Origin of the sequence: Rugamonas brunnea, from assembly GCF_014042345.1 — a bacterium.
GTDB classification, from domain to species: domain Bacteria; phylum Pseudomonadota; class Gammaproteobacteria; order Burkholderiales; family Burkholderiaceae_D; genus Rugamonas; species Rugamonas brunnea.
Map to the genome: position 1 here is coordinate 281,685 of NZ_JACEZT010000004.1, position 57,671 is coordinate 339,355.

The 57,671-nt window shown below is 64.8% G+C and carries 50 protein-coding genes (1 of these 50 only partly in view); 43 read left to right on the plus strand and 7 right to left on the minus strand.

Annotation, left to right across the window (positions count from 1 at the left end; translation table 11 throughout):
• Window positions 1-856, plus strand: partial view of a DUF4962 domain-containing protein gene (locus H3H37_RS08725; RefSeq protein ID WP_229218738.1) — the end only. The gene continues 1,382 nt to the left of window position 1, outside the view; only the last 856 of its 2,238 coding nucleotides appear in the window; the start codon falls outside the window, past its left edge; its stop codon occupies window positions 854-856.
• A 76-nt stretch (window positions 857-932) separates the two neighbouring features.
• On the opposite strand, the gene H3H37_RS08730 is transcribed toward H3H37_RS08725, so the two are convergent.
• Window positions 933-2,180 carry a glycosyltransferase family 4 protein gene (locus tag H3H37_RS08730; protein WP_182161450.1) on the minus strand — a complete coding sequence of 416 codons (1,248 nt, stop codon included), beginning with the start codon at window positions 2,178-2,180 and terminating at the stop codon, window positions 933-935.
• A 226-nt stretch (window positions 2,181-2,406) separates the two neighbouring features.
• Between H3H37_RS08730 and H3H37_RS08735 the strand changes: the two genes are divergently transcribed.
• The 24 genes from H3H37_RS08735 (at window position 2,407) to H3H37_RS08850 (ending at window position 28,566) form a co-directional block, all read left to right on the plus strand.
• Entirely contained in the window at window positions 2,407-2,835 is a 429-nt protein-coding gene (locus tag H3H37_RS08735; protein WP_182161452.1) for a serine O-acetyltransferase, read from the plus strand.
• Window positions 2,836-2,923: 88 nt separating this feature from the next.
• Complete coding sequence (locus tag H3H37_RS08740) at window positions 2,924-4,012, plus strand: acyltransferase family protein (protein WP_182161454.1); 1,089 nt, start codon at window positions 2,924-2,926, stop codon at window positions 4,010-4,012.
• A 40-nt stretch (window positions 4,013-4,052) separates the two neighbouring features.
• Entirely contained in the window at window positions 4,053-5,105 is a 1,053-nt protein-coding gene (locus tag H3H37_RS08745) for a glycosyltransferase family 4 protein (protein WP_182161456.1), read from the plus strand.
• On the plus strand, window positions 5,102-7,108 hold the full coding sequence (locus H3H37_RS08750) for a heparinase II/III family protein (protein WP_182161458.1): 2,007 nt from the start codon (window positions 5,102-5,104) through the stop codon (window positions 7,106-7,108). Before H3H37_RS08745 ends, H3H37_RS08750 begins: the two co-directional genes overlap by 4 nt.
• Window positions 7,109-7,118: 10 nt before the next feature.
• Window positions 7,119-8,429, plus strand: a complete 1,311-nt coding sequence (locus tag H3H37_RS08755) for a nucleotide sugar dehydrogenase (RefSeq protein ID WP_182161460.1) — start codon at window positions 7,119-7,121, stop codon at window positions 8,427-8,429.
• Window positions 8,413-9,666, plus strand: a complete 1,254-nt coding sequence (locus tag H3H37_RS08760; RefSeq protein ID WP_182161462.1) for a glycosyltransferase family 4 protein — start codon at window positions 8,413-8,415, stop codon at window positions 9,664-9,666. The genes H3H37_RS08755 and H3H37_RS08760 overlap by 17 nt, the downstream gene beginning before the upstream one ends.
• Window positions 9,663-10,661: a UDP-glucose 4-epimerase GalE gene (gene galE, locus H3H37_RS08765; protein ID WP_182161464.1), complete on the plus strand. Its 999-nt coding sequence runs from the start codon at window positions 9,663-9,665 to the stop codon at window positions 10,659-10,661. The genes H3H37_RS08760 and galE overlap by 4 nt, the downstream gene beginning before the upstream one ends.
• Before the next feature lie 12 nt (window positions 10,662-10,673).
• Window positions 10,674-11,795, plus strand: coding sequence for a nucleotidyltransferase family protein (locus H3H37_RS08770; protein ID WP_182161466.1), 1,122 nt, complete (start codon window positions 10,674-10,676; stop codon window positions 11,793-11,795).
• A 35-nt stretch (window positions 11,796-11,830) separates the two neighbouring features.
• Entirely contained in the window at window positions 11,831-13,246 is a 1,416-nt protein-coding gene (locus H3H37_RS08775) for a mannose-1-phosphate guanylyltransferase/mannose-6-phosphate isomerase (RefSeq protein WP_182161468.1), read from the plus strand.
• 81 nt (window positions 13,247-13,327) lie between these two features.
• Complete coding sequence (locus H3H37_RS08780; RefSeq protein WP_229218739.1) at window positions 13,328-14,341, plus strand: TIGR03790 family protein; 1,014 nt, start codon at window positions 13,328-13,330, stop codon at window positions 14,339-14,341.
• A 115-nt stretch (window positions 14,342-14,456) separates the two neighbouring features.
• The gene (locus H3H37_RS08785) at window positions 14,457-17,474 is read left to right on the plus strand and encodes an ExeM/NucH family extracellular endonuclease (protein ID WP_182161470.1); all 3,018 of its coding nucleotides are present in this window, start codon (window positions 14,457-14,459) and stop codon (window positions 17,472-17,474) included.
• 9 nt (window positions 17,475-17,483) lie between these two features.
• A complete protein-coding gene (locus H3H37_RS08790) occupies window positions 17,484-18,128 on the plus strand; it encodes an NF038129 family PEP-CTERM protein (RefSeq protein ID WP_182161472.1) in 645 nt (214 codons plus the stop codon).
• Between the two features lie 241 nt (window positions 18,129-18,369).
• Window positions 18,370-18,813, plus strand: a complete 444-nt coding sequence (gene gspG / locus H3H37_RS08795; protein ID WP_182161474.1) for a type II secretion system major pseudopilin GspG — start codon at window positions 18,370-18,372, stop codon at window positions 18,811-18,813.
• Between the two features lie 27 nt (window positions 18,814-18,840).
• On the plus strand, window positions 18,841-20,025 hold the full coding sequence (locus H3H37_RS08800; RefSeq protein WP_182161476.1) for a type II secretion system F family protein: 1,185 nt from the start codon (window positions 18,841-18,843) through the stop codon (window positions 20,023-20,025).
• A 32-nt stretch (window positions 20,026-20,057) separates the two neighbouring features.
• A complete protein-coding gene (locus H3H37_RS08805) occupies window positions 20,058-21,716 on the plus strand; it encodes a GspE/PulE family protein (RefSeq protein ID WP_182161650.1) in 1,659 nt (552 codons plus the stop codon).
• Complete coding sequence (locus H3H37_RS08810) at window positions 21,709-22,539, plus strand: hypothetical protein (RefSeq protein WP_182161478.1); 831 nt, start codon at window positions 21,709-21,711, stop codon at window positions 22,537-22,539. Before H3H37_RS08805 ends, H3H37_RS08810 begins: the two co-directional genes overlap by 8 nt.
• Window positions 22,536-23,081, plus strand: coding sequence for a hypothetical protein (locus H3H37_RS08815; RefSeq protein ID WP_182161480.1), 546 nt, complete (start codon window positions 22,536-22,538; stop codon window positions 23,079-23,081). Before H3H37_RS08810 ends, H3H37_RS08815 begins: the two co-directional genes overlap by 4 nt.
• A complete protein-coding gene (locus H3H37_RS08820; RefSeq protein WP_182161482.1) occupies window positions 23,078-23,647 on the plus strand; it encodes a hypothetical protein in 570 nt (189 codons plus the stop codon). Before H3H37_RS08815 ends, H3H37_RS08820 begins: the two co-directional genes overlap by 4 nt.
• Window positions 23,644-24,201 carry a hypothetical protein gene (locus H3H37_RS08825; protein WP_182161484.1) on the plus strand — a complete coding sequence of 186 codons (558 nt, stop codon included), beginning with the start codon at window positions 23,644-23,646 and terminating at the stop codon, window positions 24,199-24,201. The genes H3H37_RS08820 and H3H37_RS08825 overlap by 4 nt, the downstream gene beginning before the upstream one ends.
• Entirely contained in the window at window positions 24,201-26,285 is a 2,085-nt protein-coding gene (locus tag H3H37_RS08830; RefSeq protein ID WP_182161486.1) for a secretin GspD/PilQ domain-containing protein, read from the plus strand. The genes H3H37_RS08825 and H3H37_RS08830 overlap by 1 nt, the downstream gene beginning before the upstream one ends.
• Entirely contained in the window at window positions 26,285-26,773 is a 489-nt protein-coding gene (locus H3H37_RS08835) for a type II secretion system protein (RefSeq protein WP_182161488.1), read from the plus strand. Before H3H37_RS08830 ends, H3H37_RS08835 begins: the two co-directional genes overlap by 1 nt.
• Window positions 26,774-26,778: 5 nt before the next feature.
• On the plus strand, window positions 26,779-27,156 hold the full coding sequence (locus H3H37_RS08840; RefSeq protein ID WP_375539993.1) for a type II secretion system protein: 378 nt from the start codon (window positions 26,779-26,781) through the stop codon (window positions 27,154-27,156).
• On the plus strand, window positions 27,122-27,868 hold the full coding sequence (locus H3H37_RS08845) for a type II secretion system protein (RefSeq protein WP_182161493.1): 747 nt from the start codon (window positions 27,122-27,124) through the stop codon (window positions 27,866-27,868). Before H3H37_RS08840 ends, H3H37_RS08845 begins: the two co-directional genes overlap by 35 nt.
• A gap of 218 nt (window positions 27,869-28,086) precedes the next feature.
• A complete protein-coding gene (locus H3H37_RS08850) occupies window positions 28,087-28,566 on the plus strand; it encodes an FxDxF family PEP-CTERM protein (protein WP_182161495.1) in 480 nt (159 codons plus the stop codon).
• A gap of 60 nt (window positions 28,567-28,626) precedes the next feature.
• On the opposite strand, the gene murJ is transcribed toward H3H37_RS08850, so the two are convergent.
• Entirely contained in the window at window positions 28,627-30,177 is a 1,551-nt protein-coding gene (gene murJ, locus H3H37_RS08855) for a murein biosynthesis integral membrane protein MurJ (protein ID WP_182161497.1), read from the minus strand.
• 287 nt (window positions 30,178-30,464) lie between these two features.
• Here murJ and rpsT point away from each other — a divergent pair, with 287 nt between their 5' ends.
• Both rpsT and H3H37_RS08865 read left to right on the plus strand, forming a co-directional pair.
• A complete protein-coding gene (gene rpsT / locus H3H37_RS08860; RefSeq protein WP_182161499.1) occupies window positions 30,465-30,731 on the plus strand; it encodes a 30S ribosomal protein S20 in 267 nt (88 codons plus the stop codon).
• A gap of 206 nt (window positions 30,732-30,937) precedes the next feature.
• Window positions 30,938-31,348, plus strand: a complete 411-nt coding sequence (locus H3H37_RS08865; RefSeq protein WP_182161501.1) for a hypothetical protein — start codon at window positions 30,938-30,940, stop codon at window positions 31,346-31,348.
• Here the strand turns inward: H3H37_RS08865 and H3H37_RS08870 are convergent.
• The gene (locus H3H37_RS08870) at window positions 31,345-31,917 is read right to left on the minus strand and encodes a pseudouridine synthase (protein WP_182161503.1); all 573 of its coding nucleotides are present in this window, start codon (window positions 31,915-31,917) and stop codon (window positions 31,345-31,347) included. The two genes, H3H37_RS08865 and H3H37_RS08870, sit on opposite strands and share 4 nt — an antisense overlap.
• A gap of 218 nt (window positions 31,918-32,135) precedes the next feature.
• On the opposite strand from H3H37_RS08870, the gene icd reads away from it, so the two are divergent.
• Window positions 32,136-33,389: an NADP-dependent isocitrate dehydrogenase gene (gene icd, locus H3H37_RS08875; protein WP_182161505.1), complete on the plus strand. Its 1,254-nt coding sequence runs from the start codon at window positions 32,136-32,138 to the stop codon at window positions 33,387-33,389.
• A gap of 172 nt (window positions 33,390-33,561) precedes the next feature.
• Here the strand turns inward: icd and cspE are convergent, their stop codons facing one another.
• Complete coding sequence (gene cspE, locus H3H37_RS08880) at window positions 33,562-33,765, minus strand: transcription antiterminator/RNA stability regulator CspE (protein ID WP_008446468.1); 204 nt, start codon at window positions 33,763-33,765, stop codon at window positions 33,562-33,564.
• A gap of 323 nt (window positions 33,766-34,088) precedes the next feature.
• On the opposite strand from cspE, the gene clpS reads away from it, so the two are divergent.
• From clpS to H3H37_RS08895, 3 genes are all read left to right on the plus strand, one after another.
• Window positions 34,089-34,391, plus strand: a complete 303-nt coding sequence (gene clpS, locus H3H37_RS08885) for an ATP-dependent Clp protease adapter ClpS (protein ID WP_182156907.1) — start codon at window positions 34,089-34,091, stop codon at window positions 34,389-34,391.
• A complete protein-coding gene (gene clpA, locus H3H37_RS08890) occupies window positions 34,388-36,688 on the plus strand; it encodes an ATP-dependent Clp protease ATP-binding subunit ClpA (protein WP_182161507.1) in 2,301 nt (766 codons plus the stop codon). Before clpS ends, clpA begins: the two co-directional genes overlap by 4 nt.
• A gap of 310 nt (window positions 36,689-36,998) precedes the next feature.
• Window positions 36,999-38,153: a Fic family protein gene (locus H3H37_RS08895; RefSeq protein WP_182161509.1), complete on the plus strand. Its 1,155-nt coding sequence runs from the start codon at window positions 36,999-37,001 to the stop codon at window positions 38,151-38,153.
• Between the two features lie 24 nt (window positions 38,154-38,177).
• Here the strand turns inward: H3H37_RS08895 and H3H37_RS08900 are convergent, their stop codons facing one another.
• Complete coding sequence (locus tag H3H37_RS08900) at window positions 38,178-38,636, minus strand: DUF6328 family protein (protein ID WP_229218740.1); 459 nt, start codon at window positions 38,634-38,636, stop codon at window positions 38,178-38,180.
• 211 nt (window positions 38,637-38,847) lie between these two features.
• Here H3H37_RS08900 and H3H37_RS08905 point away from each other — a divergent pair, with 211 nt between their 5' ends.
• Together H3H37_RS08905 and H3H37_RS08910 are read left to right on the plus strand one after the other, a co-directional pair.
• Complete coding sequence (locus H3H37_RS08905) at window positions 38,848-39,432, plus strand: LysE family translocator (protein WP_182161511.1); 585 nt, start codon at window positions 38,848-38,850, stop codon at window positions 39,430-39,432.
• Between the two features lie 9 nt (window positions 39,433-39,441).
• Window positions 39,442-40,908: an aminotransferase-like domain-containing protein gene (locus H3H37_RS08910; RefSeq protein ID WP_182161513.1), complete on the plus strand. Its 1,467-nt coding sequence runs from the start codon at window positions 39,442-39,444 to the stop codon at window positions 40,906-40,908.
• A gap of 320 nt (window positions 40,909-41,228) precedes the next feature.
• On the opposite strand, the gene prpR is transcribed toward H3H37_RS08910, so the two are convergent.
• Complete coding sequence (gene prpR, locus H3H37_RS08915) at window positions 41,229-42,968, minus strand: propionate catabolism operon regulatory protein PrpR (RefSeq protein WP_182161515.1); 1,740 nt, start codon at window positions 42,966-42,968, stop codon at window positions 41,229-41,231.
• A 258-nt stretch (window positions 42,969-43,226) separates the two neighbouring features.
• Between prpR and prpB the strand changes: the two genes are divergently transcribed.
• From prpB to H3H37_RS08950, 7 genes are all read left to right on the plus strand, one after another.
• Window positions 43,227-44,114 (plus strand): methylisocitrate lyase, encoded by an 888-nt coding sequence (gene prpB, locus H3H37_RS08920; RefSeq protein ID WP_182161517.1) that lies wholly within the window; start codon window positions 43,227-43,229, stop codon window positions 44,112-44,114.
• 74 nt (window positions 44,115-44,188) lie between these two features.
• Window positions 44,189-45,343 (plus strand): bifunctional 2-methylcitrate synthase/citrate synthase, encoded by a 1,155-nt coding sequence (prpC, locus tag H3H37_RS08925; RefSeq protein ID WP_182161519.1) that lies wholly within the window; start codon window positions 44,189-44,191, stop codon window positions 45,341-45,343.
• A gap of 21 nt (window positions 45,344-45,364) precedes the next feature.
• Window positions 45,365-47,959 carry a Fe/S-dependent 2-methylisocitrate dehydratase AcnD gene (gene acnD, locus H3H37_RS08930; protein ID WP_182161521.1) on the plus strand — a complete coding sequence of 865 codons (2,595 nt, stop codon included), beginning with the start codon at window positions 45,365-45,367 and terminating at the stop codon, window positions 47,957-47,959.
• 78 nt (window positions 47,960-48,037) lie between these two features.
• Complete coding sequence (gene prpF / locus H3H37_RS08935; protein ID WP_182161523.1) at window positions 48,038-49,228, plus strand: 2-methylaconitate cis-trans isomerase PrpF; 1,191 nt, start codon at window positions 48,038-48,040, stop codon at window positions 49,226-49,228.
• Between the two features lie 223 nt (window positions 49,229-49,451).
• Window positions 49,452-49,760 carry a DUF485 domain-containing protein gene (locus H3H37_RS08940; protein WP_182161525.1) on the plus strand — a complete coding sequence of 103 codons (309 nt, stop codon included), beginning with the start codon at window positions 49,452-49,454 and terminating at the stop codon, window positions 49,758-49,760.
• Window positions 49,757-51,421 carry a cation acetate symporter gene (locus H3H37_RS08945; protein ID WP_182161527.1) on the plus strand — a complete coding sequence of 555 codons (1,665 nt, stop codon included), beginning with the start codon at window positions 49,757-49,759 and terminating at the stop codon, window positions 51,419-51,421. Before H3H37_RS08940 ends, H3H37_RS08945 begins: the two co-directional genes overlap by 4 nt.
• Window positions 51,422-51,610: 189 nt before the next feature.
• The gene (locus H3H37_RS08950) at window positions 51,611-55,255 is read left to right on the plus strand and encodes a sensor domain-containing protein (RefSeq protein ID WP_311197432.1); all 3,645 of its coding nucleotides are present in this window, start codon (window positions 51,611-51,613) and stop codon (window positions 55,253-55,255) included.
• Window positions 55,256-55,288: 33 nt separating this feature from the next.
• On the opposite strand, the gene xth is transcribed toward H3H37_RS08950, so the two are convergent.
• Window positions 55,289-56,053, minus strand: coding sequence for an exodeoxyribonuclease III (gene xth, locus H3H37_RS08955; RefSeq protein ID WP_182161531.1), 765 nt, complete (start codon window positions 56,051-56,053; stop codon window positions 55,289-55,291).
• 501 nt (window positions 56,054-56,554) lie between these two features.
• On the opposite strand from xth, the gene H3H37_RS08960 reads away from it, so the two are divergent.
• The 3 genes from H3H37_RS08960 to H3H37_RS08970 are packed head-to-tail and all read left to right on the plus strand — an operon-like array spanning window position 56,555 to window position 57,649.
• Entirely contained in the window at window positions 56,555-56,965 is a 411-nt protein-coding gene (locus tag H3H37_RS08960) for a phiTE_015 family protein (RefSeq protein WP_182161533.1), read from the plus strand.
• Between the two features lie 5 nt (window positions 56,966-56,970).
• Entirely contained in the window at window positions 56,971-57,159 is a 189-nt protein-coding gene (locus H3H37_RS08965) for a DUF1653 domain-containing protein (protein WP_182161535.1), read from the plus strand.
• A 4-nt stretch (window positions 57,160-57,163) separates the two neighbouring features.
• On the plus strand, window positions 57,164-57,649 hold the full coding sequence (locus H3H37_RS08970; protein ID WP_182161537.1) for a CreA family protein: 486 nt from the start codon (window positions 57,164-57,166) through the stop codon (window positions 57,647-57,649).
• Window positions 57,650-57,671 lie beyond the last annotated feature (22 nt).

Consider the following 57,671-nt stretch of genomic DNA (forward strand, 5'->3'; position numbering starts at 1 on the left):
GCTGCGTTCGCCGTATCCGCTGCCATCGTCGAGCGTGACGGCGGCCGCGCCGACCGTGAATGCCTTCATGCTGCCGACCATCGGCTGGGGCGCCATGCACAGCAAGCTGGCCGATCCGGGGCGCACCTCGGTCTACTTCAAGTCCAGCTCCTACGGTTCGTACAACCACAGCCATGGCGACCAGAACAGCCTGGTGGTGATGAGCGGTGGCTATCCGATGCTGGGCGAGGGCGGCTGGTATGACTACTATGGTTCGCCGATGTGGACCTCGTGGTACCGCACCACCAAGGCCCATAACGCGCTGACCTTCGACGGCGGCATCGGCCAGACCGTCACCGGCGGCAACCTGTCGATTATCAACGCCACGGGCCGCATCAACGCCTTCTCGACCTCCTCGGCCATGGACTACATCGAGGGCGACGCGACGCCGGCGTACGGCGGCCTGCTGAGCTCGGCCGTGCGCAAGGTCTGGTACCTGCGTTCGCAGGACGAGATCGTGGTGCAGGACCTGGCCAAGTCGGCCAATGTCCACAAGTACGAGTGGAACTACCACACCTTCGGTACGCTGACCTACGACCCGACCACCATGAAGTCGTCGATCGCCTACCAGGGCCGTACGCTGTGCCTGCGTCCTATCGTGACGACCGGCCTGGTCTACAACACGGTGGCCAACCTGCCGCAGATGACCGGCCGCACCGAGTCGCAAGGCGTGTACAGCTTCGGCACGGCGGCCACCAATGGTGAGTTCCTGATGCTGATCGATCCGGGTTGCAAGAACCCGACCGTGACGCTGACCACCACCTCCACCGGCCGTACGCTGACGGTGGGCAGCCAGGCCATCACCCTGCCGAAATAAGTCAGTCCTAAGGCATGACCCCGATGGCGGAACAGCAGCGATGTTGTTCCGCCATTGTTCGTTTACGGGGCCGCCTTCATGGCGCGGCGCGGGCGATGGCGTGGTAGGTCTGGCTGAGCGCGTCGGCGATCACGCGGTAGCTGCGGTGCGCCTCGATCCAGGCGCGCCCGCCGGCGGCGCGCTGGCGGGCCGCCGCGGGCGCGTCGAGGATGGCGGTGAAGGCTTCGGCGATGGCTTCGGCCGTGCTGGCGGTGAGCCAGCCGGCGCCGCTGGCCGACAGCACCTGCAATTGGTCGGGCGTGTCGTTGCCGATGGCGGGGATGCCCAGCGCCATGTATTCGAGCAGCTTGGTGGGCGAACTGACGTCGAACAGCTTGCCGCGCGGGATGTAGGAAACGGCCGCGTCGGCGTCGGCCACCAGCGCCTGCGCCTCGGCCGACGGCAGCCAGCCGGTGAATGTGACGGCCTCGCTGACGCCGATGCGCGCGGCGTGAGCGCGCAGCTCGTCCAGGTCGGATGGCGTGGGCGAGCTGCCGATCAGCAGCAGCCGGGCCGTCGGATAGCGGCGTCGCACCAGCGCCAGCGCGTCCAGTACCAGCGGCAGCTGCCGCGAGCGGTCCAGTGTGCCCAGGTAGGCGAGGGTGGGCGGGTGCGGGCGCGCCGTGCCGGCCGTCGCCGCGACGGCGGCGGGGGCGGCGCTGGGGACGGACCCGCGCAGGGTTTCCATGTCCACGCCCATCGGCACGGCCGTCAGCCGTTCGGGGGCGATGCCGCGCGCCACCATGTGCGCCTTCATGGCTTCGCTCTGCACGAACACATGCTGGGCCCGCGGCAGCAAGACCTTGTAGAACAACTGCTTTTCCAGCAGACCCTTGCCCAGCGCCAGGTAGTAGTACAGCCGGGGCCGGATGGCCAGCTCGGCCCGGGCCCGCTCAATGCGGCCGTCGCACATGAGGAAGGAGACCCAGTACGTGAACGGAATTTTTTTCCAGCGCGCCAGCAACAGCGTGGCCAGGCCGATCGACACCATGTCGCGCACCTGGATCACGTCGTAATCGCTGTGGCGGGCGTGGCGCACGCTGTGCAGGCACAGCTTGAGGAAATCCCATTCGCGCTGCCAGCGCCGGCCGCGCGCCGTGGCGCGCCGCACCGAGGCGAAACCCTGCTCGGGCATGGGGGCGTCGTCGGCCGCCTTGCCGACGATGTCGCAGGCGACGCCGTTACGGGACAGGTATTTGCCGAACAGGACGGTGACGTCGGCGCGGTAGGAGGGCAGCGGTTCGGGAACCAGTTGCAGGATGCGGAGCGGGGCTTGCTTGATCAATGAATTGGCCTTGACGGGGCGCCGGCGCGGGCCTGGACAGACCGGCACGCTAGCGAACGGTGGACACGGAGAAAGTTGAGTATACTTGAAATTTAGGCATGAAGTTCAAATCGGCAAGGCAATCGTGACGGGTTGACAGCACGGCTGTGCTCGTGGATACTTTGTTAATTAATTATGTTAAAATTGCAACGCACGCTGGCGTGCGTTCAATCTTCTAGGCTGCTCCATGATCAAGGTTTTTCGGCTGGCGTCGTTGCTGCACAGGCACGGCATCCCCTGGCTTCCCCGTCTGCTGTATGGCTTCAATCGCATCGTGTTCGGCATCGTGCTGCCGCCCAGCGTGCAGGTGGGGCGCGACGTGCGTTTCGCCTACAGCGGCCTGGGTACCGTGGTGCATGCCCGGGCCCGTATCGGCGACCGCGTCAAGGTCGCCCAAAATGTCACGATAGGTGGGCGTTCCGGCCACCACGAGGTGCCCGTAATCGAGGATGATGTGGAGATCGGCGCCGGCGCCTGCGTGCTGGGTCCCGTCACGATAGGGCGCAACGCCCGCATCGGCGCCAACGCCGTGGTGCTGCAGAATGTTCCGGCCGGCATGATGGCGGTCGGGGTGCCGGCCACCGTGCGGCCCGTGCGCGGCCAGGAAACGGCCTGAATGCCGTTGTCCGGCTATCGCAGCGCCGCCAGGCCGTGTCCCAGCCGCTCCGGCCCCGGCTGGGCGGCGCGCAACCGTAACCAATGACATGAAATCTCAGTCCGACTTCTATCTGCCCTCGCTGGACGGCATCCGCGCCTGCGCCGCCGTGCTGGTGTTCATCAGCCATGCGGGCTGGGGCGACGCCATTCCCGGCGGCTTCGGGGTGACCGTGTTCTTCTTCCTGAGCGGCTACCTGATCACCACCTTGCTGCGCATGGAGTACGAGCGCGGCCACACCATCGATTTCCGCAACTTCTACTTGCGCCGCGTGTACCGCATCTTCCCGCCCATGTATTTCGTGCTGCTGGTGGTGCTGCTGGCGTGCGCGCTGGGCCTCACGGCGCAGCGCGGCGACGTGGCCGGCCTGCTGGCCGAGATGACGCAAGTGACCAATTACTACATCCTGCAGGTGCCGCACCCGCAACTGGTGCCGTTTACGGGCACCTACTGGTCGCTGGCCGTGGAGGAGCATTTCTACATCCTGTTCCCGGCCCTGTACCTGTTTTGCGCGCGGCGCTGGCGCAACGACCGCATCGCGGCCGTGTTCCTGGCCCTCTGCGTGGCCGAGCTGGCGTGGCGCTGCCTGCTGATCTATGGCTGGCATGTCAGCGACGACTGGACCTACCTGGCCAGCGACGCGCGCATGGACAGCCTGCTCTATGGCTGCACCATGGGCGTGTGGCGCAATCCGGCGCTCGACGGCGTGCGCCGCGACCGCGCGCGCTGGCAAGATGGCGCCGTGCTGGCCGCCGCGCTGGCCCTGCTGGCATTCTGCTTCCTGTACCGCGACGCCCAGTTCCGCGCCACCTGGCGCTACACGCTGCAAGGCGTGGCGCTGTTCCCCCTGTTCTGGTACGCCGTGCGCTACCCGCACTGGCCGATGTTCCGTCCGCTTAACACGGCGCCCGTCAAGCTGCTGGGCGTGCTGTCGTACGCGTTCTACCTGTCGCACCTGATGTGGATCGGGGCCGCGGAAACGCTGGTGCGCGGCAAATTCGCCGTGGCGGCGCTGGCCTTCGTGTTGACGGTGGCGTTCGCCTATGCCATGCACCGCCTGATCGAGCGCCCGTTCGCCGTGCTGCGCCGCAAATTGCACCAGCCGCGCGCGCGCCACGCGCCGGCCGCCTCCGTTTGAACCGAGCCTGGAGTAAGTCTGAGTAATGAAGAAAATCGTCATGATCGGGACCCGATTCGACACCATGGGCGGCATTTCGTCCGTCGTCAACGTGTACCGCGCGGCCGGCCTGTTCGACCGCTATCCTATCCGCTACGTCGCCACCCATGCCGATGGCGGCGCCGCCACCAAGGCCCTGATCGCCTTGCGCGCGCTGGCCACCTTCATGTGGCTGCTGGCGACGGGCCAGGTCGGCCTGCTGCACATCCACGTGTCCTCGCGCGCCAGCTTCTGGCGCAAGCTGCCGTTCTTCCTGCTGGCCCATGCGACGGGCCGGCCCACCATCGTGCATATCCACAGCGGCGCCTTCCATACCTTCTATGACGGTTGCGGCAAGCTGGGCAAGGGCCTGATCCGCTACGTGCTCGACCATGCCACCCGCGTGGTGGTGTTGTCGCAGACCTGGAAGCGCTGGGTTGAGAGCGTGAGCAGCAACCGCCACGTGACGGCCATTTACAACCCGGTGCTGCTGGCGGCCGGCGCACCGGCCACGCCGGCCGCGCAGCCGACCGTGCTGGTGCTGGGCCGCATCGGCAAGAACAAGGGCAGCTACGATTTGCTGGACGCGGCGCGCCGCATCCATGACGACATTCCCGGCCTGTCGCTGCAGATGGGCGGCGACGGCGAGCTGGAGCAGATGCGCGCGGCCGCCGCCGGCGCCCACTTGGCCGATTGCGTGCAACTGCTGGGCTGGGTCAGCGGCGATGCCAAGCAGCAGGCCATGGGCCGGGCCCGCGTCTACGCGCTGCCGTCCTACAACGAGGGCTTGCCGATGAGCGTGCTCGAAGCGATGGCGGCCGGCTTGCCGGTGGTGACCACGCCCGTGGGCGGCATCCCGGAAGCGGTCACCGATGGCGTGGAAGGCTACCTGATCACGCCCGGCGACGTCGACGCGCTGGCCGACCGCCTCAAGCGCCTGCTGCAGGATGGCGCGCTGGCTGCGCAGATGGGCCAGGCGGCGCGGCGCAAGATCGAACACACGTTTTCCACCGACGTCATCCTGCCGCGCATCGGCGCGCTGTACGGCGAACTGGGCATGGGAGGCGCGCGATGACCAGCCTGGCCTGGAAAGTCAATCGCCTCAAGCTGATGGGCGTGCCCGAGATCGCCTGGCGCGTGCGCCAGCTGTTGCAGAAGAAGGCCAGCAAGTTCGGCCTGGGCCTGGTGGCCAGCGTGCCTGCGCCTGCCATGCCGGCCGCCGCGCCGGCCGTGTCCTTCCTGCCCGCCGACGTGGCCTGCGCCGACCCGGCCGCCCTGTGCGCGGCGGCCAATGCCATCCTGGCCGGGCGCTGGAACGTGTTCGCGCTGCGCGGCGCCGCGCTCGGCTTTCCGCCGCGCTGGAACCGCGATCCCAAGACGGGCACCGAGGCGCCGATGGGCCTGGGCAAGGCCATCGATTACCGCAGCGAACGCGTGGTGGGCGACATCAAATACCTGTGGGAGCCGAGCCGCCACCTGGAGCTGGTGACGCTGGCCCAGGCGTGGAAGGTGACGGGCGAGGAGCGCTATGCCGAGGGCGCGCGCTTGCTGCTGAGCTCGTGGTTCGAGCAGTGCCCGTATCCGCGCGGCGTGCATTGGACCAGCTCGCTGGAACTGGCGGTGCGGCTGCTGAACTGGGCCTTCGCCTGGCAGTTGCTCGGCGGCGCCGATTCGCCGCTGTTCGCCGGCGCGGCCGGCCAGCGCTTCCGCCGCCAGTGGCAGGACAGCGTGTACCAGCATTGCCATTTCATCGCCGGCTATTTCTCGCGCCATTCGTCGGCCAATAACCACCTGTTCGGCGAATACATGGGCCTGTTCGTGGCCAGCCTGGTGTGGCCGTGCTGGCCCGCCAGCGCGCGCTGGCGCTCGCTGGCCCAGCGCGGCCTGGAGCGCGAGGCGCTGTGCCAGAACACGGCCGATGGCGTGAACCGCGAGCAGGCCGTCTATTACCAGCACGAAGTGATGGACATGATGCTGCTGTGCCTGCTGATCGGCCGGGCCCACGGCGTCGCCTTCTCGCCCGCCTACAACGAGCGGCTGGAGCGGCTGGCCGAATTCATCGCCGCGCTGATGGATGCGGACGGCAACGTGCCGATGACGGGCGACGCCGACGACGCGCAGATGGTGCGCCTGTCGCACGAGTCCGGCTGGTCGCCGTACCGTTCGCTGCTGGCCAGTTGCGCCGTGCTGTACGGGCGCGCCGACTTCAAGCGCAAGGCCGGCCGGTTCGACGACAAGAACGCCTGGCTGTTCGGCGCGGAAGGGCGGCGGCGCTGGGACGCGCTGGCCGTGGCCGGCCCCGAGCGGCCCGTGCTGGCCTTCCCCGAGGGCGGCTACTACCTGCTGGGAACGGACTACGGCACGGCGCGCGAAGTGCGGCTGGTGGCCGATTGCGCGCCGCTGGGCTACCTGTCGATCGCGGCCCACGGCCATGCGGACGCGCTGGCGTTCACGCTGTCGCTGGGCGGCGAAGAAATGCTGGTCGACCCCGGCACCTACGCTTACCACACGCAGAAACTGTGGCGCGATTATTTCCGCAGCACGGCGGCCCACAACACGGTGCAGGTCGATGGCCAGGACCAGTCCGAGATCGGCGGCAATTTCATGTGGCTGCGCAAGGCCCAGGCCCGCCTGCTGGCCCACGCGCCCGACGGCGCCGTGCAGACCTTCGCCGGCGAGCACGACGGCTACACCCGGCTGGCCGACCCCGTGCGCCACCAGCGCGAGGTCGCGTTCGATACGACATGTCACCGTATTGTTATTAAAGATATATTACAATGCCGGCGGGAGCATCAGGTAGCCCTGCACTGGCACTTCGCGGAATCATGCCAGGTCACGGCCGACGGCGCGCAGCTGCAGGCCCGTGGCGCGCGCCATGGCCTGGCCATGCGCTGCGCGTTCGGCGCCGGCGTGCGCCTGCTGCGCGCCAGCGAGGCGCCGCCGGCCGGCTGGATTTCCCGCACGTTCGACAGCAAGACCCCGATTACCACCGCCGTGTGGCAGGGTGCCATCCATGGCACGACAGAAATTGTGACTGAGATTGACTTGCGCATCGCGCCGGCATCGACCACTTATTGAGGAGCATATTTTGAAAATCAGCATTTTTGGCCTGGGGTATGTGGGCGCGGTATCGGCCGGTTGCCTGGCCACGGACGGCCATGAGGTGATCGGCGTCGATCCCAACCGCACCAAGGTGGACCTGATCAACCAGGGCGTCACGCCCATCATCGAGAAAGACATCGGCGAGATGATCGCCACCACCGTCAAGGCCGGCCGCCTGCGCGCCACCATCGACGTGCGCGACGCCGTCATGGGCAGCGACATGTCGCTGATCTGCGTCGGCACGCCCTCGCAGCTCAATGGCAACCTGGACCTGAGCGCCGTGCGCAAGGTGTGCGAGCAGATCGGCGCGGCCATCAAGGACAAGGCCAGCTTCCACGTGGTGGTGGCGCGCAGCACCATGCTGCCCGGCTCCATGAGCAGCGTGGTGATCCCGACCCTGGAGGCGGCCTCGGGCAAGAAAGCCGGCGTCGATTTCGGCGTCTGCAACAACCCCGAATTCCTGCGCGAAGGCACGGCCGTCTACGATTACTACCACCCGCCCAAGACCGTGATCGGCGAGAGCGACGCCAAGGCCGGCGCCATGCTGGTGCAGCTGTACGAGAAGATGGATGCGCCGCTGGTGCGCACCACGGTGGAAACGGCCGAGATGGTCAAGTACACGGACAACACCTGGCACGCCGTCAAGGTGGCGTTCGCCAACGAGATCGGCAACATCTGCAAGGCGGTCGGCATCGACGGCCACAAGGTGATGGAGATCTTCTGCCAGGACACCAAGCTCAACCTGTCGTCCTACTACATGAAGCCCGGCTTCGCCTTCGGTGGCTCCTGCCTGCCCAAGGACGTGCGCGCGCTGACCTACAAGGCGCGCAGCCTGGACCTGGAACTGCCGCTGCTCAACTCCATCCTGCCGTCGAACCAGAAGCAGGTCGACAAGGGCTTGAAGATGATCGTCGACAAGGGCGCGCGCAAGGTCGGCATCCTCGGCTTCTCGTTCAAGGCCGGCACCGACGACCTGCGCGAATCGCCGCTGGTGGACGTGATCGAGCACCTGCTGGGCAAGGGCTACGAACTGAAACTGTACGACAAGAACGTCAACCTGGCCGCGCTGACGGGCGCCAACCAGGACTATATCCTCAACCACATTCCGCACATCTCCAAGCTGATGGTCGATTCGATGGAGGAAGTGCTGGCCTTCGCCGAGACCATCGTGATCGGCAACGGCGCGGCCGAGTTCAAGGCCGTGCCGGCCCAGCTCAAGGCCGGCCAGACCATCGTCGACCTGGTGCGCATCAGCCAGGAACAAAGCGGGGGACAGTACGATGGCATCTGCTGGTAAAGGTCAGCGCAGGGTCCTGATCCTGGTCGAGAACCTGCCGTCGCCGTTCGACCGGCGCGTGTGGCAGGAGGCGACCACCTTGCACGCCAACGGCTACCAGGTGTCGATCATCTGCCCCACGGGCAAGGGCTACGAGGCGCGCTACGAGGAGATCGACGGCATCCACATCCACCGCTACCGGCTGCCGCTGGAAGCGGAGGGCGCCAAGGGCTACCTGATCGAATATTCGATGGCGCTGTTCCACACCTTCCGCCTGGCGTGGAAGGTGCATTTCGCGCGCGGCTTCGACGTGATCCACGCCTGCAATCCGCCCGATCTGCTGTTCCTGATCGGCGGCTTCTTCAAGCTGTTGATGGGCAAGAAGTTCCTGTTCGACCACCACGACATCAACCCGGAACTGTACGAGGCCAAGTTCGGCCGGCGCGATTTCTTCTACAAGCTGATGGTGCTGTTCGAGCGCTGGTCGTTCAAGACGGCCGACGTGTCGATCGCCACCAACGAGTCGTACAAGAAGATCGCCATCGAACGCGGCGGCATGGACCCCGACAAGTGCTATGTGGTGCGCAGCGGTCCCAAGCTGGACCGCCTGAAAGTGCTGCCGCCGGTGCCGGCCCTGAAGCGGGGCCGTAACTACCTGGTTGGCTACGTGGGCGTGATGGGCGCGCAGGAAGGCATCGACCTGCTGCTGCAATCGGCCCAGTACCTGATCCAGACCCTGGGCCGCACCGACGTGCAGTTCGGCCTGGTGGGCGGCGGCACCTCGCTGGAACAGATGAAGCAGATGGCGGCCGACATGGGCATCGCCGACTACGTCACGTTCACGGGCCGCGTGCCCGACCAGCAACTGCTGGAAATGCTCAACACGGCCGACGTGTGCGTGAACCCGGACGTGGCCAACGACATGAACGACAAGTCGACCATGAACAAGATCATGGAGTACATGGCGCTGGGCAAACCCATCGTGCAGTTCGACCTGGTGGAAGGCAAGGTGTCGGCCCAGGAAGCGTCGCTGTACGCGCAGAAGAACGACCCCATCGACATGGCCCGCAAGATCGTCGAGCTGCTCGACGATCCGGCCCGCCGTGAGCGCATGGGCGCCTACGGCCGTAACCGCGTGATCAATGAACTGGAGTGGGAATACGAGGCGCCCAAGCTGCTGGCCGCCTACGAACGCCTGTACTCGGCCAATGCGCCCCTGCCGGGCGCCGTGCCACCTTTGCGAAAAGAGAGCAAATGAAGATATTAGTCACCGGCGGCATGGGCTACATCGGTTCCCATACCGTCGTCGAATTGCTGGCGGCCGGCCACGAGGTGGTGGTGATCGACAATCTGTCGAACGCCAAGGCCTCCGTGTACGAGCGCGTGTGCGCCATCGCCGGCCGGCCGTTCACCTTCCTGCAGGTGGACGTGCGCGACCGCGCCGGCGTGGAAGCCGTGTTCGCGGCCCACGCGATCGACGCCGTGATCCACTTCGCCGGCCTGAAGGCGGTCGGCGAATCGGTCGAGCAGCCGCTGCGCTACTACGACAACAACCTGTCGGGCAGCATCGTGCTGTTCGAGACGATGGCCAAGTTCGGCGTCAAGCAACTGGTGTTCAGCTCCTCGGCCACCGTGTACGGCGACCCGGCCTCGGTGCCCATCTACGAGCACTTCCCGCTGTCGGCCACCAACCCGTACGGCCGCAGCAAGCTGATCATTGAGGACATGCTGCGCGACCTGTACCGCGCCGACAGCAGCTGGCATATCGCGCTGCTGCGCTACTTCAACCCGGTGGGCGCCCATGAAAGCGGCCTGATCGGCGAGGAGCCGAACGGCATCCCCAACAACCTGCTGCCCTACATCGCCCAGGTGGCCGAGGGCCGGCGTGACGTCCTGTCCGTGTACGGCGGCGATTACCCGACCCCGGACGGCACCGGCATGCGCGACTACATCCACGTGGTCGACCTGGCGCTGGGCCATTTGAAAACGCTGGCCAAGCTGGCCGCCGGCCCCGGCATCGTCACCTACAACCTGGGCACGGGGCGCGGCAACAGCGTGCTGGAGATGGTGCGCGCGTTCGAGCAGGCCAGCGGCCGGCCGGTGCCGTACCAGATCGTGGCGCGCCGCCCCGGCGATATCGCGGCCTGCTACGCCGACGCCGGCCTGGCCGAGCGCGAGCTGGGCTGGAAGGCCGAGCGTGGCATCGCCCAGATGTGCGCCGATGCGTGGCGCTGGCAGTCCAGCCCCAAATAACAGAGAGGCAGCATGAAAGCGATGATATTGGCGGCCGGCAAAGGCACGCGGGTGCGTCCTTTGACCTACGATTTGCCCAAGCCCATGATCCCCATCCTGGGCAAGCCCGTGATGGCCTACCTGATCGAGCACCTGCACCGCTACGGCGTGACCGAGATCATGGTCAACGTCAGCTACCTGCACGAGAAGATTGAGGAGTATTTCGGCGAAGGCCACCAGTTCGATGTGCAGATCGGCTATTCGTTCGAAGGCTATACCAACGACGAGGGCGAAGTGGTGCCCGAGCCGCTCGGTTCGGCCGGCGGCATGAAGAAGATCCAGGAATTCGGCGGCTTCTTCGACGACACCACGATCGTGCTGTGCGGCGATGCGCTGATTGACCTGGACCTGAAATCGGCCTTGTTCGAGCACCGCCGCAAAGGTGCGCTGGCGTCCGTGATCACCACCGAGGTGCCGTGGGACAAGGTGGAGAGCTATGGCGTGGTCGTCACCGACGAAGCCGGCCGCATCACCCAGTTCCAGGAAAAGCCGCGCCAGCACGAGGCGCTGTCGAACCGGGTCAGCACCGGCATCTACATCTTCGAGCCCGAGGTGATCGATCTGATCCCGTCGGACCGGCCGTTCGACATCGGTTCCGAACTGTTCCCGCTGCTGGCCGAACGCGGCTTGCCGTTCTTCGCCCAGACGCGCCGCTTCAACTGGATCGACATCGGCAGCGTGCGCGACTACTGGGAAGTATGCCAGAGCGTGCTGATGGGGGAGGTGGCCAACCTGCACATGCCCGGCATCCAGATCAACGATGGCCTGTGGGTGGGCCAGAACACCAGCATCGACTGGCAGGACACGCGCATCGAGGGCCCCGTCTACATCGGCTCGGGCACCCGCATCGAGGCTGGCGTGACCATCGTCGGTCCGACCTGGATCGGCCACGGCAGCCACGTGTGCCGCGGCGCCAAGGTCGTGCGCAGCGTGCTGTTCGAATATACTCGTGTGTTAGAAAATGTTTCTTTGGACGAAATGATCGTGTTCAAGGACTATAGTGTGAACCGCGCCGGCGACATGAAGCACGCCTCCGAATATGATTCCGAGGCCTGGGCCAATGCGCGCGACCGTCGCCGTGGCCGGCGTCCGTAGCCGGGCAATGAATTAATGGAAAAGAGAATAAGAGCATGAAGATTTATCCCATCATCCTGTCCGGCGGTTCGGGCACCCGTTTGTGGCCATTGTCGCGCGCCGTGCTGCCCAAGCAGTTGCTGCCGCTGGTGACCGAGCACACCATGTTGCAGGAAACGGCGCTGCGCCTGGCCGGCCGGCCGCAGCTGATGCAGCCGCTGGTCGTGTGCGGCAATGAACACCGCTTCCTGGTGGCCGAGCAGATGCGCGAAATCGGCGTGGCGCCGCTGGGCATCCTGCTGGAGCCGGTGGGCCGCAACACGGCGCCGGCCGTGGCCGCCGCCGCCCACTACCTGCAGGCCATCGATCCCGAGGCCGTGATGCTGGTGCTGCCGGCCGACCACGTGATCGCCGACGTCGACGCCTTCCACGCCGCCATCGAGCAGGCTTGCGTGCCGGTGGCCGAGGGCGCGCTGGCCACCTTCGGCATCGTGCCCACGGCGCCGGAGACCGGCTACGGCTACATCCAGAGCGGCGCCGGCACGGGTGCGCCGCATTGCTACAAGGTCGACCGCTTCGTCGAAAAGCCGGACCGGGAAACGGCCCAGGGCTTCGTCGCGGCCGGCAATTACTACTGGAACAGCGGCATGTTCCTGTTCCGCGCCGCCGCCTATCTCGACGAGCTGCGCCAGTTCGCGCCGGCCATCGCCGAGGCCAGCGCGGCGGCCGTAGCCCAGGGCTACCGCGACCTCGATTTCTGCCGCCTCGATGAAGCGGCCTTCACGGCCTGCCCGTCGGACTCGATCGACTACGCGGTGATGGAGCACACGCGCCACGCCGTGGTGGTGCCGGCTTCGATCGGCTGGAGCGATGTCGGTTCCTGGTCGGCCCTGTGGGAAGTGCAGCAGAGCGACGAGAACGGCAACGTGGCGCGCGGCGACGTCTACCTCGACGACGTGTCCGGTTCGCTGGTGCGGGCCGAGAGCCGCATCGTGGCCGTGGTCGGCGTCAAGGACCTGGTGGTGGTGGAGACGGCCGACGCCGTGCTGGTGGCCCACAAGGACCAGGTGCAGCGCGTCAAGCAGATCGTCGACCACCTGAAGGCCGAGGGCCGCACCGAGCACCTGCACCACACCAAGGTCTACCGTCCGTGGGGCTGCTACGAGGGCATCGACATGGGCGACCGTTTCCAGGTCAAGCGCATCACCGTCAATCCGGGCGGCAAGCTGTCGCTGCAGATGCACCACCACCGCGCCGAGCACTGGGTGGTGGTCAGCGGCACGGCCCGCGTCACCTGCGGCGACAAGGTCAGCCTGCTGACCGAGAACGAATCGACCTACATCCCGATCGGCATGAACCACCGGCTGGAAAACCCGGGCAAGGTGCCGCTGCACCTGATCGAAGTGCAGTCGGGCAGCTACCTGGGCGAGGACGACATCGTGCGTTTCGAGGACGTCTACCAGCGTGCCTGAGGCCGCTGGACGGGCACCACGGAGACGCTATAATCCGGACGGCGGCATGTGCCGTCGTCCATCCATTCCGGGGTCCCGTCCTTGCGCGCTTTCCTGATTCTCTGCGGCAGCCTGTGCTGCCTGCCCGCCATGGCCGGCTCGCCGCCGGCCACCGGGCTGCAACCGGCCCAGCTGGCGATCGTCATCAACGACGACGAGCCGAACAGCGTGGCCATCGGCGAATACTACCGCCAGGCGCGCGACATCCCGGCCCGCAACGTGGTCCACGTCAACATCCCGGGCAAGCCCCACAAACTGACAGCCGACCAGTTCCGCCACCTGCGCAATGTGATCGACTTGCAGCTGCCGGCCGGCATCCAGGCCGTGCTGATGGTGTGGACGGCGCCCTATGCCGTCGAGTGCAATTCCATTACGTCGGCCTACACGCTGGGCTTCGATCCCGGCCTGTGTGAGAAGCCGTGCGAGCCGAGCAAGCCCAGCCCGTACTTCAACGCTGCCTCCAGCCGGCCGCGCAACGATTTCGGCATCCGACTGTCGATGCTGCTGCCCACCGAGTCGGTGGAGGACGCCAAGGCCCTGATCATGCGCGGCAAGGCCAGCGGTTTCCGCGTCCAGCCGGGCACGGCCTACTACCTGGTGACCAGCGAGGCGGCGCGCAACAGCCGCTCCGTGTATTTCCCCCGTTCCATGGTGCTGCCGCAGCAGCAGCTGACCATCCGCACGCTGCGCGCCGACAGCATCGCCGACGTCAAGGACGTCATGATTTACCAGACCGGCAAGGCCTGGGTCGAGCAGCTCGACACCCTGCAGTTCTTGCCCGGTGCGCTGGCCGACCACCTGACCTCGGTCGGCGGCGACCTGCTGGGCACGGCCCAGATGAGCAGCCTGCGCTGGCTGGAGGCGGGCGCCACGGCCAGCTATGGTTCCGTCTCCGAGCCGTGCAACTACTGGCAGAAATTCCCCCATCCGACCGTGCTGCTCAAGCACTACCTGGGCGGCGCCACGGCCATCGAAGCGTACTGGCGCAGCGTGGCCTGGCCGGCGCAGGGCCTGTTCATCGGCGAACCGCTGGCCGCACCGTACCGCCCGCACTGATCCGGCTGCCCGCCGTGCCGTAGTCCGTCCGGACTGAGCGGCTGTCATCAGCCTGTCATGCGCTGTCATTACTATGTAGTTAGTAAAATTGCATAATTATTTGACAGGAAATATCATGACTTATTACGCTTCCCCTGATCGCGCGGGCGCGGCCGCCACGCTGGGCCGCCGCACCATGCTGGCGGTGCTGCTGGCCAGCCTGGGCTTGCCGGCGCTGGCCTCCGATGTCGTCATCAGCCAGGTTTACGGCGGCGGCGGTAATTCCGGCGCCACCTACAAGAACGATTTCATCGAGCTGTTCAACCGCAGCGCCGGCCCCGTCAGCCTGAACGGCTGGAGCGTGCAGTACGCCAGCGCCGCCAGCGCGGCCGGCACGGCGTGGCAAGTGACGCCGCTGCCCAATGTGACACTGCAGCCGGGCCAGTATTTGCTGGTGCAGGAAGCGATGGGCGCGGGCGGCACCACGGCCCTGCCCACGCCGCAGGCCACCGGCACCATCGCCATGAGCGGCACGGCTGGCAAGGTGGCGCTGGCGGCCAGCACCACGGCCTTCAACGTCAGCAATCCGTCCGGCGGCGCGCTGCGCGACCTGCTCGGCTACGGCAACACGGTCAACGGCTACGAGGGCGCGCCCGGTCCCGGCCTGTCCAACACCACGGCCGCGCAGCGCGGCGATGATGGCTGCGCCGATACGGACAACAACCAGGCCGACTTCAGCACGGCCGCGCCCGCGCCGCGCAACAGCGCGTCGGCGCTGCGCGTGTGCGGCGCGCCCGTGGTGCTGCCCATCGTGCCCACGTGCCCGGCCACGCTGGCGCTGGCCGCCGGCAGCGGCGGCGGCGCCATGCTGTCGGCCACGGACGCGGACGGCATCGTCAACAGCGCCGCCATCAGCTCGGCCGCCGTGCCCGGCATCAGCCTGGCCGGCTTCACGGCCGCCGGCGCGGTGGGCGGCAACGCCAGCGTCAGCCTGAACGTGGACGGCACCGTGCCCGTGGGCAGCTATCCGGTCGCCATCCGCTTCGGCAACGACCAGGGTCAGAACGCCAGTTGCACCGTCAACGTCAGCGTGACGGCGCTCGCCGCCGTCACCCACAGCATCCCGCAGATCCAGGGCGCTGGCGCCACCAGTCCCTACGCGGGCACGGTGCAAACCACGGAAGGCGTGCTGACGCTGAAAGTGGGCACCGGCTTCTTCATCCAGGACGAGGCCGGCGACGGCGACCCCACCACATCGGACGGCATCTTCGTCTACACGGGCAGCACCACCAACAGCGCCCAGCCCGGCGACAAGGTGCGCGTGACGGGCAGCGTGGTGGAATACACGCCCACCGGCGCCAGCCGTTCGGTCACCGAGTTCAAGGACGTGACGGCCGTCGTTGTCCAGAGCAGCGGCCACAGCATCACGCCCGCCAATATCGACCTGCCCAACGCCGACCTGGGGCAGTTCGAAGGCATGCTGGTGCGCTTCGTCCACCCGCTGACCGTGTCGCAATCGGCTTTCCTGGGCACGCGCGGTGAGCTGAGCCTGTCGTCGGGCCGGCTGGAAGTGCCCACCAACCACTATCCGCCGCGCACGGCCGGGGCGTTGGCCTTGGCGGCGGCCAACGCCCGGAACCTGATCGTGCTCGACGATGGCCTGTCCATCACGCCACCCACCATTCCCTACCTCGGCCAGGATGGCACCATCCGCGCCGGCGATACGGTGGCCGACCTGACGGGCGTGATCGACTTCGGCGCCAAGGGCGGCGGCGGGGCGGCCTACAAGCTGCAGCCGACCGTGGCGCCGCAATTCTCGCGCGACAATCCGCGCACCACGGCGCCGTCCATCGCGGCCGGCAACGTGCGCGTGGCCAGCGCCAACGTGCTCAACTTCTTCACCACCTTCACCAACGGCAGCAACGTGGAAGGGGCGAGCAACCAGGGCTGCTCGCTGGGCGCCAGCGTGTCGAAGGCCAACTGCCGCGGCGCCGACAACATGGCCGAATTCGTGCGCCAGCGCGACAAGATCGTTGGCGAACTGAAAGCCATCGATGCCGACGTGTACGGCCTGATGGAAATCCAGAACAACGGTGAAACCACGGTCAGCTACCTGGTCAACGCGCTCAATGCCGCCATCGGCGCGCCCGTCTACGCGGTGGTACCCAAGCCGGCCGACACCGGCACGGACGCGATCCGCGTGGCCATGATCTACAAGCCGTCCAGGCTGGCGCTGGTGGGCGGCGCGCTGTCCGACAGCGACAGCATCAACAACCGGCCGCCGATGGCGCAGACCTTCCGCGCCGCCAACGGCGGGAAGTTCTCGCTGGTGGTCAACCACTTCAAGTCCAAGGGCGGCTGCCCGGCCGGCACCGGCCCCGACACCGACCAGGGCGACAGCCAGGGCTGCTGGAACGCCACCCGCATCCAGCAAGCCAACCGCCTGCTGGGCACGTTCGTGCCGCAAGTGGTGGCCGCCGCCGGCGACCCCGACGTGCTGCTGATCGGCGACTTCAATTCGCATGGCTTCGAAGACCCGATCAACGCCATCACGGCCACCGGTTTCGTGAACCAGTTGGAACGTTATGTGCGCCCGAACGGCATGCCGTACTCATTCATCTTCGACAGCCAGAGCGGTTACCTGGACCATGCGCTGGCCAGCCCGAAACTGCACGGCCAGGTGGCCGGCGCCACGGAATGGCACATCAACGCCGACGAGCCGTCCGTGATCGACTACAACCTGGACGGCAAGCAGCAAGACCTGTACACGGCCCAGCCCTACCGCGCGTCCGACCATGACCCGGTCGTGATCAGCCTGAACCTGCAGCCATCGTTCGTGGACGTGAGCGCCAGCGTGCGCGCCGTGGGCAGCGGCCTGGTGTACAACCGCGCCACCGGCAAGTACGGCAGCACCTTCACCGTCACCAACGTCGGCACGGCTGCGCTGTCCGGCCCCTTGCAGGTGCAGTTCGACGGCTTGCCGGTCGGCGTGACCCTGGTCAACGCCACCGGTCTGCACGACGGCGCGCCTTACATCACGGTCGATGCCGCCGCGCTGGCGGCGGGCGCCAGCGTGTCGTTCCCGCTCAGCTTCAGCAAGACGGGCAGCGCCAACATCGGCTACACGGCCAAGGTCTACAGCGGTACTTTTTAAGGAATGTTCATGAAATCATCTAACGTTTTCCCCACGCTGCGGCGCGGCGCGCTGGCCTTGGCCCTGACGGCCGTCGCCAGCCTGGCTTCGGCCCAATCGATGCATGTGGTGCTCGACACCACCGGCCTGTCCGCCAACAGCAGCGGCTGGCTGGACGTGCAATTCAATCCGGCCAGCGTGCCGGCCGTGGCGGCCAGCGCGCTGGTCGACCACCTGGGCGGTTTCGATGCGGGCAGCACGCCGCAGCTGAACGGCGACGTGCAGGCGCAGGCCGGTGGCGCTTTCCTGTTCGGTAACGGCACGGACTGGAACGACCTGTTCCATGCGGTCCACCTGGGCGGCAAGGTCAGCTTCGATGTCAGCTTCAGCGGCTTGCCTGATCCGTCGCTGGCCGCCATCCCGTCGCTGTTCTCGGTGTCGCTGTACGGCGCCGACGGCGTGACCCAGCTCGGCCATCCGGACATCAATGGCAGCCTGCTGTCGCTGAGCTGGAATCCGGCCGCCAGCGGCGCCGGGCAGGTCGGCGTGGCCGTGGTCGACGCCGGCGTGGCCAGCGTCAGCGCGGTGCCGGAACCGTCGGCCTGGCTGATGCTGGGCGCCGGCTTGGCGTTGCTGGGCTTGGCCAGGCGTAGCCCCGGACGGCTTGCGGGGTGATGTAGTCATCCGTATAATCAAAATGGCAAAATTTTTAACATTTCTCATTTGCATTTCCCGCACGGGATGATTGTGCGGGAAAAACGACAATGTTGAGAAAAGTAAAACAAAGCCCGGTGCTTGAGGTAAGCTGCCGGGGCCTGCTTGCCGGGCGTCATTTAATGATTGTCGTAACCTTGAGCTGCGTGGTAGCCTCTCGACTCCGGGCAGGCGCGGGTTGTCGAATTGAGGAGTCGTGTTGATGGATGTTGTAAAGAATCAGGCAGTCGCCGGGCCGCGCAAGGCCGGCGGCTTCACCTTGCTGGAACTGCTGGTGGTGATCGTCATCATCGGCTTGTTGGCCGCCTACGTGGGACCGAAATATTTCGCCCAGCTGGGCAAGTCGGAAGTGACCATCGCCAAGGCCCAGATCGAAGCGTTCGAGAAATCGCTCGACACCTACCGGCTCGACGTGGGCCGCTACCCGACCACGGATGAAGGCCTGGCCGCGCTGTTGACGGCGCCCGCCACGGCCGGCGGCAAGTGGAATGGCCCGTACCTGAAGAAGGGCGTGCCGGCCGACCCGTGGGGCCACCCGTATCAATACCGCTCGCCCGGCACCAAGGGCGAATTCGAGATCGTCTCGCTGGGCCGCGACGGCCAGCCCGGCGGCTCGGGCGAGGACGCCGACATCAGCTCGCAATAAGCCTGTCCGACCGCGCCGGTCCCCGCCATGCAGTTCGACGTCCGCACCTTGTCGGCCGATATGGTCATCGCCCATCTGCTCATCGATGGCCGCGATGAGGCCGACGCGCGTCGCCAGGTGGAGGCGCGCGGCCTGTTCGTGAGCGCCATCGCACCCGTGCGCGGCACGCTGCGCACGCGGCGCGGCAAGGGCTTGTCCCTGGTGCTGTTCAGCCAGGAGTTGCTGGCCCTGCTGACGGCGGGCCTCGGCATCGTCGAGGCGCTGGAAGCGCTGCTGGAAAAGGAAGCCAGCCCCGCCACGCGCGGCGTGCTGGAACGCCTGCTGGCCGGCCTGCGCGAAGGCCAGCGTTTTTCCGCCGTGCTGGCCGACCAGCCGGAACTGTTTCCTCCCCTGTACGTGGGCATCGTCAAGGCGGCCGAAGGCACGTCCGACCTGCCGCGTGCCTTATCCCGTTTCATCGACTACCAGCAGCGCATTGACCTGGTGCGCGGCAAGCTGGTGTCGGCCGCCATCTATCCGTGTATCCTGCTGCTGGTGGGCGGCGGCGTCAGCCTGTTCCTGATCGGCTACGTGGTGCCGCGCTTCGCCGAGGTGTACCAGGGCGCGGGCCGCAACCTGCCGTGGTTGTCGCAGCAGATGCTGAACTGGGGTCAGTTCGCGGGCCAGCACACGGCGCTGCTGCTGGGCGGGATCGCCGCCATGGTGGCGGGCGTGGCCTTGCTGCTGCGGCGCCTGGCCGGCAGCGGCGGCTTGGCCAGCCTGCTGGCGCGCGTGCCCGGCATCGGTGAACGGGTGCGCATCTACGAATTATCGCGGCTGTACCTGACGCTGGGCATGCTCAGCGAAGGCGGCATCACCATCGTGCACGCGATCGAGACGGTGCAGGGCATGGTGTCGCCCGCCGTGCGCGCCGGCCTGCAAGGGGCGCGGGCCGATATCGAGGCCGGCCTGCCGCTGTCGACCGCGTTCGAGCGCCACGGCCTGACCACGCCGATCTCGCTGCGCATGCTGCGCGTGGGTGAACGCACGGGCGACATGGGCCCCATGCTGACCCAGTCGGCCGCCTTCTACGACGGGGAGATCAGCCGCTGGATCGACCGCTTCACGCGCACCTTCGAACCGCTGCTGATGGCCGCCATCGGCCTGGTGGTGGGCGCCATCGTGGTGCTGTTGTACATGCCGATCTTCGACCTGGCGGGAGACATGTCGTGAGTGCGCTGCACCTGCCGGCCATCGATACGGCCATGCTGACCCGGGCCCGCGCGCTGGCGCTGCAATCGAAGCGCACCCTGGTCGAGGAACTGGAAGCCTTGTCGGGCATGGAACCGCGCCTGGTGGTGCAGGCGCTGGCCCAGCCGTTCGGACTGCAAGTGCTGGAGACGGCCGACATGCTGGCCATGCAGCCGGCATTCGAGCTGCTGCCGCTGTCGCAGGCGCTGGCGCGGCACTGCGTGCTGCTGCGCGCGGCCGATGGCGCGCTGGCGGGCGTGATCGACGATCCGTTCGATCTCGATCTGCAAACCTGGCTGGGCACGCAGGCGCGCGCCACGCCGCACGCGCCGCTGGCGGTGTGGTTGGCGCTACGGGCCGACATCTCGGCCTATCTGTCCAAGCAGGAGGAATCGGCGCGCGCCACCGACTCGCTGCTGCCGGGCGCCAGCGAAGGCCGGCGCGACGGCAAGACGGCGGCCGTGCTGTCGTTCGCGTCCGTGTCGGAAGCGGCCAGTCCCGCCGTGCGGTTGGTCAATTCCACGCTGTACGACGCGCTCAAGGCCGGCGCCTCCGACATCCACCTGGAGAGCACGGCCGGCGGCCTGGCCGTCAAGTACCGGGTGGACGGCGTGCTCGATCATGCCACCTCGGTCAATGGCATCGAAGTAGCCGAGCAGATCATCTCGCGCCTGAAGGTGCTGGCCGAACTCGATATCGCCGAGCGCCGCGTGCCGCAGGACGGCAGCTTCCGGGTCGAGGCGGGCGGGCGCGAGATCGATTTGCGCGTCTCCATCATGCCCAGCATTCACGGCGAGGACGCCGTGATCCGTATCCTCGACAAGCGCGCCATGATCGAAGCCTACGGTTCGCTCACGCTGGAGGCGCTCGGTTTCGACGCGCCTTCGCTGGCCACACTGCGGGTGCTGGCGCAGGAAGCCTATGGCATGCTGCTGGTGACGGGGCCGACCGGCTCCGGCAAGACCACCACGCTGTACGCGGCGCTGACGGAGATCCACAACGGCCGCGAGAAGATCATCACCATCGAGGACCCGGTCGAATACCAGTTGCCCGGCATCCTGCAGATTCCCGTCAACGAGAAGAAGGGGCTGACCTTCGCCAAGGGCTTGCGCTCGATTTTGCGCCACGACCCGGACAAGATCATGGTGGGCGAGATCCGCGACCGCGAGACGGCCGAAATCGCCGTGCAGTCGGCGCTCACGGGCCACCTGGTGCTGACCACGGTGCACGCGAATAACGTGTTCGACGTGTTCGGCCGCTTCACCCACATGGGAATCGATCCCTACGCCTTCGTGTCGGCCCTGAACGGCATCTGGGCCCAGCGCCTGGTACGCATCAACTGTCCCCATTGCGCCGCGCCCTACAAGCCGGACGAGCAGGAACTGGCCAGTGTGGGCCTGGCCCGGGCCGACGCGCAGGACTACCTGTTCATGCAGGGCAAAGGCTGCGGCGACTGCCGCGGCACCGGTTACAAGGGCCGCCGTTCGATCGCCGAAATCCTGACCCTGAACGACGAGATCCGCGAACTGATCGTCGACAAGCGGCCGATCCGCCAGATCAAACAGGCCGCCCACGCCAACGGCACGCGCAGCCTGCGCCAGGCGGCACTGGAGCTGGTGCGGCGCGGCGGCACCACGCTGGCCGAAATCAAACGGGTGACCTTGCATGCGTAGATGGCCGGGACAAGCGTTGCGCATCGGCGTGTCCGCCGGCGCCGTCAGCCTGCTGCGCACCAGCCGCTGGCGCGGCCCGGCGTTGACGGTGCTGGCCGAACACGCGTTCTCGCCGGCCGGCGAGCATCCGTTCGACGCCATCGGCAATGCGCTGCGCGCGCTGCTGGGCGAGCAGCGGCTGGCCGGCTGGCCGCTCAGCATCGTGCTGGATGATGAATTGACGCGCCTGTGGCAGGTCACGCCGCCGGCCGGTGCGACCCGACTGGCCGACATCGAAGCGGCGGCCGGCCTGCGTTTCCACACGCTGTATGGCGAAGCGCCCACCGCGTGGCGTATCGCCGCCGACTGGGACACCAGTCATTCCTTCTTCGCCGCCGCCGTGCCGCGCACCTTGCTGACGGTGCTGGAGCAGGTGGCGCATGAACATAAGCTGGCCATTGTTGAAGTGCTGCCGCAATTCGTCGCCGCCTGGAACCGCTGGCAGCGCGCGCTGGCGCCCGGCGCCTGGTTCGGCGTGGTGCACGACGGCTTGCTGACGGTGGCGGCGGTGGACGGCAAGCGCCTGCGCGCCGTGCGCGCGCTGCCGGTTCCCTCTGGCGCCGACCATTACTGGCTGACCCAGACGCTGACGCGCGAAGCACTGCTGCACCATCTGGAACTGCCCACGCAGCTGCAACTGTGCGGACCAGCGCCCGCGTTGTGGACCGGGCCGGTGAGCAATCCGGCCCACATCCGCTGCGCCGCGCTCGACGTCGCGCAGCGCGCCGGCGAGGCGGCGTGGAGCAGCGCGGCCATGCTGGCCCGGCGTGGGAGCACCGTATGAGACCGATGCATATCGACTTCGCGCCGCGTGGCTGGCGCCGCACGCTGTACCACCTGCATCCGGCCGTGCTGGCGGCGGGCGTGGCGGGCGCGCTGTTGTGCGCGAGCGCCGCGCTCGGTGGCTGGCATGTGATGGAACTGCGCCGTGCGCGCGAGCAGGCCTTGCGCCAGATCGAGGAACGCCAGGCGGCGCAGCGCGCCAGGCCGGTGGCGGTGGCCGCCGTGGCGATCCCGGAAGCGCAGGCCAGCTTCGTCAATGGCGCCGTGATGCAGCTCAACCTGCCGTGGCGCGATTTGCAGGATGCGGTGGCCGCCGCCACGCCGCCCACGGTGGCGCTGCTGGCGCTGGAGCCCGATCCGCGCAAACAGGTGCTCAAGCTGACGGCCGAAACGAAAACCAGCGACGACATGATCGTCTACGTGGAACAGCTCAAGGAGCAGGACGTGTTCAGCCGCGTGCTGTTGACGCGCCACGAGATCAATGAGCAGGACAGCAACCGTCCGTTGCGTTTCCAGCTCGAAGCCCGTTGGGGGGCGCGGTGAACGGCGCGCAGTTGTCGGCCTTCGCGTTGAGCGCGCGCCTGGCGCTGGCGCGCGCCGGCGCGCCCGCGTGCGCGGCGGTGCTGCTGTGCGTGGCCGGCGCGGCCGGGTGGGCCTGGCTGCTGCCGCAGCGGGCCGCGCAGGTGGCGCAAAGCGCCCAGCCATTGCCCACTTCGACGCCGGCGGCGCTGGTGAGCGCGCCGCCGCCGCCCACGGCCGACCAGAACCTGGCCGCGTTCTACGATGTGCTGGGCGAGCAGCGCTACGCCGAGCAGCAGGTCAAAGTGCTGTTCGGGCTGGCCGCCAAAGCCAACCTCGCGCTCAGCCAGGGTGAATACAAATCGGCTTACGACAAGGCCAGCCGGGTGTCCACCTACCAGATCGTACTGCCGGTGAAGGGACCGTATGCGGCCATCTGGCAGTTCACCTTGCAGGCGTTGCGCGCCATGCCGTTCGCCGCCCTCGATGAGGTGAGCTTCCGGCGCGACGCCATCACCGATCCTGCCGTGGAGGCGCGCATCCGCTTCACGCTGTATTTGAAGGATGCGCAAACGGTGGTGCAGCCATGAAGCCGTATCAGATCGCGATGGGACTTGCGCTGGTGGGCGCGGCTGCGCTGGCCCTGTTCGGGGACAAGGCGCCATCGTCCGACGTGGCCGAAGCCGTGGTGCGTCCGCGCGCGGCCGGCAAGCCCGCGCCGGCGCGGCCGACACAGTCCGGCACCAGCGCCGGCGCCGTTGCCGGCACAGCCGCGGGCAGTAGCCCTGCCATCCTTCCGCTGGTGCCGCGCGCGCAACTGGTGGGTGAGGATGGCGATGCCGCGTTCGCGGCCGGTAAAGGCGTGTTCCTGGGCCAGAACTGGACTCCGCCCGCACCACCCGCGCCACCGCCGCCACCGCCGCCACCTTCGGCGCCGCCGCTGCCGTTCACCTACATTGGCAAGGCCGCCGCCGACGGCGCATGGGAAGTCTATCTGAGCCGCGCCGACAAGGTGTACGTGGTGCGCGCCAAGACCGTCATCGACGGCGTCTACCGGGTGGACGCGATCGCGCCGCCGCTGATGTCCGTCACCTATCTGCCCATGAACCTGGTTCAACAGCTCAATATTGGAGTGCTCGACTGATGCCTAGTCACCCACAGAAGCGCGCCGGCCGGCGCGTGCTGACGCATTTGACCCGTGGCCTGGCGCTGCCCGCGCTGGCGCTGGCGCTGGGCGGATGCGCCGCGCAACTGGCGTACCGCGACGGCCGCGAGCTGGTCGACCATGACCAGGTGGAAGCGGGGCTGCGCAAGTTCCAGGAAGCCATCGCGGCCGAACCGGGCAACGCGCAATACCACGCGGCCTATCTGCAGGCGCGCGACCGTGCCACCGGGCGCTACCTGGAACAGGCGGATCGGGCGCTGGCCGCCGGCCAGTATCCGGCGGCGGAGCAGGGCTACCAGCGGGTGCTGGCGCTGGACGTGGCCAATGAACGGGCGCGTGCAGGACTGCGCGCGCTGGACGCGGCGCAGCGCCAGGACAAGCTGCTGGCCGGTGCGCGCGAGCATGCGGCCAAGGGCGAGTATGCGCTGGCGAGCCAGCAGTTGAATGCCATCCTGACCGAGTCGCCCACCCATGAGCAGGCGCGCCAGCTGCTGCGCGAGGTGCAGGACAAGAGCGCGCCGCCGGTGGTGGAGACGGGGCTGGCCAAGGCCTTCCGGCAGCCAATCTCGATCGAATTCCGCGACGCGCCGCTGAAGCAGGTGTTCGAGGTGATCGCGCGCCGCTCGGGCCTGAACTTCGTGTTCGACAAGGACGTCAAAACCGATCAGCGGGCTTCGATCTTCCTCAAGAACAGCACCGTGGAATCGGCCATCTATTTCCTGTTGATGACCAACCAGCTGGAGCGGCAGGTCATGGACGGCAACACCATCCTGATCTACCCGAACGTGGCGGCCAAGCAGAAGGAATACCAGGAGATGGTGGTCAAGACCTTCTACCTGGCCAATGCCGAGGCCAAGCTGGTGGCCAACACGCTCAAGACCATCCTCAAATCGCGCGACGTGGTGGTGGACGAAAAGCTCAACCTGCTGATCGTGCGCGACACGCCCGAAGCGATCCGCCTGGCAGAACGGCTGGTGGCGCTGCAGGACACGCCGGAAGCGGAAGTGATGCTGGACGTGGAGATCCTGGAGATCAAGCGCACCCGCCTGATGGAGCTGGGCGTGGCCTGGCCGGCCGGCGTGAGCCTGACGCCGCTGTCCACCTCGGGCGGCACCGGGCTCACCATCCGTGACCTGAATAACCTGAACCAGCGCAGCATCGGCATCAACGGCGTGGGCGGCACCTTCAACGCCACCATCAACGCCAGCAAGACCGACGGCGACGCCAACCTGCTGGCCAATCCCCGCATCCGCGTGCGCAACAAGGAGAAGGCCAAGATCATCATTGGCGACAAGGTGCCCGTGATTACCACCACCATTTCGCCCGGCGCGGGCGGCTTCGCGACGGAGTCGGTCAGCTACGTGGACGTGGGCCTGACGCTGAACGCGGAACCGACCATCTACCTGAACAACGAGGTGGGCATCCGGGTGCAGCTGGAAGTGAGCAACCTGGTCAACCAGATCCAGACCAAGTCCGGCACCACGGCCTACCAGATCGGCACGCGCCAGGCTTCCACCATGCTGCAGCTGAAGGACGGCGAGAACCAGGTGCTGGCGGGCTTGATCAACAGCGAGGAGCGCAGCACGGGCAGCCACGTGCCGGGCATCGGCGACCTGCCGCTGCTGGGCCGCCTGTTCGGCAGCAACCGCGACGACAACCAGAAGACGGAGATCGTGCTGTCGATCACGCCGCACCTGATCCGCAACGTGCAGCGTCCCGAGGCGCAGCAGTCCGAATTCTCGGCCGGTACCGAAGCGAACTTCCGTCGCCGTCCTGACATGGCCGCGCGCCCGGCGGCGCAGTTGCCATTGCCGCCCGGCGCCCATCCGGCGCCGCCCGCGTTGCAGGCGCCGCAGGCTGGGGCGAATGCGGGCGCGCCGCAGCCAATGGCTGCCACCGCGCAGCAGGCGGACGCCGCGCCACCGTCGCCGCCACCATCGCAAGTACAGCCCGGCCCACTGCCGCCGTCGGCCGCGCAGCCGGTGCCGGTGGCCGTTCCCGTCACCGTGCCCGCGCCCGGGACGGCGCCAGCGGCTGAACCGGCACCCGCGCAGGGACAGTGATGGCGGCTACGCTGCGTACGCGCACCGGCGGCTTCACGCTGATTGAGCTGCTGGTCACGCTGGCCATCCTCGGCCTGCTGGGCACACTCGTGATCCCGGCCGCGCAGGTGACGATACAGCGCCGCCAGGAGCAGGACTTGCGCTACGCGCTGCATGAGATTCGCGAGGCGATCGACGCCTACAAGCAGGCCTACGACGATGGCCGCATCGCCAAGACGCTGGCCTCGAACGGCTATCCGAAGACGCTGGAGGTGCTGGTTGATGGCGTGCCCGATCTGCGCAATCCCAAGCGCAGCAAGATCTACTTCCTGCGCCGCGTGCCGCGCGATCCGTTTAACCCCGACACGGCGCTCAGCGAAGCGGCATCGTGGGGTAAACGCAGCTACGCCAGCGAGGCGGACGAACCGAAGGAGGGCGAGGATGTGTACGACGTCTACAGCACCAGCGAGCGGGTGGGCCTGAACGGCATCCCGTACCGTAAATGGTGACCCCGATGAAACGACAGGCGGCCGGCTTCACGCTGATCGAGTTGCTGGTGGTGCTGGGCATCGTGGCGCTGATGCTGACGCTGGCGGTACCGCGCTACTTCCCCAGCATCGACAAGTCGAAGGAGATCGTGTTGGCCGACAACCTGCGCAACCTGCGCGGCGTGATCGACCAGTATTACGGCGACACGGGCCGTTATCCGGATTCGCTGGAACAACTGGTGGAGAAAAAATACCTGCGCGAGATGCCGGTGGACCCGATCACGGACAGCAGCACCACCTGGATCGTGCTGCCGCCCGAGGATGGCAGCAAGGGCGGGGTCTACACCATCAAGAGCGGAGCGCCCGGCAATGACCGCAACGGCAAGCCTTACAGCGAGTGGTAGGGCGGCGGCCCGGCAGGGCGGCTTCACCTACTTGAGTGTGATCGTGCTGGTGGCCATCATCGGCCTGGTCACGGCCACCACGCTCAAGGTGGGCAGCGTGCTGCAGCGCAGCCGGGCCGAGCGCGAATTGCTTTACATCGGCGCCGCGTTCAGCGACGCGCTGCAAAGCTATGCCAGCGCCACGCCGACGGGCCAGCCCACCCAGCCTGCCTCGCTCAAGGATTTACTCAAAGACCCGCGTTTCCCCGGCACCCGCCGCCACCTGCGCAAGATTTTCGTCGATCCCATCACGGGCAAGGCCGAGTGGGGCCTGGTGCGACTGGGTGAGGCCGAAGGAAAAAACGAGGGCAAGAACGAAGGCAAGGGCGGCATCGTCGCCGTGTACAGCCTGTCGGACGCGCAGCCGGTCAAGATCGGTAACTTCCCCACCCGGTTCCAGTCCTTCGAGGGCAGGGCGCATATCTCGGACTGGAAATTCACGCTGACGGGCAAGCCCGAGACGGCCGCGCCTGTGGCGCCGGCACAACCATCGATTCCGCTCAAGCCCGATAACGGAGCAGCAAACGCTCAGCCGGTCGTACCGGCGTCGTCCGGCGCGCCATCTGCCGCCTCGGCGCCGGCGCCGCACCCGGAAAACGACGGTGCCACGCCGCCGGCCGAACCGCCCGGCGCACCGCCGGAAGTGGCGCCACAGGCCGCTGAGCATCAATAACGCTCACCCGGCAGGCCTGAAAATATCACCTATTGTCACAAAAGTAGTGCGCTATAGAAATGCTTTTTCTACGATGTGGTACGTTGACAAAAAACAATTCAAAATAGAAAATTTACAAGGTGAATTAATGTAAATATGCTACTATTGCAGGCAGTAGCACTTCATTAACCCTTTGGTTGGCGCAAGCGCAACCAAGTTCATTTTTAGGGATTTTTCTCATGAAATTGAAATATATCGTTGCAGGCTTGTTAGCCGCAGCCTCGTTCTCCGCTTCGGCTGGCGACCAGACCGTGAGCATCATCGCTGACGGTCAGACCCACGTGTTCAACGCCGTTGTTGGCGATGGCATCCTGTCCGGTGGCCACGACCTGATCACGCTGGGCAACCTGGGTGCTGGCACCTACAACATCGGTCTGACCGTGTCCGGCCAGCATCTGAGCTTCGACGCCGTGCACTCCAACCTGAACGGCACGCTGGGTCAAACCTTCGCCGTCGGCGGCCTGAAATTCTTCGGCGTGGAATACAGCGGCGTTGGCCCGTTCGTGCTGGACCTGGCTGGTACCGCTTCGGCTGGCGCCAACTACAGCGGCACCTACACCGTGTCGGCCGTTCCTGAGCCAGAAACCTATGGCATGCTGCTGGGCGGCCTGGCGCTGATGGGCGTCGTGGCTCGCCGCAAGGCCAAGAAGTCGGCTTAATTCGCCGCAAGCAAAAAAACCCGCCGCGGCGGGTTTTTTTTCGTCCGGCGCCGGCGTGTTTTACCGCGCCGTGCGCTTGAAGTCGCGCAGGCGGAAGCCCATCGCCAGCAGGGCGCCGAAATAGACGGCGCCGCTAACCGCGATCACGAGGAACAGGGCGCCGGCGCGCAGCAGCACATGCTGCTGCATGCCCAGCCAGTCCACCAGGCTGGCGCTGTACCAGGCGGTCGCCCCCATGGCGGCGCAAGCCAGCGCCACCCGCATGAAGAACCAGCCCCAGCCCGGCAGCGGGTGGTAGATGCCGCGCCGGCGCAAGCCTGTGTACAGGAAGCCGGCGTTGAAGCAGGCGCCCAGCCCGATCGACAGCGCCAGGCCGGCCACGGCGATGTAGGGGACGAACAGCATATTCATCAACTGGGTCGCCACCAGCACGCCCACGGCGATCTTGACCGGAGTGCGGATGTCCTGGCGCGCGTAGAACGCCGGCGCCAGTGTCTTGACCAGGATGATGCCCAGCAGGCCCACGCTGTAGGCGATCAGGGGACGGGCCGACATGGCGGCCGCATGGTCTGAGAACTTGCCGTAGTGGAACAACGTGGTGATCAGCGGTTCAGCCAGCGTGGCCATGCCCACGGCCGACGGCAGCGCCAGCAGGAAGGTCAGGCGCAAGCCCCAGTCCAGCAGATTCGAGTATTCCTCGGTGTCGCCGTCGGCGTTGGCTTTGGACAGGCTGGGCAGCAGGATGGTGCCCAGCGCCACGCCCAGCATGGCGGTGGGGAATTCCATCAGCCGATCCGCGTAGGACAGCCAGGAAATGCTGCCCTCGGCCAGCCGGGAGGCGATGCTGGTGTTGATCATCAGGCTGATCTGGGCCGCCGATACGGCGAACACGGCCGGTCCCATTTTCTTGAGCACGCGCCGCACGCCGGGGTCGCTCAGGCCGGCGGCCGGATTTAGCGACAGGCGCGGCAGCATACCGATGCGCACCAGGGCCGGAATCTGCATGCCCACCTGCAGCAAGCCGCCCACGAACACGGCGATGGCCATGGCGTAGATGGGCTGGGCCAGGTGCGATTGCAGGAACAGCGAGGCGGCGATGAACGACAGGTTCAGCAGCACGGGCGTGAACGCGGGGATCTTGAACTCGCGCCAGGTGTTGAGGATGCCCCCGGCCAGCGCCACGAAGGACATGAAACTAATATAAGGGAACATCAATCGCGTCATCCACACGGCCGCGTCGAAGGCGCCCGGCTCGGCGCGCAGGCCGGTGGCGATCAGGTACACGAACACGGGTGCGCCGATGATGCCGGCCACGCTCACCAGCAAGGTGGCCCACACCAGCGTGTTGGCCACGTGGTCGGCCAGCGTCTTGCTCGCTTCCTGGCCGTACTGGGTCTTGTATTCAGAGAGGATGGGTACGAACGCTTGCGAGAACGCGCCCTCGGCGAACAGGCGCCGCAGCAGGTTGGGGATGCGGAACGCGACAATGAAGGCGTCGGTGTAGGCGCCGGCGCCGAAGGCGCGCGCGAACAGGGTTTCACGCAACAGGCCTGTCACGCGCGAGAGCAGGGTCATGCTGGAAATACCAGCCAGGGTTTTGAGCAAGTTCATGGGCCGTGATTATAACGGTTGCAATAGTGCTCCCGCGCATGTCGTGCCAGAATAGTTGGCTGGCCGGCGCCGGCTGGCTTCCGGGGCCTTGCAATATTCTGAATTTTTGAATTGCTCCGGTTGAAAAACATCGCTATAATCGAAGGCTGTACAGAATTCTGTAATGCAGACACGAATGTTTGGCAGGCAGTAGTTTGACTCACATGGTTCGGCAGCTGCACTGAACGCACCTGTTTGGCAAACAATAATGTTTGCAAACGCACTTTGACCCTGATTTAGGAAATTCCATGGCAAATACCGCACAAGCGCGCAAACGCGCTCGTCAAGCAGTTAAGCAAAACGCACACAACTCGTCCCAGCGTTCGACCCTGCGCACCGCAATCAAAGCGGTTCGTAAAGCGATCCAGGGTGGCGACAAAGCGGCTGCGACCGCTATCTTCCAGGCATCCGTGTCGACCATCGACAGCATCGCCGACAAGAAGATCATCCACAAGAACAAGGCCGCTCGCCACAAGAGCCGTCTGGCAGCTGCCCTGAAGGCACTGTCCGCTTAATTTCCTGCTGCTTGCGGCTCCGGCCGCGACAGGGAGTACAGCAAGAACCCGCCTGACCTCTGGTCAGTGCGGGTTTTGTCGTTTGCGCAGGCGTTTGTGCATGTGTTTCATGCGCGATGCCGTGCGACGAAGATATTGTTGCGCCGGCAATGGGCGTAAAAAAAGGCAGGACGCGCCTGCCTTTTTGATGGAGCCGGAAAGATTACTTGGCGGCTGGTGCCGAAGCTTCAGCGGAAGCCGATGCCGAAGCAGCTTTCTTGGCCTTCTTGGCTTTCTTGGCTTTCTTCGCAGGAGCAGCGGCTTCAGCGGAAGCGGATGCGGAAGCAGCGGAAGCCATCGGAGCGGAAGCAGCAGCGGATGCCGACGCTGGAGCAGCGGCGAAAGCGGAAGCGGCGAACAGGGATGCAACCAGAGCAGCGATGATTTTAGACATGTCAGTTCCTTTGGCGGTTGAAGAAAACAAGGATTCAAGTGAATCTGCTCTCCTTAACGTGGGCTGGAAATTGTCGGTTGACATGATTTTTCAAAAAAATTGCAGATTGTCTGAAAAATTTTTGTTGCGCCGCAATGTGGCCCCGTCCGCGCCGTCCCCGCCATTCCCGAATGGTCCCGGTTAACCCGGCGATGCGCCGACCAGTTCGGCCGGCGTCACCTCGCGCCATTCGCCCGGCATCAGCGGGTGGCTGGCCAGCGAGATGGCGCCGATGGCGCTGCGCACCAGCCGCAGCGTGGGCAGGCCGACGGCCGCCGTCATGCGCCGCACCTGGCGGTTCTTGCCTTCCTGCAGCGTGATGGCCAGCCAGCTGGTGGGCTGGTCGGCGCGCTGGCGGATCGGCGGGTTGCGCGGCCACAGCCATTCCGGCTCAGCGATGCGCACAGCCTTGCACGGCTGGGTGGTGAAGTCGCCCAGGTTGATCGGCGCCTGCAGCCGCGCCAGGCTGTCGGCGTCCGGCACGCCTTCCACCTGCACCAGGTAGGTTTTCGGCTGCTTGTGGTCGGGATGGGCGATGTCGTGCTGCAACTTGCCATCGTCGGTCAGCAGCAGCAGTCCTTCGCTGTCGGCGTCGAGCCGGCCGGCCGGGTAGATGTTGGGGATCTTCAGGTAGTCGGCCAGGGTAGGGCGTCCTTCCTGCGGCGAGAACTGGCACAGAACCTGGAACGGCTTGTTGAATAGTATCAAAGACATATTTATTAGAGGATCAATTGTGGTGTAGGCTTAATCGCCGGCGACGAAAAAGCCATAGCGCCTGGCAAAATACTGGTGCATAATGTGAAACGCCTGTCTTATGTCTTATAGAAGACTGAGAGAAAACCGTGGTAAATTGGTAATAATTCAGATTGCAGATCATGCCCTGGGAGCGCAACGACGTTGTCGCTTGCCGAGCGTCCACTTCGGAGAACACGATGTATCAACATATCAAAGTACCTGCTGACGGCCAGAAAATCACCGTCAATGCCGATTTTTCCCTGAATGTACCAGATAACCCCATCGTTCCCTACATCGAGGGTGACGGCACCGGCGTCGACATCAGCCCCGTGATGATCAAAGTGATCGACGCGGCTGTGGAGAAGGCCTATGGCGGCAAGCGCAAGATCAGCTGGATGGAAATCTACGCCGGCGAGAAGTCGACCACCGTGTACGGCCCGGATGTGTGGCTGCCCGACGAGACGCTGCAAGTACTGAAAGACTACGTGGTCTCCATCAAGGGCCCGCTGACCACCCCGGTCGGCGGCGGCATCCGTTCGCTCAACGTGGCGCTGCGCCAGCAACTGGACCTGTACGTCTGCCTGCGCCCGGTGCGCTACTTCACGGGCGTGCCTTCGCCGGTGAAAGAGCCTGAGAAGACCGACATGGTGATCTTCCGCGAGAACTCGGAAGACATCTACGCCGGCATCGAGTGGGCCGAAGGTTCGGACAACGCCAAGAAACTGATCGACTTCCTGGTCAAGGAAATGGGCGTGACCAAGATCCGCTTCCCGGAAACCTCGGGCATCGGCATCAAGCCAGTGTCGCGCCAGGGTACGCAGCGCCTGGTACGCAAGGCGATCCAGTACGCGATCGACAATGACAAGCCATCGGTGACCATCGTTCACAAGGGCAACATCATGAAGTACACGGAAGGCGGCTTCCGTGACTGGGCCTACGAACTGGCCCAGAAGGAATTCGGTGCCGAGCTGATCGACGGCGGCCCATGGTGCAAGTTCAAGAATCCCAAGACCGGTCGTGAGATCACGGTCAAGGATTCGATCGCTGATGCATTCCTGCAACAGATCCTGCTGCGTCCGGCCGAGTACAGCGTGATCGCCACCCTGAACCTGAACGGCGATTACATCTCGGACGCGCTGGCGGCCCAGGTGGGCGGCATCGGCATCGCGCCGGGCGCCAACCTGTCGGACTCCGTGGCCATGTTCGAAGCCACCCACGGCACCGCACCGAAATACGCGGGCAAGGATTATGTGAACCCTGGTTCGCTGATCCTGTCGGCCGAGATGATGCTGCGCCACATGGGCTGGACCGAGGCGGCCGACCTGGTGATCGATTCGATGCAGAAATCGATCGCCTCCAAGCGCGTCACCTACGACTTCGCCCGCCTGATGGAAGGCGCGACCCAGGTGTCGTGCTCGGGCTTCGGCGACGTGATGATCGCTAATATGTAAGTGACGGCGCGGTTCGCGCCGTGCTGCCTGCAAGCCCCGTCCTCGCGAGAGGGCGGGGCTTTTTGCTGGGCGCCGGCATGAACGACAGCGTGACGCGGATGCAACAGCGGACCCGGCGTGCGGACGAAAAAAAACCCCGCAGGGCGGGGTTTTCGACTTCCGAAGTGGGCGCTTACGCCGACTGGATGTTGGAAGCTTGCTTGCCTTTAGGGCCTTGCGTGACTTCGAACTGAACTTTTTGACCTTCTTTGAGGGTCTTGAAACCGTTCATGTTGATCGCGGAGAAGTGAGCGAACAAATCTTCGCCGCCGTCATCTGGAGTGATGAAGCCAAAACCTTTGGAATCATTGAACCACTTAACAGTACCTGTTGCCATAAAAAGAACTTTCAAATAAAAACTGATCACACGAGCCATAAAGGCAAGAAGCTTCTTGCCCCCTCCTCACGCCTCACTTCTTATCAACATGTACATTTCTGCACAGAGTCGATAACGCATTGTTAGCGCGTGGATTTTTAAAGTCAAGCGCTTTCGAGGGGCTTTTGCTATTTTTAAGACAATTGGCATAAAAACAACTCTTGAATTCGCCGCCCCGGGCGCCATCTGCGCGGGGATGAGAAAACGCGTAAGATGGACAACAAATGGATATGCGCTGAGAAATGCGCATTGCATCAATCCCGAAAGCATTAGAATATAAGCGTATGGCAACCAAGCATGATACTGAAACCCTGCTGGAGCGGCAGACGCTGAAGCCGCCACCTCTGTACCAGGTGGCGTTGCTCAATGATGACTACACGCCGATGGAATTCGTCGTGGCCATCATCCAGGAGTATTTCAACAAGGACAGAGAAACGGCCACGCAAATCATGCTCAGCGTGCACCAGCACGGCAAGGGCGTGTGTGGCGTGTTTTCCAAGGACATAGCCTGTACCAAAGTGGAGTTCGTTTTAACGCATGCGCGCAAGGCAGGCCACCCCCTGCAGTGTGTGATGGAGGAAGTATGATCGCGCAGGAATTAGAAGTAAGTTTGCACATGGCGTTTGTCGAAGCCCGACAGGCACGGCACGAATTCATCACGGTCGAGCATTTGCTGCTGGCGCTGCTGGACAACCCGTCGGCGGCTGAAGTGTTGCGCGCCTGCGCCGTCAACATCGAGGACTTGCGCAAGACGCTGGCCAACTTTATCGGCGACAACACGCCCACCGTGCCCGGCACGGGCGAGGTCGATACCCAGCCCACGCTCGGTTTCCAGCGCGTGATCCAGCGCGCCATCATGCACGTGCAGTCCGCGTCCAACGGCAAGAAGGAAGTGACGGGCGCCAACGTGCTGGTGGCCATCTTCGGCGAGAAGGACTCGCACGCCGTCTACTACTTGCACCAGCAGGGAGTGACCCGGCTGGACGTGGTCAACTTCATCTCGCACGGCGTGCGCAAGGACCAGGCTTCGGAAAGCGCCAAGGCGTCCGAAGGCGTGGAAGAGGGCGCACCGTCCGATGGCCAGCAGAAGGAAAGCCCGCTCGACCAGTTCACCCAGAACCTCAACAAGGCCGCCGCCGAGGGCAAGATCGACCCGCTGATCGGCCGCGAGGACGAGGTCGACCGCGTGATCCAGGTGCTGTGCCGCCGCCGCAAGAACAACCCGCTGCTGGTCGGTGAGGCCGGCGTGGGTAAGACCGCCATCGCCGAAGGCCTGGCCTACCGCATCACGCAGAACGACGTACCGGACATCCTGCAGCACGCCGTCGTCTATTCGCTCGACATGGGCGCGCTGCTGGCCGGCACCAAGTACCGCGGCGACTTCGAGCAGCGCCTGAAGGCCGTGCTCAAGCAGCTCAAGGACAACCCGAACGGCATCCTGTTCATCGACGAGATCCATACCATCATCGGCGCCGGTTCGGCGTCGGGCGGCACGCTGGATGCGTCCAACCTGCTGAAACCGGCCCTGGCCAACGGCCAGCTCAAGTGCATCGGCGCCACCACGTACACGGAATTCCGTGGCGTGTTCGAGAAGGACCATGCGCTGAGCCGCCGCTTCCAGAAAGTGGATGTGAACGAGCCGACCGTCGAGCAGACCGTGCAGATCCTGCGCGGCCTCAAGTCGCGCTTCGAGGAGCACCACGGCGTCAAGTATTCGTCGTCGGCGCTGTCGACGGCGGCCGAGCTCGCGGCCCGCTTCATCAACGACCGCCATCTGCCCGACAAGGCCATTGACGTGATCGACGAGGCCGGTGCCGCGCAGCGCATCCTGCCGAAATCGAAGCAGAAGAAAACCATCGGCAAGACCGAGATCGAGGACATCATCTCCAAGATCGCGCGCATCCCGCCGCAGACCGTCAACCAGGACGACCGCAGCAAGCTGCAGACCATCGACCGCGACCTGCGCAACGTCGTGTTCGGGCAGGACCCCGCCATCGAAGCGCTGGCCTCGGCCATCAAGATGGCGCGCGCCGGCCTGGGCAAGACCGACAAGCCGATCGGCTCCTTCCTGTTCTCCGGCCCCACCGGCGTCGGCAAGACGGAAGTGGCCAAGCAGCTGGCCTTCATCCTCGGCATCGAGCTGATCCGCTTCGACATGTCCGAGTACATGGAGCGCCACGCTGTGAGCCGTCTGATCGGCGCGCCGCCCGGCTACGTGGGCTTCGACCAGGGTGGTTTGCTGACCGAAGCCATCACCAAGAAGCCGCACGCCGTGCTGCTGCTGGACGAGATCGAGAAGGCGCACCCGGACATCTTCAACATCCTGCTGCAGGTGATGGACCATGGCACGCTGACCGACAACAACGGACGCAAGGCCGACTTCCGCAACGTGATCATCATCATGACCACCAACGCGGGCGCCGAGAGCTTGCAGAAGACGTCGATCGGCTTCACCACCACCAAGCAGGCGGGCGACGAGATGGCCGACATCAAGCGCATGTTCACGCCGGAGTTCCGCAACCGTATCGACGCCACCATCAGCTTCCGTGCGCTGGACGAGGAGATCATCCTGCGCGTGGTCGACAAGTTCCTGATGCAGCTGGAAGAACAGCTGCACGAGAAGAAGGTGGAAGCCATCTTCACCGAGAAGCTGCGCAAGTTCCTCGCCAAGAAAGGCTTCGACCCGCTGATGGGCGCACGCCCGATGTCGCGCCTGATCCAGGACATGATCCGCAAGGCGCTGGCCGACGAGCTGCTGTTCGGCCGCCTGGTGACCGGTGGCCGGGTGACGGTGGATCTGGACGACAAAGACCAGGTCAAGCTGGAATTCCCGGAATCGGACGCCGCGCCGACGCCGCCGCCGGAGACGGTGGAAGTGGACTAAGCCGCAGGCCGGCGCACAAAAAAACCCGCATCGTTCGATGCGGGTTTTTTTTTAAGGGCTAAGGAATTGATTTCACTTGCCATGGGGGGGCGTTGCCGGGCTGGCTACAAAAGGAGTGGTTGCGGGAAGGGGCGTGCCCCGAGTCACCGACGGATTCTCCAGATGTCCAGTGCTGGGTTTTCCAGATCCGCTTTTTAGCAATTTCAGATAAGGTGAAAATACGGATCGCACAACCAATTGATTGTACAGGTATTTTTTGTAAAAATTTGAGATAATTAGTGACAGTGCTGTCAATAATTTTGGGGTGACCATGGATAGTCCTAAATTCGAACACTTCGATCTCAAGTTGCACAACCCATCATTTGACTCACCGCTGGTCGATGTTGTCACTGAACTTGAGCATCTTCGACGGCTGCAGCTCGGCGGAACTACACCGCCAGAAGTCTTCTTTCAGCTGAAACAGATATTTCATCTTCTCGAAAGTTTAGGATCTGCACGTATTGAAGGCAACCATACAACACTGGCTGACCTTGTCGAGTCCACTGTGCAAGGCGGCCTCGAGGACGGCGACCAGATGAAGGAAATCACCAACATCGAAGAAGCCATGAGGTACGTCGAAGAAGCAATGCAGCCAGGCGCACCTCTCACCGAAACGTTCATACGAGATCTGCACGGCATCGCTGTCAACGGTCTGGAACGTGAGGGCGATAAGACACCGGGCGCTTACCGCGAAAGCCCAGTAAAAATAGCGATGTCGGCACATCTACCGCCTGAAGCGATAGCCGTGCCTCAATACATGAGGGAATTGACAGAATTCGTTAATACCCCGTCAGCGCCCAAGTACGACTTGATTAAAGTCGCCCTTGCACACCATCGTTTCGGCTGGATACATCCATTTTCCAACGGAAACGGTCGAGTCGTCCGCCTGCTAACTTACGCGCTGCTCATTAAGTACGGCTTCAACGTCAAGGACGGTCGCGTGCTCAATCCCACTGCAGTCTTCTGCAACGACAGAGAGCGTTACTATCAGATGCTGGGCGCCGCTGATACCGGACAAACCGAAGGTATCGACATATGGTGTACCTATGTGCTGGAAGGAATTCTGACCGAACTAAGAAAAGTAGATCGACTGACCCAGTACGACTATCTGGAGCAACGCATCCTCAAGCCGGCGCTGTCTATCTCGCGCGAGCGACAGCTCATCACGATTGACGAGTATCACGTGCTCCTTGAGGTCGTAAAACTAAAAACCGCAAAGTCAGGAGACCTAAAGCTGGTGATGCCAAAGCTCACCGATAATCAGCGAACCTACCAAATCAGAAAACTAGTGGATCAGAAAATGCTGCAACCGATCTATGAGGGAGCCAGGCAGTACTCTATCTGCTTCACAAACAACTACCTGCTGCGCGGCGTAATCAAGGCGTTGACTGACGAAGGATTCATTTCGAACGCCCTTGAGGCTTGACGTCTCCCCCCCCAAACAGCGCTTTTAACCGCGCCGGCGGCGCGCCCGCAGCGGAAACGCGAACCACAGGCCGAGCAGCAGAGCCAGTGTGGCCGCCGTGCCGGCCGCGCTGAGCGCATAGGACGGCGCGACCAGGTACAGCACCACCGCCATATCGAGCGCCAGCCCGCCGGCCAGCGGCGCCAGCGCGGCGCAGATGAACCACGAAGACAGTCTGACGGTCTGTTCCGATACCTGGTGCGATTCGACGATGCGATGGTAGGCCGCTGGCGCCATCGCCAGCGCGATGGACAGCACCACCAGCGCCAATGCCAGCAGGTGGCAGAGTTGCATTGCCCCGGGCAGGTCGAGGAAGCGCTGGTTGAATACGGCGATGGTCTGGAAGCCGAACAGCGCCTGTATGCCGGGCAGCACCATGCGCGCTTCCTCGATCACGTTGCGCATCTGCTCTTTCAGCGTATTGGGTTCGTATTGGCTTGGCATCGCGCCCCGGCTCCAATGGCCCGCACGATGCGCACGGACTCGCCTCTCTAGGATAGGCTGCGCACGATTGAAGGCCAAGCTGTGACAGGCGTGCGCCGCTGTAGCAGTCGTTCGACTGATACAGCATGTGCGCGTACGCGGCGCCTTGTGCCTTTTCCATGCCGTGCGGCGCTTCTAGACTGGGGCCTTCTCAACGCGATGACTGCATGCCATGACCGAACTCCTGCCCCTGATGAGCTATTGCTTTGTGATGTCGGCCACGCCCGGACCGAACAACGTCATGCTGGCCACCACCGGCGCCAATTTCGGCTATCGAAGCGCGCTGCCGGTTATCCTCGGCATCCAGGTCGGCATCTTCGTGCAGACCATGCTGATGTGCGTGGGGCTGGGCAGCGTATTCGTCGCGTACCCGATGGCGCAGCAGGTGCTGCGGATCGCGGGTGCGCTGTACATGATATTTTTGGCCTGGAAGCTTACCGGCGCCTCGGTGGCGGGGACCAGCGCGCCGAAGGCCGTGTCGTTTGCGCAGGCGGCGCTGTTCCAGGCGCTGAACCCCAAGAGCTGGCTCAAAGCCGTCACCATGGCATCGGTCTTCATGCCTGCACAGGGCAACATGTTCGTCAACGCGCAGTTGGTGGCCGTGATCGGCACCGTGGTGGGCGTGCCGTGCAACGCCATGTGGGCATTGTTCGGCGTCTCGATCCGTAGCCTGCTGAAAGCACCGCGCAACCAGCGCATCTTCAACCTGGCGATGGGCGCCATCCTGCTGGTCCTCGCCGTGACGTTTTTACGCTAGACTTCGACCATGTTCTCCATCGACCGCTCCTCACCCGTTGCCCTGTTCAAGCAGATCGAGGACGCATTGCGTCAGCAGATCGCGCAACGCGTCCTGCCCGGCGGGACCAAGCTGCCGTCGATCCGCCAGCTCGCCACGCAGCTCGCGGTGAGCACCAACACCGTGGTGGTGGCGTATGACAGGCTGGTGGCCGCAGGCGTCATCGACACGCACGGCACGGCGGGCTTCTTCGTCTGCGCAGCAGCGGACGCCAGCCGCGCCATTCCCGACGAGGTGGCGCTGGAAGCGGGGCAGGAGCAGGAGCCGGTCTGGCTGATCCAGCAAGTGAACGACCAGCGCCCGGGCGTGCTGCTGGCCAGCAGCGGCGCCTTGCCGCCCACCTGGCTGCAGGACGCGCTGCCGGCGGCCGCCGTGCAACGTGGCCTGGCGCGCAGCGCGGCCGGCATGGCCTCGCGCTGTCCGCCGCAAGGGCTGGCCGAACTGCGCGAGCAGATCGCGCTGCTGTTGCGCGGCATTGGCATCGCTGCCGACGCCAATCACATCCTCACCACGTTCGGCGCTACCCATGCCATCGATCTGATCTGCCGCACATTCCTACAGCCCGGCGATACGGTGCTGGTGGAAGACCCCGGATACTTCCTGATGTTCGGCAGGCTGCGCCAGGACGGCGTGCGCCTGGTGCCCATCACGCGCCGACCTGATGGCCTCGACCTGGACGAACTGGAAGCCGCCTGCCGCACGCACCGTCCACGCCTGCTGTTTGTGCAGACGGCGTTGCACAATCCCACCGGCTGGAGCAGCAGCGCCGCCAACTTGCACAAAGTGCTGAACATGGCGCAGCAGTATGGCGTCCTGATCGCCGAAGACGACGTGCACGGCCATTTCCAGCAGGGCCACAGCGCGCGGCTGGCATCGCTGTCCGGACTGGACGGCGTGATCTACTACTCCAGCCTGTGCAAGGCGCTGAGCCCGGCCCTGCGCATGGGCTATCTGGCTGCGGCGCCCGCCCTGCTCAAGCTGCTGATGCGAACCAAGATCCACTCCATCATGACGTTGCCTGCGCTGAACGAATACGTGCTGCTGGAAGTGCTCAAGGCCGGCAACCTGCGCAAGCACCTGGAGCGGCTGCAACGCAAGATCATGGTGGCGCGCAACGCCAGCACGCGGCAACTGAGCGCGGCCGGCGTGAGGTTCGAGCAGCCCGGCGACGCAGGCATTTTCCTGTGGGGCACCATGCCCGAAGGGCTGGACGTGGACTTGCTGGTGCAGGACGCCTACCGCAACAAGATCCTGTTGATGCGCGGCGCCGCGTTCTCGGCCAACGACACGCCCGACCAGCATATCCGCTTCAACGTCGTCTTCAGCCAGCATCCCCGCGTGAGCGCCTACCTTGAAGAGCGCCTGCGCGCGGTGGCTGGCGCGCGCTCAAGCCTGGCCCGTGTTAGTGGCGCTGCCAGCATCGCGGGCAAGTCCTGAGTGTCAGGTCAGGTTCACAGTTGTTAAACCGGTAGATCAACAGTCGGAAAGCGAAAAATGTATAAACATCACTTCATTACGTTCGCAATGTTCGTTGTCGCTGCAGGGCTTTGGTATGTAGGAATGCAAACCAGCGCAACGGTGGCGTTGGTGGGCGGGAGCGTATTCGAATTGATTGGATGGAAACGATTGATGAAGAATCGGAAGAATACTTAGACCTCCACGGAACGGCTGCAACGGGGTGCTGACCAACTGAGGTTGTTGCTCGTCAGGCCGCGTCTGTCAGATCAAGCTCGAGTCATGTCAACCTGGCCTTTCTCTCATCCTTCCCCGCCACCCTCGGCGCGTAGTTTGCGCCACAGCGTCGTGCGGCTGATGCCCAGGTAGTTGGCGGCGGCGTCGCGGCGGCCGCCAAAACGGGCCAGCACCGCCGTCACCGACTCGGCCGGGACGGGCACGGGTGTTGGATAGGTGGCGCCGGACGAGGCGCCGGGGAGGGCAGAGGGCATGCTGTCGGACGTAGAGAGAGGCTGGGGCGGCGCCGCGGGCGGATACATGACCGGCGGCAGAACGATGCCATCCAGTCCGCCGTCGGCACGCGCGCGCGGCAGCAGTTCCGGCGCCACATTCTGCACGAAGGCGGGCGTGAGCGCCTGCAATGGCTCGGCCGCCAGGAACAGGGCCAGCCGCTCCATCAGGTTGCGCAGCTCGCGTACATTGCCCGGCCAGTCGTACTGGCGCAGCAGCGGCGCGCACGCCATGATCTCGGCGTGCAGGTTGGGGTGGGGCCGCGCGCCCAGCGCCGCCAGCGCATTCTTGAGGGACCATTCGGCCAGCCCTATCACATCGTCCTCGCGCGCGCGCAGCGGCGGCAGCGACAGCCGCAGCACGGCCAGCCGGTAGAACAGGTCGGCCCTAAAGCGCCCGTCGCGCACGCGTTGTTCCAGGTCGCAGTGGGTGGCGCTGATGATGCGCACGTTGACGGCGATCGGTCGCGTGCCGCCCACCCGCACCACTTCGCGTTCCTCCAGCACCCGCAGTAGCCGCGTTTGCAGCGTGAGCGGCATTTCGCCTATCTCGTCGAGGAACAGCGTGCCCCGGTTGGCCGCTTCGAACAGGCCCGCGTGGCCGCCGCGGCGCGCGCCCGTGAACGCGCCTTCCTCGTGGCCGAACAGTTCCGATTCGAGCAGCGATTCGGCGATGGCGCCGCAGTTCACCGCCACGAACGGCCGGTTCTGGCCCAGGATGCGCGGGCTTTCGCGGTGGATGGCTTGCGCCACCAGTTCCTTGCCACAGCCCGTTTCGCCTTGGATCAGCACCGTGGCCGGCGATTTCGCGTACAGCACCACGGACTGCCGCAGCGCCTCCATGGCGGCCGATTCGCCGCGCAAGTCGTTCAGGCCATGCTTGGCGCGCAGCGTGTCGGCCACCACCACGCGCCGGCTGCGGTTCACTTCCAGCTGGGTCAGGCGCGCCATCTCCAGCGCGTCGTCAAAGGCTTGTCGTATCGAGGCGGCTGAGTAGACGAACACGCCCGTCAATCCCGCTTCCTCGGCCAGATCGGTAATCAGGCCTGCGCCCACGATGGCCTGGATGCCGGCTGCTTTCAGTTCGTTGATCTGGGCCCGCGCATCTTCCTCGGTGACGTAGGTGCGCTGCGCGATGTCGAAGCCGAAGGTGGCGGCGAATTCGGCCAGCTCCGGCAGCCGTTCCTGGTAGGTGATCACGCCGATGCGTTCGGTCACCCGGCGCGCGCGCGCCAGCGCCTGCATCACGTCGAAGCCGCTGGCCTTGGCGATCACCACCGGCACCGACAGCCGTCCCTTTAAATAGGCGGCGTTGGAGCCGGCCGCGATCACGGCGTCGCAGCGCTCGGTCGCCATCCGCTCGCGGATGTGGCGGGCCGCTTCGTCGAAGCCCAGGTTGATCGGTTCGATGGTGGCCAGGTCGTCGTATTCGAGCGTGATGTCGCGGAACAGGTCGAACAGGCGCGACACCGACACGGTCCAGATCACGGGCTTGTCGGTGTTGTCCAGGGGTAGGGGAGTGGAATGGCGCATGCCGCCATTGTACGCCAGTTCCGTTTCAATGTTTCATGGTGAAACGTTTTTGAAACATAAAAGCAACGTCGTTGCAACGCGATATGCTTGCGTACTCAAGTGTCCTGCCGCCCGGTCAAGCGCCAAGTGTTTGATTTTGCTGAGTTTGCCCGCCGGTAAGGCATCGCGTCACCCGTTGGCACGTCCCTTGCAATACCTGTTCGCAACGCGCCACGGCGCAACCAACCGCAAGCACACAAGCACAACGAAAGGTCAGACATGAGCCAATATTCCGCCGGCGCCGCATTCCGCAAAGCCGTACAAGAAGAATCCCCGCTGCAGGTGGTGGGCGCCATCAACGCCAACCACGCCCTGCTGGCCAAACGCGCCGGCTTCAAGGCCATCTACCTGTCCGGTGGCGGCGTGGCCGCCGGTTCGCTGGGCCTGCCCGACCTGGGCATCTCCAGTCTGGACGACGTGCTGACCGACGTGCGCCGCATCACCGACGTGTGCGACCTGCCGCTGCTGGTGGACGTGGACACCGGCTTCGGTTCTTCGGCCTTCAACGTGGCGCGCACCGTCAAGTCCATGATCAAGTTCGGCGCGGCCGCCATCCACATCGAAGACCAGGTCGGCGCCAAGCGCTGCGGCCACCGTCCGAACAAGGAAATCGTGACCAAGCAGGAGATGGTCGACCGCATCAAGGCCGCCGTGGACGCCCGCACCGACGAGAACTTCGTCATCATGGCCCGCACCGACGCGCTGGCCGTGGAAGGCCTGGAATCGGCCCTGGACCGCGCCATCGCCTGCGTGGAAGCGGGCGCCGACATGATCTTCCCGGAAGCGATCACCGACCTGCCGATGTATTCCCAGTTCGCCAAGGCCGTCAAGGTGCCGGTGCTGGCCAACATCACTGAATTCGGCGCGACCCCGCTGTACACGGTGGACGAGCTGCGCGGCGCCGACGTGGGCCTGGTGCTGTATCCGCTGTCGGCCTTCCGTGCCATGAACAAGGCAGCCGAAAACGTCTACGGCGCGATCCGCCGCGACGGCACCCAGAAGAACGTGGTCGACACCATGCAGACCCGCATGGAACTGTACGAGCGCATCAACTACCACAGCTTCGAGCAAAAGCTCGACGCGCTGTTCGCCGCATCGAAGAAATAAGCATCGCCCCTTATCGCAATCTGCAATCGCAATCCGCAATCGCAAACTACACATAGAACATCTGGAGAGATCAAATGAGTGCTGAACAAGTCGCTACCTTCAAGCCCAAAAAATCCGTTGCCCTGTCGGGTGTGACCGCCGGTAATACCGCGCTGTGCTCCGTCGGCAAGACCGGCAACGACCTGCACTACCGTGGTTACGACATCCTGGACGTGGCCAACACTTGCGAATTCGAAGAAATCGCTTACCTGCTGGTGCACGGAAAGCTGCCGACGGCCGCTGAACTGAAAGGCTACAAGGGCAAACTGAAATCGCTGCGCGGCCTGCCGCAGTCGGTCAAGTCGGCGCTGGAAGCGCTGCCTGCCTCGGCCCACCCGATGGACGTGATGCGCACCGGCGTGTCCGTGCTGGGTTGCACCCTGCCTGAAAAAGATGACCACAACGTGCCGGGCGCGCGCGACATCGCCGACCGCCTGATGGCATCGTTCGGCTCCATGCTGCTGTACTGGTACCACTTCAGCCACAACGGCAAGCGCATCGAGGTGGAAACGGACGACGACTCGATCGGCGGCCACTTCCTGCACCTGCTGCACGGCGAGAAGCCATCCGAGTCGTGGGTCAAGGCGATGCACACCTCGCTGATCCTGTACGCTGAGCACGAGTTCAACGCCTCCACCTTCACCGGCCGCGTCATCGCCGGCACGGGTTCGGACATCTACTCGGCCATCACCGGCGCCATCGGCGCGCTGCGCGGTCCCAAGCACGGCGGCGCCAACGAGTTCGCGTTCGAGATCCAGAAGCGCTACGAGAACCCGGACGAAGCCGAAGCGGACATCCGTAACCGCGTGGCCAACAAGGAAGTGGTGATCGGCTTCGGCCACCCTGTGTACACCATCTCCGACCCGCGCAACGTGGTGATCAAGGAAGTGGCGCACAACCTGTCCAAGGAAGCCGGTTCGACCAAGATGTTCGACATCGCAGAACGCCTGGAATCGGTGATGTGGGAAGTGAAGAAGATGTTCCCGAACCTGGACTGGTTCTCGGCCGTGTCCTACCACATGATGGGCGTGCCGACCGCCATGTTCACGCCGCTGTTCGTGATCTCGCGCACCTCGGGCTGGGCTGCCCACATCATCGAGCAGCGCATCGACAACAAGATCATCCGCCCAAGCGCCAACTACGTCGGCCCGGACGACCTGCAATTCGTGCCTATCTCCGACCGCAAGTAATCGCCAGTATTGGAAGCGAACATGAATACTCAATTCCGCAAGAACCTGCCGGGCACCAAGCTCGATTACTTCGACGCGCGCGCCGCTGTCGACGCGATCCAGCCTGGCGCCTACGACAAGCTGCCGTACACCTCGCGTGTGCTGGCCGAGAACCTGGTGCGCCGCTGCGAGCCGGCCACGCTGAACGCGTCGCTGTCGCAGCTGATCGAGCGCAAGCGCGACCTGGACTTCCCATGGTTCCCGGCGCGCGTGGTGTGCCACGACATCCTGGGCCAGACCGCACTGGTGGACCTGGCCGGCCTGCGCGACGCCATCGCCCAACAGGGCGGCGACCCCGCCATGGTCAACCCCGTGGTGCCGACCCAACTGGTGGTCGACCACTCGCTGGCCGTGGAATGCGGTGGCTTCGATCCGGACGCCTTCGCCAAGAACCGCGCCATCGAAGACCGTCGTAACGAAGACCGCTTCGACTTCATCAACTGGACCAAGAAGGCGTTCAAGAACGTCGACGTGATCCCGCCCGGTAACGGCATCCTGCACCAGATCAACCTGGAACGCATGTCGCCCGTGGTGCAGGTGAGCGATGGTGTGGCCTATCCTGACACGCTGGTGGGCACCGACTCGCACACCCCGATGGTGGACGCGCTGGGCGTGATCGCCGTCGGCGTGGGCGGCCTGGAAGCGGAGAGCGTGATGCTGGGCCGCGCCTCGTGGATGCGCCTGCCCGACATCATCGGCGTGGAGCTGACCGGCAAACCACAACCGGGCATCACCGCCACCGACACGGTGCTGGCGCTGACCGAATTCCTGCGCAAGGAAAAAGTGGTGTCGTCGTACCTGGAGTTCTACGGTGAAGGCGCGTCCGCGCTGACGCTGGGCGACCGCGCCACCATCGCCAACATGGCGCCTGAATTCGGCGCCACGGCGGCCATGTTCTACATCGACGAACAGACCATCAAGTACCTGAAGCTGACCGGCCGCGACGATGAACTGGTCAAGCTGGTGGAGCAGTACGCCAAGCAAACCGGCCTGTGGGGCGATACCCTGAAGGCGGCCGAATACGAGCGCGTGCTCAAGTTCGACCTGTCGACCGTGGTGCGCAACATCGCCGGTCCGTCCAATCCGCACAAGCGCGTGCCGACCTCCGAGCTGGCCGCGCGCGGCATCAGCGGCAAGGTGGAGAATGAGCCTGGCAAGATGCCCGACGGCGCCGTCATCATCGCCGCCATCACCAGCTGCACCAACACCAACAACCCGCGCAACATGATCGCCGCCGGCCTGCTGGCCCGCAACGCCAACGCGCGCGGCCTGACCCGCAAGCCATGGGTGAAAAGCTCGCTGGCGCCCGGCTCCAAGGCTGTCACGCTGTACCTGGAACAGGCCAACCTGATGGACGACCTGGAAAAGCTGGGCTTCGGTGTCGTCGCTTACGCCTGCACCACCTGCAACGGCATGTCCGGCGCGCTGGACCCGGTGATCCAGAAGGAAGTGGTGGACCGCGACCTGTACGCCACCGCCGTCCTGTCGGGCAACCGCAACTTCGATGGCCGCATCCACCCGTACGCCAAGCAGGCCTTCCTGGCTTCGCCGCCGCTGGTGGTGGCCTACGCCATCGCCGGCACCATCCGCTTCGACATCGAGAAGGATGTGCTGGGCCATGACGCGCAAGGCAATCCTGTGACGCTGAAGGACATCTGGCCGTCGGACGAGGAGATCGACGCGCTGATCGAAGCCAGCGTCAAGCCGGCCCTGTTCAACCAGGTCTACATCCCCATGTTCGCCAAGCAGGCCGACGATGGCGTCAAGGTCAGCCCGCTGTACGACTGGCGCGCGCCGAGCACCTACATCCGCCGTCCGCCGTACTGGGAAGGCGCATTGGCCGGCGAGCGCACGCTCAAGGGCATGCGTCCGCTGGCGGTGTTGGGCGATAACATCACCACCGACCACCTGTCGCCGTCGAACGCCATCATGCTCGACAGCGCGGCCGGCGCCTACCTGGCCAAGATGGGCCTGCCGGAGGAGGACTTCAACTCCTACGCCACCCACCGCGGCGACCACCTGACGGCGCAGCGCGCTACTTTCGCCAATCCGACGCTGAAGAACGAGATGGTGCTGGAAGACGGCAAGGTCAAAGCCGGCTCGCTGGCCCGCGTCGAACCGGAAGGCAAAGTGATGCGCATGTGGGAAGCCATTGAGACCTACATGGAGCGCAAGCAGCCGCTGATCGTGATCGCCGGCGCCGACTACGGTCAGGGCTCCTCGCGTGACTGGGCCGCCAAGGGCGTGCGCCTGGCCGGCGTGGAAGCGATCGTGGCCGAAGGCTTCGAGCGCATCCACCGCACCAACCTGGTGGGCATGGGCGTGCTGCCGCTGGAGTTCCAGCCCGGCGTGAACCGCAACACCCTCAACATCGACGGTACCGAGACCTACGACGTGATCGGCGAGCGCACCCCGCGCGCGACGCTCACGCTGGTGATCCACCGCCGCGATGGCTCGCAGGTGAACGTGCCCGTGACCTGCCGCCTCGACACGGCAGAAGAGGTGTCGATCTACGAAGCGGGCGGCGTGCTGCAGCGTTTCGCGCAGGACTTCCTGGAATCGTCCAAGGCCGCGTAATGCGCGCCCAGGACTGATCGTTCGGCACGGCAGGCGGTACGGCGACGTACCGCCTGTCTTTTTTAGGAATACATCATCATGACCCACGTACCACAGATCAAAGTCCCCGCCACCTACATGCGCGGCGGCACCAGCAAGGGCGTGTTCTTCCGCCTGCAAGACCTGCCAGAAGCGGCGCAAGTGCCCGGCGCCGCGCGCGACGCGCTGCTGCTGCGCGTGATCGGCAGCCCCGACCCCTACGGCAAGCAGATCGACGGCATGGGCGGCGCCACGTCCAGCACCAGCAAGACCGTGATCCTGGCCAAGAGCAGCAAGCCTGACCACGACGTCGATTACCTGTTCGGCCAGGTGTCGATCGACAAGGCCTTCGTGGACTGGAGCGGCAACTGCGGCAACCTGTCGGCCGCCGTTGGCGCGTTCGCCATCAGCGGCGGCCTGGTGGACGCCAGCCGCGTTCCGCAGAACGGCATCGCCACCGTGCGCGTGTGGCAGGCCAACATCGGCAAGACCATCATCGCCCACGTGCCCATCACGAACGGCGCGGTGCAGGAGACGGGCGACTTCGAGCTCGACGGCGTGACTTTCCCGGCGGCCGAAGTGCAGCTCGAATTTATGGACCCGGCGGCCGACGAGGAGGGCGGCGGCGGTTCCATGTTCCCGACCGGGAACCTGGTGGACGACCTGGAAGTGCCCGGCGTGGGCACGCTCAAGGCCACCATGATCAACGCCGGCATCCCCACCATCTTCGTCAACGCGGAAGCCATTGGCTACACGGGCACGGAGCTGCAGGACGCCATCAATGGCGACGCCAAGGCGCTGGCCATGTTCGAGACCATCCGCGCCCACGGCGCGCTGCGCATGGGCCTGATCAAGGAGCTGGACGAGGCGGCCAAGCGCCAGCACACGCCCAAGGTGGCCTTCGTGGCCGCACCCAAGGATTACGTGTCCTCCAGCGGCAAGCAGGTGGCGGCGGCCGACGTGGACCTGCTGGTGCGCGCGCTGTCCATGGGTAAGCTGCACCATGCGATGATGGGCACGGCGGCCGTGGCCATCGGCACGGCGGCCGCCATCCCGGGCACGCTGGTGAACCTGGCTGCCGGCGGCGGTGAGCGCAACGCGGTGCGTTTTGGCCACCCGTCGGGCACCCTGCGCGTGGGCGCGGAAGCGAGCCAGGCGAACGGCGAGTGGAGCGTGACCAAGGCCATCATGAGCCGCAGCGCGCGTGTGCTGATGGAGGGCTGGGTGCGGGTGCCGGGCGACAGTTTCTAAGCGCTGCACTGCGCTAAACCGCGCTGCACTGCAACATGGCGCCGCTCTTGCGGCGCCTTTTTTTTGTCCGTGTTTTTTGCCCGCCGCCGCCGGTGTAAATCTATTTGCATGATCCGTATCATTTTGCTCATTTGGCGTTTCGGCGTAAGCGAACGGTAAGGGAGCGGGTCTAATCTGGACTCAGCCTGAAATAAAGGCATTACAAAAAATGAAGGAGACTGCAATGCACGACGATTTGGTTCAAAAGATAAAAGCGGACCCCAGCTACCAGAAGCTGGTTTCGGCCCGTTCCCGCTATGGCTGGACGCTGACGTGGCTGATGATGGCCGTGTACTACGGCTTCATCCTGTTGATCGCGTTCGACAAGGAGTTGCTGGCCACCCGCATCGGTAGCGGTGTGATGACCTGGGGTATGCCCATGGGCCTGTTCGTGATCGTGTTTACGGTCCTGATCACGGGCATCTACGTGCGCCGCGCCAACGGCGAATTCGACGAACATACGGCGGCTATCCGCGCACGGGTGCAGCCATGATGAATTTCAAACGCATGCTGGCCGCGCTGGCCATGCTGGGCGTGGCAGGTGGCGCGCTGGCCGCTGGCGCCGACCTGGGCCAGGCTGAGAAGCAGGCCACCAACTGGACCGCCATCATCATGTTCGGCGTGTTCGTCATCTTCACGCTGTTCATCACCAAGTGGGCAGCCGCCAAGACCAAGTCGGCGGCAGACTTCTACACGGCCGGCGGCGGCATCACCGGCTTCCAGAACGGCCTGGCCATCGCGGGCGACTACATGTCGGCTGCCTCCTTCCTCGGTATTTCCGCCGCCGTGTTCCTGAACGGTTACGATGGCCTGATCTACGCCATCGGCTTCCTGGTCGGCTGGCCTGTCATCACCTTCCTGATGGCTGAGCGCCTGCGTAACCTGGGCCGCTTCACCTTCGCCGACGTGGCGGCTTACCGCTTCCAGCAAAAGCCGATCCGTATCTTCTCCGCTTGCGGCACGCTGGTGGTGGTGGCGTTCTACCTGATCGCCCAGATGGTGGGCGCGGGCCAGCTGATCAAGCTGCTGTTCGGCCTGGACTACTGGGTCGCCGTGGTGCTGGTCGGCACGCTGATGATGGTCTACGTGCTGTTCGGCGGCATGACGGCCACCACCTGGGTGCAGATCATCAAGGCCGTGATGCTGCTGGCCGGTGCTTCGTTCATGGCTTTCGTGGTGCTGGGCCAGTTCAATTTCAGCCCCGAGGCGCTGTTCGCCAAGGCCGTTGAAGTGCACAGCAAGAAGGACGCCATCATGGGTCCGGGCACCTTCATCAAGGACCCCGTGTCGGCCATCTCGTTCGGCATGGCGCTGATGTTCGGTACCGCCGGCCTGCCACACATCCTGATGCGCTTCTTCACCGTGCCTAGCGCCAAGGAAGCACGCAAGTCCGTGTTCTGGGCCACCACCTGGATCGCCTACTTCTACATCCTGACCTTCATCATCGGCTTTGGCGCCATCGTGCTGGTGTCGACCAATCCCGAGTTCAAGGACGCCGCCGGCAAGATGCTGGGCGGGACCAACATGGCAGCTATCCACCTGGCCAAGGCCGTGGGCGGCAACGTGTTCCTGGGCTTCATCTCGGCTGTGGCTTTCGCCACCATCCTGGCCGTGGTGGCCGGCCTGACCCTGTCGGGTGCATCGGCTGTGTCGCACGACCTGTACGCCACCGTGATCAAGAAGGGCCAGGTCACCAGCTGGGAAGAACTGCGCGTCTCGCGTGCCACCACCATCGTGCTGGGCATCATCGCTGTCGCGCTGGGCATCCTGTTCGAGAAGCAGAACATCGCCTTCATGGTGTCGCTGGCCTTCGCCATCGCCGCTTCGGCCAACTTCCCGGTGCTGTTCATGTCCGTGCTGTGGAAGGATTGCACCACCCGCGGCGCCACCATCGGCGGCTTCATGGGCCTGATCACGGCCGTAGTGCTGACCGTGCTGTCGAAATCGGTGTGGGTCGATGTGCTGGGTCATAAGGACGCCTGGTTCCCTTACGCTTCGCCCGCCATCTTCTCGATGACGGCAGGCTTCGTGGGCATCTGGCTGTTCTCCATCCTCGACAAGAGCCCACGCGCCCGCATCGACCGCGCCGGCTTCGAAGCGCAGGAAATGCGTTCCGAGACGGGCATCGGCGCCGCCGCCGCCTCCGCGCACTAAGCACAGCGTCATTTCTCCGACAGCCCCGGCCCGCAAGGTCCGGGGCTGTTTTTTTTTATAACGCCGTGCGCACGGAGCATGAATAGAGGAAGCCGTCGGCTTGCCAAGTGGAAAATGGGGGCAATGTGGTTTATGATCTGGACATGACGCTGCCGTCGCGAGGGCAGCGTTTTTTACATGGGGCGCCAGGTGACCACGAACGACGTTTCGACCAACCCAGAATGCGTGGCCGATGCTTTGCAGCTGATCGGCGTGCCCGCGTGCGCCTGTGACGGGGCGGGTGTGGTCCGGGCGGCGAACGGCGAGCTGGCGGCCCTGCTGGGGCGCGATCCCGTGGGGGCACCCGTGGCGGAGCTGTTCGCGCGCCACGTACGGGCCGACAGCGGGGTGCAGCTCAACACGGCCCTGGGTGCGGCGCAAGGCCGCCAGTGGGACAGTTGCCTGAGCTGCGCCGGCGGCCAGTACATCGCCGTGCGGGCCTGGGCCAAGCCGTTGCCGGGGAACGGCGACGGCGGCGCCACCATCGTGTTCCAGGATGTGAGCGCCGTGCAGCGCGACCACAAGGCGTTGCGCAAGACGCTGCTCGAACAACAGGCCATCCTCGACAACGCCGCCGTCGGCATCATGTTCAGCAAGGCCAGCGTGATCCAGGAGTGCAATCTGCGCTGCGCCGACATGCTCGGCTACGCGCGCCACGAGCTGGAAGGCGAGGGCACCGTGGTGGTCCATGTGTCCGCGCAGGCCCACATTGAACTGGGGCGCGAGGCCGGGCCGCCGCTGCGGCGCGGCGAATCCTTCACCACCGAGATGCAGTTGCGCCGCAAGGACGGCTCGTTGTTCTGGGCCCGATTGTTCGGGCGCGCCGTCGATCCCCAAAACACCGACGATGGCACGGTCTGGATCATCGAGGACATCGACGAGCGCCGCCGCGACGAGGAAAAGCTGCGCCGCACGCTGCTGGAAATGCAGGCCATCATGGACAGCGCGCCGCTGGCCATCGGCTTCCAGCGCGATGACCGGGTGCTGCGCTACAACCAGCGCTTCGGTGAATTCTTCGGCTTCGAAGGCGACAGCGGCGTGGGCCGGCTCACCTCTGAACTGTATCCTTCGACCGAGGCCTTCGAGGCCGTGGTGAAGAAGGCGCGCCCCCTGCTGGCGCGCGGCAAACCGTTCCAGGCCGAGATGGAGATGCGGCGCCAGGACGGTTCCACCTTCTGGGCCCATGCTTTCGGCTACGTGATCAATCCGGGCCGCACCCAGCAGGATTCGATCTGGATCTTCGACGACCGCAGCGCGCAAAAGAAGGCCGAGGAGGACACCAAGCAGCTGCTGCTGGAGCAGAAGGCGATCCTGGACAACGCCTCGGTCGGCATCCTGTTCTCCAAGGCGCAGCACATGCTCAGTTGTAATCCGCGCCTGGCCGAGATGTTCGGTTATACGCGCGAGGAGATGATGGGCCTGCACGCGTCGATCGTGTTTCCCTCGCCCGAGGCGTATGCGAAATTCGGCCTGGAGGCCAGCCCGCTGCTGGGTTGCGGCCTGCCGTTCGAGCGCGACGAATTCCAGTTCAAGCGCAAGGATGGCTCGCTGTTCTGGTGCCGGGTGCGGGCCAAGGCGGTGGACGCGGAGCACAGCGACGGCGGCACCATCTGGATCCTGGAGGACGTGAGCGAGAGCCGCGAGACCAAGATGGAGGTCGAGGCCATCATGACCAACGCCTCGATGGCCATCCTGTTCACCAAGAACCGCGTCATCACGCGCTACAACCGCGGCTTCGGCGAGATGTTCGGCTACCATGCCGACGAGGCGCTGGGCTTGCCGGGGCGCGCGCTTTATCCCTCGCAGCAGGCCTACGATGAACTGGGTGCGGCCGCCTCGCCGCTGCTCTCGGTGGGCAAGCCGTTCCAGACGGAAGTGGAGATGCAGCGCCAGGATGGCAGCGTGCTGTGGGCGCAGCTGATCGGCTACGTGGTCAATCCGGCCGATCCGACCCAGGGCACGATCTGGATCATCGAGGACCGCAGCGAACAGCGCCAGGCCGAGGAAACGCTGCGCAACGCGCTGCTGGAAAACCAGGCCATCCTCGACAGCGCGGTGCTGGGCATCTCGGTGGTCGAGCATGGCCACAATCTGCGCTGCAACAGCAAGATGGAGGAGCTGTTCGGCTACGAGCCGGGCGGCATGAACGGCCTGTCGGTGCAAGCCTTCTACGCCGACAAGGCGGCCTGGCAGCGCGCGCGCGCCGAGACGGCCGACGACTTCCTGGCCGGGCGCGTCAACATGTCCGAATACCAGCTGGTGCGCAAGGATGGCAGCACGTTCTGGGCCCGGCTGTCGGGCCGCCCGTTCGACCTGAGCAAGCCGCGTGGGCGTTCCGTGTGGCTGGTGGACGACATCACGGCGCGGCGCGAGGCAGCCGAAGCGGTCAGCCGCGCGCGTGACGAGCTGGAAGTGCGGGTGCTGGAACGCACGGCCGAACTGGCCGGCGCCAATGCGCTGCTGCAGGGCGAGATCGTCGAACGGCGCCAGGCCGAGGCGCGCGTGCACCACATGGCCTACCATGACAGCCTGACGGGCCTGCCCAACCGCGCCCTGCTGGCCGACCGGCTGGACCGGGCCATGCTGGCGGCCCAGCGCTCCGAGCGCAAGCTGGCCGTGATGTTCATCGACCTCGATCGCTTCAAGACCATCAACGATTCGCTCGGCCACATGACGGGCGACCAGCTGCTCAAGGAAGTGGCCAGCCGCCTGTGCCGCGCCGTGCGCGCCAGCGACACCGTGGCCCGCTTGGGCGGCGACGAGTTCGTGGTGCTGGTGCCCGGCATCCGCAACGTGGACGAGGCGGTCAACGTGGCCGAGAAGATCATCGCCGCGCTGTCCGATGCGTTCCCGCTGGAGGGGCGCAACCTGCACATCACGCCGTCGATCGGCATCTGCGTCTATCCGGACGATGGCGGCGACGTGGAAACCCTGATGCGCCACGCCGACGCGGCCATGTACCACGCCAAGGCCAGCGGCAGGAACAATTACCAGTTCTTCACCCAGACCATGAACCTGGCGGCGGCCCGCCACTTCGAGCTCGAAAGCAGCTTGCGCAGCGCGCTGGCGCAGGACCAGTTCGAGCTGCACTACCAGCCCATCATGGATATCGGCACGCGCCGCCTGCACGCGATGGAGGTGCTGCTGCGCTGGCGCGGCCCTGACGGCGAGCTGGTGATGCCCGACCATTTCATCCCCATCATCGAGGAGAATGGGATGATCGTGCCGATCGGCGAATGGGTGATCCGCACGGCCTGCCGGCAAAGCATGGAATGGCAGCGCCAGGGCTTGCTGCCGGTGCCGCTGGCCGTCAACCTGTCGGCGCGCCAGTTCATGCACCGCGGCCTGATCGACTCGATCCGCACCATCCTGGACGAGACGGGCATCGCGCCCGGCCTGCTCGAATTCGAGATCACCGAAACGGCGCTGATGCAGCACGGCGAACAGACGCTCGACATCCTGGGCCAGATCAACGCCATGGGCATCCGGCTGTCGATCGACGATTTCGGCACCGGCTATTCCAGCCTGGCCTATCTGAAGCGGTTCCCGGTCAAGAAGATCAAGATCGACCGCGCCTTCATCAAGGACCTGGAGCAGAGCGCCGAGGATGGCGCCATCGTGGACGCCATCATCGCCCTGTCGGGCAGCCTGCAGTTGTCGGTGGTGGCCGAAGGGGTGGAGACGGAAGGGCAGTACACGCTGCTGCAGCGCAGCGGCTGCCAGTACGCGCAGGGCTATCTGTTCTCGCAGCCGGTGCCGCATACGACGGCCCAGCTGCTGCTGCCGCGCGCCTGAGCGCGGCCGGCGCCCGCGCGATCAATCAGTCAATCAATCGATGGTGGCGATCACCGGCGCGTGGTCGGACGGCTGTTCCCATTTACGCGGTTCACGGTCGATCACGCAGGCGCTGCAGCGCGCCGCCAGCGCCGGCGACAGCAGGATATGGTCGATGCGCAGGCCTTTGTTGAGGCGGAAGCCCAACTGGCGGTAGTCCCACCAGCTGAACGACTTGTCGGCCTGTTCGAACAGCCGGAACGCATCCTTGAGTCCCAGTTCGTTCAGGCGCAGCAGCGCGGCCCGTTCCTGGTCCGACACCAGCACCTGGCCGGCCCAAGCCACGGGGTCGTGCACGTCGCGGTCTTCGGGGGCGATGTTGTAATCGCCCAGCACGGCCAGTTGCGGATATTGCTGCGCTTGCTCATAGAGCCAGTCGCGGAACGCGGCCAGCCAGCCCAGCTTGTAGCCGTACTTTTCCGAGTCCACGCTCTGGCCGTTGGGCACGTAGGCGCACACGATGCGCATGCCGTTGATGGTGGCGGCCAGGATGCGCTGCTGGGCATCCTCGTAGTGGGGGTTGTTCTTGACCACGTCCGTGATCGGCAGGCGCGACAGGATGGCCACGCCGTTATAGGTTTTCTGGCCCGTGTACACCACCTGGTAGCCGGCGGCCTCGATGGCGGCGGCGGGGAACTTGTCGTCCGTCAGCTTCGTTTCCTGCACGCACAGCACGTCGACGGGGTTGGCTTCCAGCCATTTGAGCACGTGCGGCAGGCGCACGTTGAGCGAGTTCACATTCCAGGTCGCTATTTTCATGATAGGGGCATTCCTTGCGAGTTCGGTGAGGGCATGTGCCCGGTGTGCGCGCATCTTACCGCAACCACGGGCGCGGCGTGCCGGGAACGGCGGCCAGGCGCCCAAGCATGCCGCCGCACACTGGGGAGTGGCACGAATCGGACAGGTATGCGATGATAATAATCAACAAATTGTTTAACTGTCGTGTTTTACAAAAAAACATCAAAAACCTTTGTGTCTTGACCGTCTGTGGTTCTAGAATGTTGCAAAATCGGGTAAAAGGAAAAATAATTGCCGATTATGCTTCATTGTTATCAAAATAGTACTAGAATCAGTTAACAGTGCGGCCAAAGAGCAATATACTTAGACCACCAGCGTTAAAAACTTTTGTTTCCACATGGCAATCAAAACAGGTGCACAATAGCGTACACTATATGTTGTAGTACGTTAATAGATGGTACTATTTGGAAATATTTGTCGTTTAACAGTGAACTATGCGCGAAGCATTTGTAAAGGAAAAAAATGCGTACTGCATTTGAAGCATGGGCGCAGAAGGATGGCCATATTGTCCGCCGGCGCGAAGACAAGCCAGACGAGTATCTGGTCTACGAAACCCAACGTCGCTGGGTCATCTGGCAGGCGGCGCTCGAACACGGCAAAACGCCGGGCGGGCGCAAGACGGCTGCGCAAAAGGCAGCCGCAGCGGAGAAGGCGGCTGTCAGCGCCCGCTCCGCCGTGCAACGGGCTCCGTCCATCAATCCGGACGAGGCAACCGTGCGCACCCAGGTGCTCAACGAGGTGCTCGATGCGTTCTCCACCCTCGGGGGCGAGCGCGGCATGGAGGACATCCTCAAGGTGATCCAGGGCCTGAAGCAGAAACAGCAGCAGAAAGAAGTGGCCGAGGAACGGATGGCCGTCAAGAAGAACGACTGACGGCTATGCGCTTTCGTCACTACAAAGGGGGCGTCTACGAGCTGGTATGCGAGGCGACCCTGGAGGCGGACCTGACGCCCATGATCGTGTATCGTGCGGCCGATGGTTCGGTGTGGGTGCGGCCCAAGGACGTCTTCTTCCAGCTGATCGAAGTGGACGGCGTTATGGTGCAGCGCTTTGCGCCCATTAACTGAGCGTATGGCGAAGCCTGTGTCACGCTATTTCCTCGCCCTGGCCCTGCTGTGCGGGGCCGCCGCCGTCCGGGCCGAGAACATCGGCTCGGTCGATACGGCGTTCCAGTTGCTGGGGCCGGACCACAAGGTGGTGGTGGAAGTGTTCGACGACCCGCGCGTGGGTGGCGTCAGTTGCTACCTGTCGCGCGCCAAGACGGGCGGCTTCAAGGGCGCCATCGGCGTGGCCGAAGACAAGGCCGAAGCTTCCGTCGCCTGCCGCCAGGTGGGCGAAATTCATTTCAACGGCGAGCTGCCCAAGCAGGAAGAAGTGTTTTCCGAGCGGGCCTCCATCCTGTTCAAGCATGTGCGCGTGGTGCGCATGGTGGACCCCAGGCGCAACGCCCTGGTCTACCTGGTCTATTCCGATCGCCTGATCGACGGCAGCCCCAAAAACAGCGTGACGGCGGTGCCCGTTCCTGCCAATATGCCTGTGCCCCTGCGGCGAAAATAATTCCCTGTCGCGGACCGCTGTC

What these genes read in the sequence shown, in the direction of transcription:
- H3H37_RS08900 (WP_229218740.1), bottom strand. Translation starts at nt 38,636, where the DNA reads ATGCCAAGCCAATACGAACCCAATACGCTGAAAGAGCAGATGCGCAAC.
- H3H37_RS08770 (WP_182161466.1), top strand. Translation starts at nt 10,674, where the DNA reads ATGAAAGCGATGATATTGGCGGCCGGCAAAGGCACGCGGGTGCGTCCT.
- H3H37_RS08895 (WP_182161509.1), top strand. Translation starts at nt 36,999, where the DNA reads ATGGATAGTCCTAAATTCGAACACTTCGATCTCAAGTTGCACAACCCA.
- H3H37_RS08960 (WP_182161533.1), top strand. Translation starts at nt 56,555, where the DNA reads ATGCGTACTGCATTTGAAGCATGGGCGCAGAAGGATGGCCATATTGTC.
- H3H37_RS08810 (WP_182161478.1), top strand. Translation starts at nt 21,709, where the DNA reads ATGCGTAGATGGCCGGGACAAGCGTTGCGCATCGGCGTGTCCGCCGGC.
- rpsT (WP_182161499.1), top strand. Translation starts at nt 30,465, where the DNA reads ATGGCAAATACCGCACAAGCGCGCAAACGCGCTCGTCAAGCAGTTAAG.
- H3H37_RS08790 (WP_182161472.1), top strand. Translation starts at nt 17,484, where the DNA reads ATGAAATCATCTAACGTTTTCCCCACGCTGCGGCGCGGCGCGCTGGCC.
- H3H37_RS08830 (WP_182161486.1), top strand. Translation starts at nt 24,201, where the DNA reads ATGCCTAGTCACCCACAGAAGCGCGCCGGCCGGCGCGTGCTGACGCAT.
- H3H37_RS08835 (WP_182161488.1), top strand. Translation starts at nt 26,285, where the DNA reads ATGGCGGCTACGCTGCGTACGCGCACCGGCGGCTTCACGCTGATTGAG.
- H3H37_RS08740 (WP_182161454.1), top strand. Translation starts at nt 2,924, where the DNA reads ATGAAATCTCAGTCCGACTTCTATCTGCCCTCGCTGGACGGCATCCGC.
- H3H37_RS08745 (WP_182161456.1), top strand. Translation starts at nt 4,053, where the DNA reads ATGATCGGGACCCGATTCGACACCATGGGCGGCATTTCGTCCGTCGTC.
- clpS (WP_182156907.1), top strand. Translation starts at nt 34,089, where the DNA reads ATGGCAACCAAGCATGATACTGAAACCCTGCTGGAGCGGCAGACGCTG.
- xth (WP_182161531.1), bottom strand. Translation starts at nt 56,053, where the DNA reads ATGAAAATAGCGACCTGGAATGTGAACTCGCTCAACGTGCGCCTGCCG.
- H3H37_RS08905 (WP_182161511.1), top strand. Translation starts at nt 38,848, where the DNA reads ATGACCGAACTCCTGCCCCTGATGAGCTATTGCTTTGTGATGTCGGCC.
- cspE (WP_008446468.1), bottom strand. Translation starts at nt 33,765, where the DNA reads ATGGCAACAGGTACTGTTAAGTGGTTCAATGATTCCAAAGGTTTTGGC.
- murJ (WP_182161497.1), bottom strand. Translation starts at nt 30,177, where the DNA reads ATGAACTTGCTCAAAACCCTGGCTGGTATTTCCAGCATGACCCTGCTC.
- clpA (WP_182161507.1), top strand. Translation starts at nt 34,388, where the DNA reads ATGATCGCGCAGGAATTAGAAGTAAGTTTGCACATGGCGTTTGTCGAA.
- H3H37_RS08850 (WP_182161495.1), top strand. Translation starts at nt 28,087, where the DNA reads ATGAAATTGAAATATATCGTTGCAGGCTTGTTAGCCGCAGCCTCGTTC.
- icd (WP_182161505.1), top strand. Translation starts at nt 32,136, where the DNA reads ATGTATCAACATATCAAAGTACCTGCTGACGGCCAGAAAATCACCGTC.
- H3H37_RS08965 (WP_182161535.1), top strand. Translation starts at nt 56,971, where the DNA reads ATGCGCTTTCGTCACTACAAAGGGGGCGTCTACGAGCTGGTATGCGAG.
- prpB (WP_182161517.1), top strand. Translation starts at nt 43,227, where the DNA reads ATGAGCCAATATTCCGCCGGCGCCGCATTCCGCAAAGCCGTACAAGAA.
- H3H37_RS08845 (WP_182161493.1), top strand. Translation starts at nt 27,122, where the DNA reads ATGACCGCAACGGCAAGCCTTACAGCGAGTGGTAGGGCGGCGGCCCGG.
- acnD (WP_182161521.1), top strand. Translation starts at nt 45,365, where the DNA reads ATGAATACTCAATTCCGCAAGAACCTGCCGGGCACCAAGCTCGATTAC.
- prpF (WP_182161523.1), top strand. Translation starts at nt 48,038, where the DNA reads ATGACCCACGTACCACAGATCAAAGTCCCCGCCACCTACATGCGCGGC.
- H3H37_RS08760 (WP_182161462.1), top strand. Translation starts at nt 8,413, where the DNA reads ATGGCATCTGCTGGTAAAGGTCAGCGCAGGGTCCTGATCCTGGTCGAG.
- H3H37_RS08970 (WP_182161537.1), top strand. Translation starts at nt 57,164, where the DNA reads ATGGCGAAGCCTGTGTCACGCTATTTCCTCGCCCTGGCCCTGCTGTGC.
- H3H37_RS08800 (WP_182161476.1), top strand. Translation starts at nt 18,841, where the DNA reads ATGCAGTTCGACGTCCGCACCTTGTCGGCCGATATGGTCATCGCCCAT.
- gspG (WP_182161474.1), top strand. Translation starts at nt 18,370, where the DNA reads ATGGATGTTGTAAAGAATCAGGCAGTCGCCGGGCCGCGCAAGGCCGGC.
- H3H37_RS08735 (WP_182161452.1), top strand. Translation starts at nt 2,407, where the DNA reads ATGATCAAGGTTTTTCGGCTGGCGTCGTTGCTGCACAGGCACGGCATC.
- H3H37_RS08945 (WP_182161527.1), top strand. Translation starts at nt 49,757, where the DNA reads ATGATGAATTTCAAACGCATGCTGGCCGCGCTGGCCATGCTGGGCGTG.
- H3H37_RS08910 (WP_182161513.1), top strand. Translation starts at nt 39,442, where the DNA reads ATGTTCTCCATCGACCGCTCCTCACCCGTTGCCCTGTTCAAGCAGATC.
- prpR (WP_182161515.1), bottom strand. Translation starts at nt 42,968, where the DNA reads ATGCGCCATTCCACTCCCCTACCCCTGGACAACACCGACAAGCCCGTG.
- galE (WP_182161464.1), top strand. Translation starts at nt 9,663, where the DNA reads ATGAAGATATTAGTCACCGGCGGCATGGGCTACATCGGTTCCCATACC.
- H3H37_RS08870 (WP_182161503.1), bottom strand. Translation starts at nt 31,917, where the DNA reads ATGTCTTTGATACTATTCAACAAGCCGTTCCAGGTTCTGTGCCAGTTC.
- H3H37_RS08750 (WP_182161458.1), top strand. Translation starts at nt 5,102, where the DNA reads ATGACCAGCCTGGCCTGGAAAGTCAATCGCCTCAAGCTGATGGGCGTG.
- H3H37_RS08825 (WP_182161484.1), top strand. Translation starts at nt 23,644, where the DNA reads ATGAAGCCGTATCAGATCGCGATGGGACTTGCGCTGGTGGGCGCGGCT.
- H3H37_RS08805 (WP_182161650.1), top strand. Translation starts at nt 20,058, where the DNA reads ATGCTGACCCGGGCCCGCGCGCTGGCGCTGCAATCGAAGCGCACCCTG.
- H3H37_RS08815 (WP_182161480.1), top strand. Translation starts at nt 22,536, where the DNA reads ATGAGACCGATGCATATCGACTTCGCGCCGCGTGGCTGGCGCCGCACG.
- H3H37_RS08940 (WP_182161525.1), top strand. Translation starts at nt 49,452, where the DNA reads ATGCACGACGATTTGGTTCAAAAGATAAAAGCGGACCCCAGCTACCAG.
- prpC (WP_182161519.1), top strand. Translation starts at nt 44,189, where the DNA reads ATGAGTGCTGAACAAGTCGCTACCTTCAAGCCCAAAAAATCCGTTGCC.
- H3H37_RS08785 (WP_182161470.1), top strand. Translation starts at nt 14,457, where the DNA reads ATGACTTATTACGCTTCCCCTGATCGCGCGGGCGCGGCCGCCACGCTG.
- H3H37_RS08840 (WP_375539993.1), top strand. Translation starts at nt 26,779, where the DNA reads ATGAAACGACAGGCGGCCGGCTTCACGCTGATCGAGTTGCTGGTGGTG.
- H3H37_RS08775 (WP_182161468.1), top strand. Translation starts at nt 11,831, where the DNA reads ATGAAGATTTATCCCATCATCCTGTCCGGCGGTTCGGGCACCCGTTTG.